Source organism: Desulfolutivibrio sp., from assembly GCF_036584575.1.
Taxonomy (GTDB): Bacteria; Desulfobacterota; Desulfovibrionia; order Desulfovibrionales; family Desulfovibrionaceae; genus Desulfolutivibrio.
Genome location: NZ_JAZHDB010000174.1, coordinates 1 through 50,737 on the forward strand (window position 1 = coordinate 1; position 50,737 = coordinate 50,737).

Here is a 50,737-nt window from a genome sequence, read left to right on the forward strand (position 1 = left end):
CATCAGCGGCTCACGGCTTGGGTCATCACCAGGAAAGTAGTTGGCCGGCGGTTTAATCGCCAGGCCTTTCCGGGGGACCGGGACCACGGGGGGGGCGGATGGGGGTTGGCCCGAAGGACCGGCCGCAGCAGCCGCCTCATGGCCATGTCCCGAGGAAGGAGAAGATGGCTGATCCCTGTCGAGGGCCTCAGGCCGATCCTTGTCGCGCCGCTTCATGGAACGTCCTTAACCGCTCCCCGTAGGGAGGATGGCCGAAAAAGGCCGACCCGGAGACCAGGATGTCGGCTCCGGCGGCCACAAGCGCGGGCGTGTTTTCCGGGGTGACCCCGCCGTCCACCTGGATATGGGTGGACAGGCCCCGGGCGTCGATCATGGCCCGCAGGTCGCGGACCTTGTCCAGACAGAAGGGGAGGAAGGATTGGCCCCCGAAACCGGGGTTGACGCTCATAAGGAGCACCATGAAAAGCTGGGGCAGGAGGTATTCCACGGCTGACAGGGGCGTGGCCGGATTGAGGGCCACGGCGGGCTTGGCCCCAAGGCGGGCGATCTCGGCGCAGGCCCGCTCCAGGTGGACCGTGGATTCGGCATGGACGCAGATGAGATCGGCCCCGGCGTCGCGAAATTCGGCCAGGTAGCGTTCGGGCCGTTCGATCATGAGGTGGGTGTCGAAAAACAGGCGGCTTTTCTGGCGCAGGCGCTTGATGATGGGCGGGCCGAAGGTGATGTTGGGGACGAAATGGCCGTCCATGACATCGAGATGGGCCCAGGCCGCCCCGGCGTCTTCCAGGGCGGCGAGCTCGTCGGCGAACCGCCCGAAGTCGGCGGACAAAAGCGACGGCGACAGGATGAAAGATGCGTTCATGATCAAAATTCCCTTCCTCGTCCTCTATGCTTTTTGCGCCTGGTCCACAATCCCCCGGGCGGCCGTGCGGCGGCGGCGCCGCCTTGGCCTCGCTCGGCCTCCCGAACCGCTCGACGGGCAGACGTCCCTTCACGCATTTTTTTGGGGAAAAGGCCGCCTTCCCGTCAGGGCTGCGGCGTTACTCGGGCTGGTAGCCTTTGAGCCGCATGCATTTGTCCACCAGGGAATCGATGCGTTCCCGGCGCTCGTCGCTGTCCACCACCGAGGCCGTGGCCTTCTCGGCCTCGTATTCGCACTCCATGTGCTCACGTTCCGTTTCGTTTTTCGATTTGTCGGCGCTTTCATAATACGTCTTGCCGCCGCACCCGAGCAGGAAGAGCCCTGCGGAAAGCGCGAGCGATATTTTCTTGTTCATTCCCCTCTCCTCCCGGCGCCGGGCGTACCCCCGCCCGAACCGTCTAATGCCCCGTCAGCTTGTATTTTTTAAGCTTGTACTGCAACAGGCTCTTGGAGAGCCCCAGCATCTCGGCGGCCTTGACCTGCACGAAATTGGAACGGGCCAGGGCCCGCCTGACCAGGGCCAGTTCGATCTTCTCCAGGGTCTCGTTGAGGTTGATGCGCACCGGCAAAAGGTCCACGGCGCTTTTGTACTGCGACTCCTCGTCCTTGATCTCCAGCGGCAGATCCTCCACGCCGATGACCTCCCCCGAGGACAGCACCACGCAGCGTTCGATGACGTTTTGCAGCTGGCGCACGTTGCCCGGCCATTCGTAGGCCGTGAGGTAGTCGATGGCCTCGGGGGAAAAGCCCTTGAAGGGCTTGTTGTTTTCCGCCGCGTAGCGCTCCAGGAAGTGGGCCGCCAGGATGGGGATGTCCTCCCGGCGCTCGCGCAGGGGGGGCATGTCCAGACGCACCACGTTTAAGCGGTAGAACAGATCCTCCCGGAACTCCCCGGCGGCCACGGCCTCTTCCAGGTTTTTGTTGGTGGCGGCCAGCACCCGGATGTCCACCTCGATGGTCTCGGACCCGCCCACCCGCTCGATCTTGCGCTCCTGAAGCACGCGAAGCAGCTTGACCTGGAGGTCCGCCGAGAGCTCCCCGATTTCGTCTAAAAAAATGGTGCCCTCGTGGGCCATCTCGAAGCGGCCCCGCTTGCGGGCCACGGCCCCGGTGAACGACCCCTTCTCGTGCCCGAAAAGCTCGCTCTCCAGCACCCCGGAGCTTAAGGCCATGCAGTTGACCGAGACGAACGCCCCCGCCTTGCGCGGCGAGGCGTAGTGGATGGCCTTGGCGATGAGCTCCTTGCCCGTGCCCGACTCGCCGGTGATGAGCACCGTGCTCTTGGACGGCGCGGCCTTGGTCACCAGTTCCAGCACCCGGGTCATGGCCTTGCCCCGGCCGATGATCTGGTGCTGGGAATAGCGGTCCTCCAGGCTTTGGCGCAGCATGATGTTCTCGCGCTGGGCTGCGGCGAAACGGGCCGCCTTGTCCACGGTCAAAAGCAGCTCGTCGTTGGCGAAGGGCTTGGCGATGTAGTCGAAGGCCCCGTAGCGCATGGCCTCCACCGCGCCCTCGATGCTGCCGAAGGCGGTCATGATGATCACCGGCACGTGGGCGTAGTTTTTTTTGACGAATTCCAGCACCTGCTGCCCGGTGACCTTGGGCATCTTCATGTCCGTGATCACCACGTCCACCTCGGACTCCTCCAGGTAGGCCAGCCCGGTCTCCGGATCGTCCAGGGGGGTCACGGCATAGCCCGCGTCCGTGAGCATGGCGTCGAGGATCAGCAGGTAGTTTTTCTCGTCGTCGAGGATCAGTATCTGGCTCGGCATGTCATCCGTCTCCTTGTCCGACTGCAACTCGAAAGCGGCCTGATTTTTTCAAATCCCCGCCGTTTGGGCAACACCCGCCCCGGGGCTGCGCCCGTCGCGGGATTCGCGCCAGGACCGGCCGTCAGGCGGCGGGAAACCGCATCTCCACCCGGGCCCCGCCGCCCTCGGCGTTGTCCAGGGTGAGCGTGGCGTTATGGCTTTCCAGGATGTTTTTGACGATGGCCAGGCCAAGCCCGGTGCCCGTGTCCTTGGTGGTGAAAAACGGGTCCGGGGCCTTGTCCTTGTGGCTGGGGTCGAACCCCGGGCCGGTGTCGGCGATGGCCAAAAGCACCCCGTTGGGATCGGCGGTCAGGCGGATCTCCAGGCGATGCCCGTCCGGCGGGCCGTTTTGGGCCGGGGCCATGACCATGGCGTCCAGGGCGTTGCCCACGATGTTGTAGACCGCCCGGTACAGCAGATCCTTGTCGCCCCGGATGACCATGCCCTTGGCGTAGTCGCGGATGACGGCCACGCCGTGTTCCTCGCACTTGGACTCCAGAAAAGCCAGCACCTGATCTAGGATCAGGGCCAGGTCGACATCCTCCTGGCGCGGGGTCTTGGGCCGGGCGTAGTCCAGAAAATCGCCCACGGTTTTGCTCAACCGTTTGGATTCCTCGAAAATGGCGGCCAGAATGCGGCTTGTGGGGTCGCCGGTCTTTTCGGCCTTTTTGAGCAAAAGCTCGGCGCTGCTGCGGATGATGCCCAGGGGATTGCGGATCTCGTGGGCGATGCCCGCCACCACCCGGCCCATGCCGGCCAGCTTCTCCTGCTGTTGCAACTCGCGCTCGAGCATCTCGCGTTCCTGGATGCGCTGGGCGTTGATGCGTCCGGCCCGGCGCATGATCACGCTCAACGCCATGTACAGGGCCAGGGAGGAGGCCACGGCGGAGAGGATGATGATGCGCTGGAAATTGACCACCTTCTGGTAGTCTTCGGTGATGTCCTGGGTGATCTCCAAAACCCCCATGATGACCCCGGCCGGGGCCCCGGAAGACATGGGCCGCTCGGTGCGCAGGGGGTAGATGGTGCGCAGGATGACCGCCCCGGGCTGGGGGGTGAAGTCCAGGATGCCGCCCAGGGCCCCGGTGCGGCTTAACACCTGGAAGTCGCTTTTGCCGTTGTCCAGGGCCTCCACCACGGCCTCGCCTGTGTAGCCGGTCTGGCCGATCAGGTCTTTTTCCGTGGCGTAGGAGATGCGCTTGTCGAAGTCGTAGATGCGCAGCTCCATGACGTGGAAGCTGTGGATGGTGGAGGTGATGACCTTTTCGAGCTGCTCGTACTGGGCGGGCTGTTGCAGCTCCACCCGGCCAAAGCCCAACACCGTGGGCAGGGTGAACCGCTGATAGATCTGGTGGTTCAGGTTTTCGGCCAGAAGCCTGGCGAACTCCTTCTGCTTGGAGAGCACCTCCTGTCGGCCGTAGTTGGACAGGAAGATGGACAGAAAGAGGTTGATGAGCAGGATAAACGCCAAAGAACTCCAGGAGATGAACTTGACCAGTCCCAGGGACTGTTCCATGTCCTTGGCGGGTTTTTTGTCCAAGGGGGCTCCTTCGGCCGCAGGCGGCGGCCGGGTCTGACGGTCGGGGGAGGCGGCCCGGAGGATCCGCCGTCCGCCCACATCCGCCGCCGAGTGGCGGCCCAAAGCGCCTCCCCTTCCGGGGGCGGCCCGGGACGGGCCTATCCCTTGAGCACCCCGCCCATGAGCGTCAGGGCCTCGGTGAGGCTTTTCTCGTCCGTGGCGTAGGACAGACGCAGGCAGGCGTCGTCGCCAAAGGCCGCGCCGGGCACGGTGACCACGCCCGTGGCCTCCATGATCCTGGCGCAAAGGGCCGTGCTGTCCGGGGCCTCGGGGGTGAAATACCCCGACAGGTCGGGAAAGAGGTAGAACGCGCCCTGGGGGGTGGAACACACGGCCCGCTCCCAGGTCTTGATGATGGCCAGGGCCAGGTCGCGGCGGCGATGAAAGGCCGCGCGCATGGCGAAAACGGCGTCGAAGGGGCCGTTTAAGGCGGCCACGGCGGCCTTTTGCACGAAGGAGCAGACGTTGGAGGTGGACTGTCCCTGGAGCTTGCTCATGGCCTTTATGAGGTCCGGGTGGGCCAGGGCGTAGCCCACGCGCCAGCCGGTCATGGAAAAGCTTTTGGCCAGGCCGTTGACGATGCCCACCATCTCTGGTTTTCTTTCCCACCACCCGGCCATGCTGGCGGGCTGGGCGGGTTCGTAGACCAATTGGTCGTAGATCTCGTCGGACAGGACGAAGACGCCGCGCGAAAAGGCCCACGTCGCGATGGCGTCCAGCTCCGCCTGGGTGTGATGGCAGCCCGTGGGGTTGGACGGGGAATTGACGATGAGCATGGTGGTTTTCGGGGTGCGGGCCTTTTCCAGGGCCTCCACGGTGATCTTGAAGCCGCTTTCGGCCGTGGTGGGCACAAAGGCCGGTTCGGCCCCGGCCAGGCGCACCATGTCCGGATAGCTGACCCAGTAGGGGGCGGGAATGAGCACCTCGTCGCCGGGGTTCACGTAGGCCTGGATCATGTTGTAGAGGGCCTGCTTGCCGCCGTTGGTGATGATGGCGGCCTCGGCAGGCGCGCTCACCCCGCGAAATTTTTTGAAATATCCGGCCACGGCGGCCCGCGCCTCGGGGATGCCGGGCACGGCGGTGTACCGGGTGAAATCGGCGTCCAGGGCGGCCTTGGCCGCGTCTTTGACGTGGCTTGGGGTGGGGAAATCCGGCTCCCCGGCGGACAGGTCCAAGACCCGGCGGCCGGCGGCCTTCATTTCCTTGGCTTTGGCGCTCATGGCCAAGGTGGCCGAAGGCTTGACGCATAAAAGGCGCAGGGCGGTGAGCATGACGGGCATCCCCAAAGGTCGAGGTTTGCGGGAAATACGGCAGCGGCCGGACAAAACGGCGGCACGGGCGTCTTTGTAGTGGAATACTCGGAAAAGGTAAATTCATCACCCGCCACGGCGACCACGCCGCTCATGGTTTTTCCGGGCGGGCTCGTCCGGGCCCGGCTGGTGCGGCGGCGCCTGCGCTTTCTGGTGGACGTCGTCGGAGACCACGGGCCGTTTACGGCCCACACCAACAACACCGGCAGCATGCTGGGCTTACTGCGGCCCGGTTCTCCCGTGCTGCTGTCCGTCAGCGGCAACCCCGCCCGCAAGCTGCCCCACACCCTGGAAATGGTGTGGATGCCGACCTTTTCCGGCGGATTCTGGGTGGGGGTCAACACCCTGACGCCCAACCGGCTTCTGGCGGCGGCCTTTCGGGCCGGGCGGCTGCCCGAGATCACGGGCGATGCGGCGGACGCGTCCTACGACCGCCTGGAGCCGGAACCGGCCTTTGCCGGGGGACGCCTGGACGCCCGCCTCAGCGGCCCGGCCGGGACGCTTCTGGTGGAGACCAAAAACGTGACCATGGTCGAGGACCAGGCGGCCCTGTTCCCGGACGCGGCCACGACGCGTGGGAGAAAGCATCTGGTGGAGCTTGCCCGGGTGGCCCTGGAGGGTCGGACGACCGGAACCCGGGCGGCCTGTCTTTTTTTGGTGCAGCGCCCCGACGGGGCCTGCTTCGGCCCGGCCGGAATCATCGACCCGGAATACGCGGACCTGTTTTGGCAGGCCGCAGGCGCCGGGGTGGCCATGTGGGCCGTGCGGGCCGGGTGCGGCCCGGAGGGCATCGACCTGGGCGGACGCCTGCCCCTGGCCCCGTTTCCGGAATGCCCCCGGCGCACGGACGCCGCCTTTCCCCGTGACCGAGGGTGACAACCCGCACGGAAGGCCGTATGTTTGGAAACGCAGTCACGGGGCGGTTTTTCGCCCCCCCGGCGCGGCCTGGCCGGGCCAGCTTGATCCACACCCAACCACAACGAGCATCCATGACCATCCCCCTTTCCCCCTCTCGGCTGCGCACGGCGTGCGATCCGGCCTCCATCCCGGCCCAGGACAGCCGGGACATCCCCGAGGATCCCGAGGCCCTGGCCAAGATCCAGCCCCGGGCCCACTCGGCCATGGAAATGGCCCTGGCCATCAAAAGCCGCGAATACAACGTCTATCTGGCCGGCGATCCGCATCTGGGCCGCACCTATTTCGCCAGATGCTTCCTAGACCCGGCGGCGGCAGGCGGCAGCCCGCCTCCCGACCTGATCTACGTCCACAATTTCGAGGATCCCGACCGGCCCTGGATCATCCGCCTTCCGGCCGGACAGGGCCGCAGGCTGAAATCGGCCATGGCCAAGGCCGTGGCCGACGTGCGGGACGAGATACCGGCCCATTTCGAACGCGAGGCCTATCTGGCCAAACGCCAGACCTTGTTGCGGGGGTTCAACACCGGCCGCGACGAGTTGTATGCGGACATGGAGGCCCGGGCCAAGGACGAGGGTTTTTCCCTGGCCCTGGACGACCAGGGGGCCTTGACCCTGTATCCGCTGTTGGAAGGCAAGGTGGTCAGCGACGAGGAGTTCGAGCACCTGGACCCGGATCTCAAAAAGGAGCTCAAGGGCCGGGGCGACCGCCTTCTGGAAGAGATGGGGGAATATCTGCGGCGCATCACCCGCGAGGAGAAAGGCCTGCGGGACCAGGAAAAAAGCCTGGACCGGGAGACCGCCTCGGAGGTTCTCGACGCCAGGCTGGCCCCCCTTTTCGACGAATTCGGGGCCAACGAGGCCCTTTCCGGCCATTTCAAGGCCATGCGCGAGGACATCCTGGACAATCTGGACGCCCTGGCCGCCGCAGGGGGACCGGGCGGATCGTCTCCCACGCCCCCGCCGGGACATGGCGGCCACAGCGGCCTTTCCGGTCCCGACGGCGTGCCCTTGGACGACATCTTCTACCGCTACGAGATCAATCTCTTCGTGGACAACTCCCAGACCACCGGCGCGCCGGTCATCGTGGAGGACCACCCCACCTATTTCAACCTCATGGGCTGCATCGAGCGCGAATCCGAGCTTGGCGCGCTGTATACGGATTTCACCCTGGTCAAGGCCGGTTCCCTGCACCGGGCCGGGGGCGGCTTCCTCATCGTCAAGGTGGAGGATCTGGTGCAAAACCCCACGGCCTGGGAGGGGCTTTTGCGCGCCCTGCGCTCGGGCCAGGCCCGGGTGGAAGACCCCTCCGAGGGCGCCGAGCACGCCCGGACCCGGACCATCGAGCCCGAACCCGTGCAGCTCGACGTCAAAATCATCCTGGTGGGCCTGGACGAGACCTACGAACTGCTTTTGTACACCGACGAACGCTTCCAGAAACTTTTCAAACTCAAGGCCCACCTCCAGGACACCATGCGCCGCACCCCGGAGAATACGGCCATCCTGGTCTCCCTGCTTTGCCGGGTCATCCGTGACGCCGGGCTTATGCCGTTTTCCCGCGACGCCCTGGCCGCCCTGGTGGACCACGCCTCGCACCTGGCCGAGGACCAGGCCAAGCTGTCGCTGAAAATTCCGCTGCTGCGGGAGCTGATGATCGAGGCCGAGGCCCTGGCCCGCATGGCCGGGGCGACCTGCGTGGAGCGGGGCCATCTGGCCCGGGCGGTGACGGCCCGGGATTTCCGGGCCGACCTCTTCGAGGAGGAATACCTGGCCGAATACGACCGGGAGATGCTCAAGGTGGCCACCTCGGGCATGGCCGTGGGCCGGGCCAACGGCCTGTCCGTGCGCATGATCGGGGACCACGCCTTCGGGCTGCCGCACCAGATCGCCTGCACCGTGGGCGTGGGCCACGGCGGCATCATGGATCTGGAGCGCGAGGCCGAGCTTGGCGGCCCCATCCACACCAAGGGCATGATGATCCTCAAAAGCTATCTGCTGGGCCGGTTCGCCCAGGACAAGCCCTTGGTGCTCACCGGATCGCTGTGCTTCGAGCAGAGCTACGCCGAGGTGGAGGGGGATTCGGCCTCGGGCGCGGAGTTGGCGGCGCTTCTGTCGGCCTTGGCCGAGCGGCCCATCCGGCTGTGCTACGCCTTCACCGGGGCCGTGTCCCAGTCCGGGGCCATTTTGGCCGTGGGCGGGGTCAACGAGAAGATCGAGGGGTTTTTCGCCGTATGCCGCAGGCGGGGGCTCACGGGCGAACAGGGCGTGCTTTTGCCCGCAGACAATGTGGACAACCTCATGCTGCCCGAGGAGGTGGTGGAGGCTGTGGCCCGGGGCCAGTTCCACATCTTCCCCGTGCGCCGCATCGAGGAGGCCATGGAGATATTGACCGGCATCCCGGCCGGAAAGCGCGGCGCGGACGGCTCGTTTCCCTCGGGCAGCCTGTACGGGCTGGTGGACGAACGGCTCACCAGACTGGCCCGGCTGGCCCTGCGCCCAACGCGGACGACCGAATGGGCGGGCCAGGGCGTGTGCCGGGACGTGGGCAGATGACCCCCCGCACGGGCGGGGTACACGGCCGGGTGAGGAGCAAGGCGTCATGACCAAGAACTGGCTGAGGGAAAAGCACGCCGAATTCGTGCGCGATCTGGTGCGGGACTTCTGCCTGTCCGCGCAAGTGCTGGAAGAGCATTTCCGGGAGTTCGACCAGGGTGCGGGCATGGTCTTCGAGGCTCTGCGCGACCTTTTGGGCGAACAGATGAACAAAGGCCTGCTGTGGCGCTTAAAGGACACGGCCCACCATCTGTTCCGGGACCACGACGACAAAAATCCCGTGGGGCAATTTCTGGACTGGTGCATCGGCTACATCTTCCACGAGACCATGAAGCTCAAGGAGGACGCCTACCAGCAACAAAACTACGCCCCCTGGTTCCGGGCCATGCAGGAGAGCGAGCTTCCCGAAACCGACCTCATCATCAGCCGGGAACTGTTCCAACTGCTCATGCAGACCAACGAGAGCATGCAGCGCGAGATACGGCGCATCCGGTTCATCATCCGCCAATGCCGCAAGCTTTTCCCCCAATACCTGGCCGACCAGGAACAAAACCACTGGCTGGCCCGTTTTTTGTTCAAACGCAACGACCTGGTGCGTCTGGTCTTCGAGGAAAATTACCGCGAACTCATCGCCTCGGTCTACAAGGACGCCCCGGAGATGCTCGAGGTCATGGCCGCGCGCAGCCTGCGCGAGGGCGGCTGGGTGTCCCAGGCCGCCGAGGCCGCCGAGGCCGCCTGCCGGATCACTCCGGCCAGCCGGGCGGCCCTGGACGAACGGGCGGCGGTCGCCGCCTGGCAGGCCAGGCTGCGGGAATGAGGCCTGCCCGGATCTGAGGGAAAAACCGACTTGACCGCACGGCGCCCGGGGGGTGATAAATACCCGGGTTTGGATACGATCCGGGTCGACGTCCACCCGGAACCGGACCACGGGGACGGCCCCGCCGGGAAACCACCTGCGCCGCACCCGGGAAACAGGCCCGCCGGTTGGCGACAGCGCCATTGGAGTACGCATTCGTGAACAGACAGGCCCTCGGCAAGGTCGGCACGGCCCAATCCCCGTCTTCCCTTGCGCCGCCTGAAGACGCGCCCGCAGCGCCCCCGCCCCAGAGCATCCTGGTGGTCGAGGACGAGCGCATCGTGGCCCTGGACATCAAAGCCCGCCTGAAAAAGCTCGGCTATGCCGTGGCCGGCCTGGCCACCTCGGGCGAGGCGGCCCTGGACATCTGCCGGGACACCCCGCCGGCCTTGGTGCTCATGGACATTTTCCTCGACGGCGGCATGGACGGCATCGAGGCCGCCCGGCGCATCCGCGAGATCCACGACATTCCGGTGGTGTACATCACCTCCCATGACGACCAGATGACCCTGCGCCGGGCGGCCAAGACCGCTCCCTACGGCTATGTCATCAAGCCCGTGGACGAACGCTGGCTGCAAAGCGCCATTGAAGTGGCCCTGTACAAACACGCCACGGAAATCAGCCTCAAGCGCAGCGAGGATCGTTTCCGCAGGCTGTTCGAACGCATGCTCAACGCCTTTGTCCTGTTCGAGGTCGTATGGGACGGCAAAGGCGAGGTGACGGATCTGCGCATCCTGGAGGTCAACCCGGCCTTCGAGCGGGTCACGGGGTTTCATCGGGGCGAGGTGGAAGGACGACGCCTGCGCGAGGTCATCCCCGGAGTGGAGTTGTTTTGGATCGAGACCCTGGGGCAGGTGGCCACGGAGCGTGCCTCCTCCCGTTTCGAAAACTACCTGGGCGACCTCAATCAATATTTCCTGGTCGAGGCCTACAGCCCAAGCCCCGGGCAGGTGGCGGCCATCATCGAGGACGTCACGGACCTGCGCCGGGGCGAGCAACTCCTGCAGCACCGCACCTTTCACGATCCCCTGACCGACCTGCCCAACCGATCCCTGTGCCTGGACCGGCTGCACCGGGCCATCGAACGGGCCAAACGCCGCCTCAACTACGTCTATGCCTTGATCTTCCTGGACCTGGACCGTTTCAAACTCATCAACGACAGCCTGGGGCATCTGGCCGGGGACAAGGTGCTGTGCCGGGTGGCGGCCCTGCTCAAACGCCATGTGCGCCGCCTGGACACCGTGGCCCGGGTGGGCGGCGACGAATTCGCCATCCTGCTTGAGGAGATCGCCTCCCCGGGCGACGCCCTGCGGGTGGCCCGCAAGATCCGCGACAGCCTGAAGGAGGCCATGACCGTCGAGGGGCAGAAACTCTATCTTTCCGCAGGGATGGGCATCGTCCTGGGACCGGCGGACTACGAGCGCCCCGAGGAGCTTTTGCAAAACGCCACCATTGCCATGAACCATGCCCGGCGCAGCGGCGTGGGACGCATCAAGGTCTTCGACTGGGTGATGCGCGAGGTGGCCGAACACGACATGGGCGTGGAGACGGGACTGCGGCGCAGCCTGGAAGAAAAGCAGTTCATCCTGTATTATCAGCCCATATATTCCCTGTCCGACAGATCCCTGGTCGGTTTCGAGGCCCTGGTGCGCCGCCGCAGGCCGGACGGGGGGCTTGATCTTCCCGGCGAATTTATTCACATCGCCGAGGAGACGGGGCTTATCATTCCGCTCGGCAACCTGGTCATGGCCGAGGCCTGCGCGGCCCTTGGCCGATGGAGCAAGGATATGGCCGCAAGCACGACTTTCTCCATCGCCGTCAATTTGTCCGGCAAACAGTTCTCGCAACCCGACCTGGTCAAACAGACGGTCAGATCCCTGCGCGACACCGGGGCCGACCCCCGGCGTCTGCGCCTGGAGATCACCGAGAGCGTGCTCATGGACAACCCGGAGTCCGCCCTGGCCAAGCTGCGGGGCCTGCGGGAATTGGGCATCACCATCGGCATCGACGACTTCGGCACCGGATATTCCTCCCTGTCCTACCTGCAGCGCTTCCCCATCGACTGTCTCAAGGTCGACCGGGGATTCGTGATCGACATGGACGACCACGGCAACAGGGTCATCGTCAAGACCGTGGTCAACCTGGCCCACAGCCTGGGGCTTGAAGTGGTGGCCGAGGGCATCGAAACCCCTCGCCAGGAGGCCCTGCTCAAGGAATTCGGCTGCGATTTCGGCCAGGGATTCCTGTACTCGCGCCCCCTGCCCCACGACAAGGCCACAGCGTTCATCCGCACCCCGACGATCTGAGACGACGACCTGTCGCCGACGCCTTTTGGCGTCGCCGTTTCGTCATTATGGGCGTGTATGTCGGCATTGGCTTCGGAAGCGAACCGTCGCCCGGGCCGACATGGCGAAACGGAACACATGGGTATGCGCGCCACAGCATCAAGGGGAGCATCATGGCCACCATCTGCATCGCCGATGACGACATCACGTCCCGCCACACCCTCCGGGCCATCGTCTCCGGAGAAGGCCACGACGTCGTGGAGGCCTCCGACGGAGCCGAGGCCCTGCGCGCCGTGAACGAACGCCGCGTGGATCTGCTTTTGACCGACATCTTCATGCCCGGCGTCGAGGGCCTGGAGGTCATCCGCATCCTCCGGGAATCCCACCCCGGGCTGCCGGTCATCGCCTTCACCACCGGCAGCACCTTCACCGCCTACGAGACCCTCAATTGGGCCAGAAGCTACGGGGTGAGCGGGGCCCTGACCAAACCGTTCTCCCGCGAGGACATCCTGGGCGAAGTCCGCAAGGTCTTGCCCCGGGCGTAACCCGCCGGGCCGCGCGACGCTTGGCCAGCCCCACGGGGGAGTCACGGCCCGGGAAACGGAGCCGGATCATGCGGCGCGCCCTTTTCTTTCCGCCAGGGATGCCGTAGGCTTGGGCGCAAAGGCGGGGTCGAGGACCGACCCTGTCCCAAGCCCTACGTGATCCTATGCCTTCATTGCGTGATTTTTTTCCCCGGCCGTTGCGCCACAGCCCCTCCGGCGCCGACGCGGCAGGGGGTCGGCCGGGCTGCGCCCCACGGGACGCCAGCCCCAGGGCCGCCCTGCCCGAGGGCCTGTGGGGCATGCTCCGATCCCGCGCCCTGGCCCTGCTCATCCTGGGACTTATGGCCGTCTGGCTGGTCGGCTGCGGCGCCAAGTCCCCCTCGCCGCCGCCCGGCGGCTGGGGCAAGGCCCCGGCCACCCAGCGCCCCTACACCATCAAGGGCAAGACCTACCATCCCATCCCCTCGGCTGACGGCTATACGGAAGAAGGCGTGGCCTCCTGGTACGGCAGGGACTTTCACGGCAAGCCCACCTCCTGCGGCGAGATCTACGACATGCACAAGCTCACCGCCGCCCATAAGATCCTGCCCATGCACACCACCCTCAAGGTGACCAACCTGGAGAACGGCCGTTCGGTCACCGTGCGGGTCAACGACCGGGGGCCCTTCGTGTCCGGCCGGGTGATCGACATGTCCTTTGCCGGGGCCAAGGCCCTGGACATGCACGACAAGGGCACCACCCGGGTGCGGCTGGAGAGCGTGGGGAGCATTCCCGGCGCGACATCGGCCAAGGATCTGCCCGGCCCCTTCTACGTCCAGATCGGGGCCTTCGTGAACGAGCGCAATGCCCAGCGGCTTTTGACGGTCATCAAACGGGCCGGATATGCCCAGTCGCGCATCCACTCCAAGGACGTGGACGGCGAACGGTTCTTCCGGGTCCATGCCGGAACCTTCGCCACCCTGAGCGAGGCCGAACGGGCCAGGGCGCGGCTTTCCGGGGAATACCGGAACGCCTTCGTCATCGGGGAATAGAATGCGGATTGAAGCCAAGACCGCCGCCTGAACAGGCGGCGCGGAGCGGACCGCCCAGCGCCCGGACGCCGCTCAGGCCGAGCCGAAGGGCATGCGGGGGGCTTTGCGCGAAAACATGGCGAGCGACGCCGGTTGGCGGCCTATCGCGGCCGGGAACGGCCAGGAGCCCCCCCCCAGGGCCAGTGCCGAGACGCGCCGGGCAGGCCGGACGCCCCCGGGAGGACGGCCTTGTGGCCGGGACGATCCCGGCCTATTCGGGGTTGAGCTCGGCCCGAAACTTCCGGGACAGCCGAAAGACCACCACCTTGCGCGGCGGCAGGACGATGCTCTTGTTGGTCTGGGGGTTGCGCCCCTTGCGGGCCTTTTTGTCGTAGGACTCGAATTTCCCGAAACCGCTGACCAAAAGCGCGTCGTCTTTTTTGATCGACTGCTTCATGATGTCCAGGAGGTGGTCCACGAGAACCTTCACCTCGGCCCGATTGCGCTCGGTTTTTTCGTAGATGTAGTCGACGATGTCCGCTTTGGTGAGAGTCTTTCCGCTCATGTTTCCCTCCGGAGCGTGGTGGACCGATGCCGGGAGGTCGGGGACGAGGCATCGTGCCGCGCCGCCGCCCGGGCTGGCGTTAGATTCGAAAGCGAATGGTCTCGGCCATCCGGGTCATGGCCGCATTGTCGGCGTAGGGCGCGCCCTGCCACGGCGAAAGCCCGTCGCCCTCCACCCGGGGGATGACGTGAAAATGGGCGTGCAGCACGAGTTGCCCGGCCGAGGCGCCGTTATTCATGACCACGTTGATGCCCGTGGCCCCTGTGGCCTCACGCACGGCCCGGCCCACGACCTGAAGCGCGGCCACAAGGTCGCCCCCGATGTCGGCGGGGAGCTCCCACAACGACGGGGCGTGGACCTTGGGAATGACCAGGGCGTGCCCCGGCCGGATCGGGGCGATATCCAGAAAGGCCAGCACGGCAGGGGTCTCGTAAATTTTGGCGCAGGGAATCTCGCCGCGCAGGATCTTGCAAAAGAGACAGTCTTTGTCGATCATGCCTGTTTCCATGGACGATGGGGAAAAACGCTTGTCGGCACGGCCGCACGCCTGTCGGGCCATGCCGTTTAAAGTCACGACGCGACCATAACCATCCAATAGCTAAGTAAAAATTATTTTTCAAGGGGCCTCGTGCACATTTTGTCAAAAAACCGATTTTCCGGCCCCCTCGGCCGCCATCCGGGGCGGTCATGCGGCTGAGGTTCGCCCATCCCGAACCCGCAGCGGAAAAATCCCGCGTCTGGCCCGTGTTTTTGCCCTACGCCGGATGCGTCGGGCGGTGCGTCTATTGCGCCCAGCATCTCCAGACCGGGGTGGCGCCCGCGTCCCCAGCTTCCCCAGCCTCCCTGGACACGGCCCGGCGCGATCTGGACACGGCCCTGGCGGAGGCCCTGGCGGCCGGTCGCGGTCCCTACGAGATCGGGTTTTACGGCGGCACGTTCACGGCCCTTCCCGGGAACCATGCCGAGCGGTTCATCACCCTGGCCCAGACCTATCGGGAACGGGGGCTTGTAACCCGGGTGCGCTGCTCCACACGCCCCGACGCCGCCCATGCCGGGCGGCTGGCCGCCCTGCGCGGCCTGGGACTGGATATGGTGGAGATTGGCGTGCAGACCTTCGAGGCCGGGGTGCTTGCCCGCAGCGGCCGGGGATATGCGCCAGACGCGGCGCAGGCGGCATGCCTGGGGGTGCGCGAGGCCGGGCTGGCCCTGGGGGTGCAGCTCCTGCCGGGGCTGCCCGGACACACGCCGGAGATGTTCGCCCGGGATGTGGCCAAGGCCGCCGCGCTAGGCCCGGAGACGGCGCGCATCTATCCGTGCCTGGTGATGGCCGGGACGCGGCTGGCGGCCATGTGGCGGGCCGGGGAATATACGCCCTGGGACGTGGAGGCGACCGTTGCGGCCGTGGCGGAGGGGCTTTTGGAACTGTGGCGGGCGGGGGTGCGGGTCATCCGGGTGGGACTGGCGCCGCAACCCGAGCTTGACGCCGCCGTGCTGGCCGGTCCTGTGCATCCGGCCCTGGGGAGCCGGGCCAGGGGACTGGCGCTTTTCTGGCTGGTGCGCGACCAGGCGCACCGGCTTGGCCACGGCCCCAAGGGTCTGGTTGCGCCCAGACGATATGTTGGCGAACTGTGGGGACATGGCCGGGAGTTGGCCCAGGCCTACGCCGACCTTGGCCTGACCCGGGATTCCGTGCGCCCGGCGGACGTGACGGACTTCGAGATATGGACGTCGGAGGGCGACGCGCCCCCGGCCCCGCCTTGATCCCGGCCATTCTCGCGATATCGGCGTTGTGACGGTTGACAGGCGGGCGGACATGCCTGTATTCCCCGGCTCCGAAAGCGGGCACATGCCGGTTGGACGGCGCTCCGGGCGGGGCAGAGGGAACTCTTTCGTGATTTTTTCCGAACCACGCACAGGCGCTTGACACGCATAGCGAATCCGAGTATCCGCCTTCGTTCACGCGTTTGCTGGGGGATCGTCTAGCGGCAGGACTATGGACTCTGACTCCATCAACCTAGGTTCGAATCCTAGTCCCCCAGCCAACCTCGTAACTCGCGTCCCCATCGTCTAGCCTGGTCCAGGACATCGGCCTTTCACGCCGGTAACAGGGGTTCAAATCCCCTTGGGGACGCCAAAGATTTAAAGGACTTAACAAAAAGTCTCCGCAGCGCCTCCTTGCCCGGAAACGATTGCGGAAACGGTTTGCTCCAAGACCCGCTTTTGCGACCGCCTGAGGCTACACTCCTCGGGCGGTTTTCATTTGCACTTCCCTCCCCGGCCCACGGCCCGCCAAATCCCCCAGAGCAGACCGCGTTTCCTCCAATCCCAAGGATCTGAGAGTGTGCCCCGTGGTCGAGGCGCTCTTGCGCCTAAGGATTGACTGGATCACGCCTACAGGTTTTCCGAGCCTGAACAGAATCGAGGCGGTGAGATGCCGGATGGCAAGAAAGCCGAATGGCTTGACCCCCGTCCGCTCGCACAGCTTGAGAATGAAGTGCTGGCGGAACTGGAAAGGGGCCTTCCGTGCAGGTATCGGGCTTTGAAGATATTTGCCTTCTCATCCGACGCGGCCGCCTCGCATGCGCTTCCTGTTCGTCGGGCCAGCGCATTGCCTGCGGGCTTCCTTCAGATTCCACCTCGCGATGGACACCTTTGCCGTCCGGCGCCCTGTTCCCCTGTCGGGTCTGGAGAGGACTTTCACCTCCAAGTGGATGCGCCCGCCGAGCGCATCCACAGATTGATGACAAAGCCCCGGTTCTTCGAAGCCGGGGCTTTGCGCCGCCAACGGCGGCACAGCCGCCGGGCGGAAAGGCACGAAAATCATCCGCCATGAAGGACTGGCGCTCCCTGTTCGTCAACATCTTCAAAAAGCAGGTTGCGGCGCTCGGCAATATCACGAGGGTTCATGGCGTCGGACATGCCGTTATGCCCTGCTGGATGCATCCAGACACCTGGCTGCGGATTCCTTCTTCTTCCTGGACAATTCTTCCACCTTGGCCAGCGCTTCAGAGGCATATCTGGGATTTTGCGACAGGTTGTACTGCTCCAGGACCGAGTCCCTGGCGTCGGCCAGCACGGCCCGTCCCAGGGGGGTGCGGCTTATGGCCGTGGTCCAGCCCGGTTCGGCCCCAACCCCTCCGAAGGAGATGTCGGCGTATTCGGCGCTGTAATCGTCACAGAACCGGCAGGCGGTTCGAATCATGAACTTGAGCTTGTCAAATTCGATCTTGATGACCTCGCCGCTTTTTGTGAAAATTTGCAGACGCTCACGCACGTTGATCTTGGCGATGTCCTCCCAGGAAAACCCCCCGAGCTCTTCCAGCTTGGCCCGCTCCTTTTCCCCGAAAATGAAATTCTGGGTGCAAAACAGGCCCAGGACATACTTGATGGCGTCCGAGGGCACGATGCCCAGGGCCTGCATCTTGCGAAGGGTCTTGATCTGGCAGGGCGTGCCCACGAAGGCCACCCGGCTCAGGGCCCCCTGGCTCAAAGGGCCCATGGCCCGGATGGATGGGGAATAGGTGGAATACTCGTTGCCGAAAATCTCCATGCCGTGGGATTCGTCGTAGTGCGATCCTGCGGCCGCGAAGATATCCTCACGGGTTCTGGCCAGGGCGGGCTGGCGGACGAAAGGCGACGTCTGTCGGCAGACGATGGCCCCGTCGATACGCCCCTGGTCGAACAAGCGTAAAAGGGTGGCCGTGACCACGCCGCCGTCCGTGCCCGCCGCGCGGACCTCCGGGTCCAGAGCCCGGAGCACCGTGGTCCCGATCACGTTGCCCATGGGTTCATGCCAGCTGACCAAGTTGCGCGTTTCATTGTCCAGTTCATGATTGACGGGACAAATCATGTAGCAGATGCCGCATTCGATACACTTCTCGGGATCCTTGTACTGCGGCCTGCCGCCTTGGCCGAGTTCCAACGCCCCGAAGTTGATGGCGGAACAAAACGTCACGCAACCACCGCACCGGTGGCATAATCCAGGCTTTTGCACTTCTTCAATGAGATCCGTAAAGGATTTTTCCATGACCATCCTCCTTTTGGCGCAAGGCAGGGTTTCTTCCATGTGGTGAATCTCATAGAACAAGAACTGTTCCCTTATTAAAATACCTTGAAATTTCAGGAGGTAAACGAGTCATATCGGGATAGATTTCTGAAAATACGGGACGCGTTTTCCGGGAAGTGTCTTTTCCGACTGGATTTGTATCATTCTTCAAGAATAGCGACGCGATGCTCCCGGGAATGGGCCCGGAAACGTCCATGAATGCAGGCTGTTGCTGGAAGGGAGAGAGGGAAGGCCTGGCGTAAAATCCGGGAGAACGTCTTGCTGGGAGAGACGTCCCGGTGGACGATCCTAAAAAAATCCGCCGATCCGGATCAGCGTTCGATGTCGTATTGTTTCATCAGGGCGTACAATCTGGCCCTGGACAGGCCGGAAAGGGCGCAGGCGCGTTGAATCCGGCCCTCGGAGACGCGCACGAGCTCGGCCAGATACCGATGCTCCACCCGGGCCAGAGCCTCGGAGCGAAAATCCTTGAGGGTCGGAAAATTCTCGGGATTGAAGACAATGCGCTCTTCCATGGGGTCAAGATCGGCGCCGCACCGCTCTTCGTTGACGGACATGCGGGCCAGGGTGGCCCGGATGTTGATCGGCAGGTGGCGGGGGTACAGGACGGAATCGTTTTCCGCCGAGGCCAGGGCGCAGTCCAGGGCGTTGATGAGTTCCCGCACGTTTCCCGGCCAGCGATATTCCAAGAGGGCGCCCCAGAATTCCGAAGAAATCCGCTTGGGCTTTCCCTTGTCTTTTTTCGTCTGCTTCTCCAGGAAATGGCGGCTTAAGGCCTCGATGTCCCCGGTTCGTTCCCGCAGCGGGGGAAGGTTTACGGCGATGCCCCGCAGCCGGAAAAGCAGATCCTGGCGGAACTTCCAATCCACGACGTTTTGTTCCAGATCCCGGTTGGTGGCCGCCACCACCCTGAAATCGCTCTCTTCCTCGTGCATCCCCCCCACAGGACGGAAGCGGTGTTCCTGAAGAACGCGTAAAAAGGCCTTCTGGAGCCCCACGGGCATCTCGCCCACCTCGTCCAGGAACAGGGTTCCGCCATGGGCCTGTCTGATCAACCCCGTATGCTTCTTGTCCGCCGTGGTGAAGGCGCCCTTTTCGTGGCCGAAAAGCATGCTTTCCACCAAATGCTCGGGCAGGGCCGCGCAATCCACCACCACAAAAGGCCCGGCCCGGCGGGCGCTGTTTTCGTGGATGCATCGGGCGATCAGTTCCTTGCCCGTGCCGGTTTCTCCGGTGACCAGGACATTGGAGGAGCATTTCGCCGCCCTGGAGACCATGTCCAGGCAGGCCTCAAGGGCCTTGCTGCACCCGATGATCGCGTCACGGGAGAGGGCGCCGGTCGTTTTTTGCGAGGCTTTCTGGGCGTGGTATTCCACGGCCCGGACCACGGGCAGGCGGATCTTGTTCATGGTCGGCGGCTTGGTGATGTAGTCCCAGGCCCCGCTTTTTATGGCCAGTTCCGCCCCGTCCGGGTCGCCGGAGCCCGTCAGGATGATGATTTCCGGCTGCTCGGGGAATTGCCTGATTTCGGGGATGGCGTCCAAGCCGTTGCCGTCGGGCAGGACCACATCCAGGATGATCACGTCCCAGCCCCCGTGCCGGATCTTTTTCAGCCCCTCCGCCAACGTGTGCGCACTTTCGACATGAAGATTCATTTCGGAGATGACGGCTTCGAGCGCACGGCAAAAGCTGACGTCGTCGTCGATGAGAAGGATGTTGGCCATATGGCCCGCTACATACACGTTTTGCGGAACTTTTACTAGCGGCGGCGGCCTGGGATTGCGGCCTTACCGGAGGGATGGCGCGTCCGTCCCAGCAGTTCACGATTTCGTGGACGTGGCCTCGCCGCAGACTGCGGCGATGGTTTTTTCCAGGGATTCCAGATCGAAGGGCTTGGGCAAAAAGGCCTTGATCCCGCTGTCTTCAAGTTCCCGGGCCGGGATTTTGTCGGCGTAGGCGGAGAAAAGGACCACGGACAGCCCGGGACGCACGCGCCACAACTCCCTTGCCAACTCCAAGCCGTTCATATGGGGCATGAAATAGTCGATCATGACCAGATCGTATCCGTCCGGACGGCGCAAAAAGGCTCCCAGGGCCTCTGCGGCCGTCACCCTGCACTCCACGGCGTAGCCCAGGCCCTTGAGGGCCGCGCCGAGGCTTCCGACCAGGGCTTCCTCGTCGTCCACGAAAAGGATGCGGGGCGTTTTCCGCAACGGTCGTCTCGTGTGCAAAGGCGCGAGGGCTTCGGCCTCTGGCGTATGCGCCTTGGGGAGCAGGACGTGGAAGGACGCCCCCAGCCCCGGTTCACTCTCCACCGAGATGCTCCCGCGCATCCGGGCCACGATGTTCTGAACCACGCTAAGCCCCAGCCCCATGCCCCTGGATCGTGTTTTCGTGCTGTAAAACGGCTCGAAAATCTTTTTCAGACAGACGGGACTTATGCCGTGTCCGGTGTCGCTGGCGGTGAGACAGATGTACTCCCCGGCCGGAAGCCCGGGATGCCGACTCCAGTCGCTCTCGCCAATGGTCTGGCCGGAGATGGTGAACGTCAAAACGCCGCCGAACTCCTTCATGGCGTCCGCCGCATTGGTCGCCAGGTTCAGGATCACCTGATGCACCTGATCCGGGTCGGCCAGGGTCAGGTCGGACTGGGTCTCAATCTGGAGCCGGATGCGGATGCCCGGGGAAAAGCCGGGGGCCAACAGCTTGGTACACTCCTTGACCAGGGAGCTCAGGCGAAAGGGGATGGGGGTGTCCCTGCCCCGACTTCGGCCCAGATGCAGCAACTGCTCGACCAGGGCCCTGGCCCGCTTGGCGGCGTCGAGGATTTCCGGCAGGGAGGCCCGGTTGGGATCGTCCTCGGAGGTTTTGCTCAGACACAATTCGGTGTGCAGGATGATCGGACCGAGAATGTTGTTGAAGTCATGGGCGATGCCGCTGGCCAGGGCGCCGATGGCCTCCATCTTCTGGGCTTGGCGCAATTGTTTTTCCAACTTGGAAACCTGGGTGGCGTCGCGCCACACAAAGACGTACCCGAGGATGACCCCGTAGCGGGCCCGCACCGGCGAAACGGACTGGTCGCACACGCAGACATCGCCATTTTTGGACACCAAAAGGAAACGGTTGGAGCAGGACTCGCCTTTTGTCAGCAACTCGACGCACATCTTGAAGTTTTCTTCCTGTTTCGGCGTCTTGTAAAATGTCCCCAGGTTGCGTCCGAACGCCTCCCTCCTGGAATAACCGGTCATGGCCTCGAAAGACTGATTGACGTACTCGATGTTGAAATCCATGTCCGCGATGATGACCGCGTCCACCGACTGTTCGATGCCTGCCGTCAGTTTGCGGCGCTCCCGCTTGCCCCGCTCCTCGGCGCTGATGTCGCCTACGAAGATGGCCAGGGCCGAGATGCGATCATCCTTGTCGAACACGGGGAGGATTCGGGTGTCATACACCCGGCCGGGTTTGGATTCATCCCTGTAGCGCAGGGACTCTCCGGTCTTAAGGGCCGCGGCCACGGCCTTTTTGCGCACCACGGCAATACCCGGATCGAAAAACGAATAAATGTCCGCCCCGATAAATTCCTTTAGCCCCACTCCCAGGCGCCTGGGCAGGGCCTTGTCGCAGGACAGGATCCTGCCGTCCGGCCGGATGAGAACCGCATAGTCGTTGTGGTCTTGCGGCAGGGGGGGGGAGAAGATCGGCTGACAGGATTGGGGCATCGACGGGAGGAGGTCGGGGGGGGCGTGTTTTTTTCCTATGACACGGGCCCGGCGACGCAAGATCTTCTCCCGAAGAGACAACCCAAACGGAAATATTCGCCGCAACATACCGGATCGATTCACGCTTGGTCCTCCCGCTGTTCTCTGGTCGCTTCAGGGAGAAGCCGTACTCTAATTTTACGCCATAAGGGTGATGAGTCAATGCATGGGGACGGAAAGTTTGCCTCTTCATGAAAAATCTGTCTTGTTTTGTAAGACAAAAATCGAAATTCCGTCCGCCCTGGAGGGGTCGGCTCTTTTCTTTCGAAAGGACAAGATGATGGCATCCCGGGCAGGCATCCCTCTCCCTCCCGTCTTGTCTTGTAAGATTTTCTCTCCAGGCAAGACAGCAGGCCCCAAAAATACAGGCTCTTTTTCTTTCAAATGAGCCGATTTAATCGTTAACCACATGATTTCACAATAAATACGCATCCGGGTACGTTTCTTGGAGTCTCGCGGATCGAGTCCCCTGGGCGCGCTACGGTCGCCCGGGCATGGAGGGGAGTTCTCCTCCCGGACAGCCCAGAGGAAACAGGTTGTTTTCCCGGAAATCCGGAAACCCGAGACGGAACGGACGGAATCGACCGGCCGGGCGGGGGGATGCCTCCGCCGCCGTTTGAAAGGGGATGCGCGAGATGGCCAACAGAATCGGAGTGTACGTCTGCCATTGCGGAACCAACATTGCCGGCAAAGTGGATGTTGAAACGGTCGCCAAGTATGCCTCGGGACTGAAAAACGTCGCCGTGGCCAGGGACTACAAATTCATGTGCTCGGACCCCGGGCAGGAAACCATCATCCGGGACATCCGCAAACTGGGGCTTACCCGGGTGGTGGTCGCCTCCTGCTCCCCCAGGCTCCATGAAAAAACCTTTCAGAACGCCTGCCTGCGGGCCGGTCTCAATCCGTTCCTGTTCCAGATGACCTGCATACGGGAGCATTGCTCCTGGGTCGTCGAGGATCGGGAGGAGGCCACGAAAAAGGCCGAGCACCTGGTGGCCGCAGCGGTGAACCGGGTCAACCACCACCAGGAACTGTATTCCCGCAAGGAGAAGGTCCATCCGGACGTCATGGTGGTCGGGGCCGGGATCGCGGGCATCCAGGCCGCCCTGGACATCTCCAAGGCCGGATTCAACGTGCACCTCGTGGAGCGGGGGCCGTCCATCGGCGGGCACATGGCCCAGTTCGACAAGACCTTCCCGACCCTGGACTGCGCCGCCTGCATTTCCACCCCGAAGATGGTGGCCGTCTCCCAGGAGCGGCGCATCAACCTTCTGACCTATTCCGAGGTGGAAAAGGTCACCGGCTTTGTGGGCAACTACACGGTGACGGTCAAACGCAAGCCCCGCTACGTGAACGAGAACCTGTGCACCGGCTGCGGACTGTGCATGGAGAAGTGCCCCAAAAAGGTTCCCAGCGAATTCGACGAAGGCATCGGCAAGCGCAAGGCCATCTACCGCAACTCACCGCAAAGCGTCCCCAACAAGCCCGTCATCGACGTGGAAAACTGTACGTTTTTCCGCAAAGGCAAGTGCCGTGTCTGTGAAAAGGTCTGCCCCTCCGGGGCCATCGACTTCACCCAGAAGGAGACGGAGCTGGTGTTGGACGTGGGCTCCATCATCCTGGCCACCGGTTTCGACACCCTCGACCCCACCCCCCTGATCCCCTACGGCTTCGGTCGCTTCCCCGAGGTCTACACCGGGTTGCAATTCGAACGCATCAATAATGCCGTGGGCCCAACAGGCGGCAAGATCGTCATGAAAAACGGCAAGCCCCCCGATTCCGTGGCCATCGTCCACTGTGTGGGCAGCCGCGACGTCAACCACCATCCATACTGTTCCCGGGTGTGCTGCATGTACGCCCTGAAATACGACCATCTCATCAAGGACAAGCTCGGCCATCACGTCAAAGTCTTTAATTTCTACATCGACATGCGTTGCTTCGGCAAAGGCTACGAGGAATTCTACCGCCGGGTCCAGGAGGAAGGCGTGACCTTCGTTCGCGGCCGCCCGGCCGAGATCACGGATCAGGCGAAAACGCCGCAGGAGGAAGGGAAGCTGGTGGTGGTCTGCGAGGACACCCTGCTGGGCAGAACCCTGCGCGTTCCGGTGGACATGGTCGTTTTGTGCACGGCCATGGAGCCGCGAAAGGACACCGCCCAGGTGGCCAGGGTCTTCGGCGTCAGCCAGGGCACGGACAAGTTCTTCCTGGAAGAGCATCCCAAGCTCGGGCCGGTCTCCACGGCCACGGACGGCATTTTCCTGGCCGGGGCCTGCCAGGGGCCCAAGGACATCCCCGACGCCGTGTCCCACGCCGCGGGCGCGGCCTGCCAATCATTGGCCATGGCCGCCAAGGGCGAGGTGACCATCTCGCCCACCACCAGCTGGATCAACCCCGACATCTGCGTCGGGTGCCGGATCTGCGTGGGGCTTTGTCCCTATTCGGCCATCGAATTCGACGACCGGCGGCACATCGCCGTGGTCAACGAGGCCATGTGCAAGGGGTGCGGATCCTGTGCCGGCTACTGCCCGAGCGGCGCGGCCCAGATCAGGCATTTCACCGAAAAGGCCGTCTTCGCCGAAATCGAGGGCCTGCTCGATCCCCTGCACCGCATTGTTCCCGCCGCCGTTGTCGATGACCTCTGGTCGTCCAAGATGAAACAGGAAGCGTAACGCAAGAAATGTGGCATGGAGGAAGGCATGGACCAGACAGAAACCGATTTCGAACCAACAATAGTGGCAATGGTGTGTAATTGGTGTACCTACACAGCCGCAGATCTTGCCGGGACAGCCCGCATGATCCAATCCCCAAATGTGCGGCTCATACGCATGATGTGTACGGGAATGGTTGATCCGAAGTACGTGATCAAGGCCCTCTTGTCCGGGGCCGACGCGGTCTTGATCAGCGGATGTCACCCTGGAGATTGCCACTACATCAATGGCAACTACAAGGCCAGACGCAGGGTGAAACTTCTCCAGGAGATCCTGCCGCGTTTCGGCATCGAGCAGGAGCGTCTGAAACTGACCTGGATCGGGGCCAGCGATGGAAACGAGTTTGCGGCCACCATCAATGAACTGACCAAGCGGATCAGGGAACTGGGGCCGAGTGCGGCCAAATCCACCATGGTCATCTGAACACGAGATTCCCGGAGGACGGCATGGCTACCACGGCGAAAATCCTTGTCAACGACGCCGATCCCGCTTTGGCGGTGCGGGAGGTATTGCGCAAACTCCTGGCCGACCAAGCCATCGCGGCGATCCTGGTCCAACGGCACTCGCCCGGCGGCGGGGCCGTGATGCCCGCGCTGATCGTGGACCCGGAACTTCTCAACGAAGCGGATCCCCTGGCCCCGGCCTTCCCGCTCAACGCCGCACGGCTTCTGGGCCGACTCACCCGCGGCCAATCCCAGGGCATGATCGCGGCCGTCATGCGGCCCTGCGAAATCAGGGCCTTCGTGGAACTGGTCAAGCTGAACCAGGGCAGCATGGACAACGTCCTGCTCGTCGGCGTCGACTGTCCGGGCGCCTTCACCAACAGGGACTACCATGCGTATTCCACCGAACACGGCGCGCAGCAGGTTTCGCGGGAATTTCTGAAAACCTTCCTCCCCGGGGGCCTCCACGTCCCCGAGGTCGGGGGGGCCATGTCCCTGGCCCGGGCCTGCCGGGCCTGCGAGCATCCCATGGCCCAGGCGGCCGACTGCATGATCGGCCTTTTCGGCGCGGACCCGGGAAAGCTCATCACCCTGGTCTCCCAGACCGCCAAGGGACAGGCCGTCATCAGCCGCATGGGCCTGCCCGAGGTCGAAACCGTCACGGCGGACAACCGGACCAGCGCCCTGTCGGCCGCGATCACGGAACGCGTCCGTTATCGCGACGCCATGTTCAAGGAGACCCAGGCCGCCACGGACAGCCTGGAGAAACTCGGCGAATATCTTTCGGGATGCGTCAATTGCTACAACTGCCGGGTGGCCTGCCCGGTCTGCTACTGCCGGGAGTGCGTCTTCGTCACGGATGTTTTTGATCATGATCCCTGGCAGTTCATGAGTTGGGCCAAGAAAAAGGGGGCGCTCAAGCTGCCTTCGGACACCCTGTTCTTCCACCTGACCAGGCTGGCGCACATGAGCACGGCCTGCGTCGGCTGCGGGCAATGCTCCAACGCCTGTCCCAACGACGTGCCGGTCATGGAGCTTTTCCGGATGACGGCGGCCGGGGTCCAGGACGTCTTCAATTACCAGGCCGGACGGAGCCCGGAAGAGCCGCCGCCCCTTTCCGTATTTCAGGAGCATGAGTTTGCCGAGGTCACGGGCCATATGGAGTGAACGCTTTGTTCCCGAGCACGGGGAGTAGACATGATCGCAACGCGCGGTTGGCACACTGGGAAGTCCTGGCCATCCCTTACGGACGGCGGGCGATGGGCTGCACTCCAAGGAGAACCACATGAAAAGCACCTATGACGCCCTGGTGGTGGGAGCGGGCATCGGCGGCATCCGATCCGCCCTGGATTTGGCCGAGGCCGGGCACAAGGTCGCGCTGATCGACATCCGTCCGCACATCGGGGGGCTTTTGACCAGACTGGACCACCAGTTCCCGTCGGACCACTGCGGCATGTGCAAGATGCTCCCCTTGACCGAACGCGACGCATCCAGCCAGTTCTGCATGCGCAAGGGCCTGTTCCATAAAAACATCGACATCATGCTTTCCACGGAACTGGTTTCCCTTGATGGCGAGCCCGGCAAGTTCCAGGCCGTGGTGAACCGCAAGGCCCCCTTTGTGGATGCGACCAAATGCATCGGCTGCGGGAAATGCGCGGAGGTCTGCCCGGTCAAGGTGAAAGACGAATTCAACGCCGGCCTGGGCGAGCGGGGGGCCATCTACCTGCCCGTTCCCCACAACATCCCCAACCATTACGTTGTGGACCTCGACGCCTGCCTGCGCTGCTGGAGGTGCTTCGAGACCTGCCCCACCGGGGCCGTCGATTTCAAGCTCGAAGCACGCGAGCAGTTCAAGATCCTGGTGGCCGACCCGGAGGAAAACACCGCCGCGCAGTATTCCAAATGGTTCGAAGACATCAAGTTTCCCTTCCTCCAGGCCACGACCGGAGACGAGGCGCTGAACCAGATCACCGGGGACGAGTCCATACGGATGCTCCTTCTGGACTTGAGCCTCAAAAACATCGACCCCGAGCGGATCATCACCCGGGCTCTGGAGATCCGGCCGGACCTGGCGATCATCGTCCTGGGCGGGCCCCTAAAGGGTGAACAGGCCCGAGCCCTGGTGGCCCTCGGCGCCAGGGACTATCTGCTTCACCCCCTGAAGCGTTCCAAATTCGTCCCCTGGCTGGACAAACACTACATGCGCATCATGTCCGACGAGCGCATCAAGATGGATGTGGCGGCAGTCATCCTGGCCACCGGCTTCGAGTGTTACGACCCGACGGAAATGGCCGATTCCCTGGGCTACGGCATCCTGCCCGGGGTGGTCACCTCCGTGGAATTCGAGCGACTCATGAGCGGCACGGGCCCCACGGGCGGCCGACTCGTCCGTCCGGGAGACGGCGGACCGGTGCGAAAAATCGCCTGGATACAGTGCATCGGGTCCAGGGATGTCAAGAAAAATGCGGATTTCTGCTCTTCGTTTTGCTGCATGGCGTCCATCAAGGAGGCGGTCCTGGCCAAGCGGGCCCTGGGCAAGGATGTGGAGACAACCATTTTTTACATGGACATGCGCACCTTTGGCCGGGATTTCGACCATTACCGGCGCGAGGCGGAGGAAATCCACGGCGTGCGTTTCATCCGCTTCCGGCCGCACTCTGCCGTTCCGGACCCGGAACGGGAAGGCGGCGGCCTCAAACTCCTGTATATCGACGACGCGGGCGCCACCATCGAAGAGTCCTTCGATATGCTTGTCCTGGGCGTCGGCGCCCGCCCCGCAAAGAGCATGGCCGCCCTGGCCAGGGCTACGGACGTGGAGACCAACGCCTTCGGCTTCTGCAAGAGCCAGGATATGAACCCCGGCCGGACCAGCCGTCTGGGGGTATTCGCCGCCGGTTCCGCCAACGGCCCCAAAGACATTGCCGAATCGGTCCTCCAGTCCGGGGCGGCCGCCCTTGGCGCCTCCCGCCTGATCAAACTCTTTGCCCCCATCCGGGAACGTCTCGACGAACCGGTTCCCCACTATCGTGACGTCTCCCGGCAGATGCCGGAGACCCTGGCGGTCCTGTGCCGCTCCTGCCCGATCATGCCGGAAAGCCTGGACATGGACAGGCTTCGGGCCGGATTGGCCAACCTGCCGTATGTGCGCACGGTGGAGACGGTGGAGCGGGCCTGCACCGCCGAAGGCTGGAACCAGATCAAGGAGCTCGCCGAAAAACACTCCCCGAACCGGATCCTCATCGGCGCCTGCATGCCCTACGCCTACGTGCCGCGACTCAGGGAACTGGGCGGCCTCATCGGCCTGAGCCCATCGCTTATGGACGTGGTGGACATCCATACGCCCCTGTTCTCCCGCGAGGACACCGATCAGGAACAGGTTGAGCGCGACATCCTGGCCGCCGTGGGCATGTCCGCAGCCAAACTGGCGGGGTCTGACCCCGCGCCCCTTCCCAGGCGCAGTCCCGTTTACCCCGGGGCGCTGGTGGTCGGCGGCGGCCTGGCCGGCATGACGGCGGCCCTGGGGCTGGCGGACCATGACCACAAGGTCACGTTGGTGGAGGAAACCGAAGAATTGGGCGGTCTGGCCATGAAGCTGCACTGGACGCTGCGGGGCGAGGATCCTGTCCGGTTCATGGAGGAACTCATCAACCAGGTCCGCAAGCATCCCAACATCCGAATCTTGACCAAGGCCCGGGTGGCCCTGTCCACCGGGAAGGCGGGCCGCTTCATGAGCATCGTCTCCACCAGTGAGGGCGGCGTTCCGGTGGAGCACGGGGTCACCATCCTGGCCACGGGCGGCAAGCGGGCCAAGGTGTACGACTATGGCTTCCTGGACCGGAAAACCGTGATCACCCATCAGGAAATGGAGATGCGGATCGCCACGGGCGCGCTGGATACGGCAGCCCTGTCCTCGGTGGCCATGATCCAGTGCTGGCGCGCCAGGGACGAGTCCCGCGGCTACTGTTCGCGCGTCTGTTGCGCCGGGGCGCTCAAGATCATCCTGCACCTGAAAAACAAGCATCCGGACCTGCCCATCTATGTCCTGTACCGGGACATCATGAGCTACGGCTTCTCGGAAGAATACTACACGAAGGCCAGGAAGGCGGGGGCCATCTTCATCCGCTACGACCTGGCCCACCGGCCCAAGGTCAGTTTTGACGATGCGTGCAACCCCGTGATCAGGGTGCGTGATCCGATCCTGCAACGCGACCTGGAAATCCATGCCGACATCCTGTCCCTGTCCGACGGCATCGAGCCCAACGACGTGGATGAACTCTCGGAAATCTTCGGGGTTCCGGTGGGGCCGGACGGATTTTTCCAGGAGGCCGAGTCCAAGTGGCGGCCGGTGGATTTCCTCAAGCAGGGGGTGTTCGTCTGCGGGGTGGCCAGGGGGCCGGCCAACATGCCCGAGACCATCGTCTCGGCCAAGGCGGCGGCCCAACGCGCCTTGCGGGTGCTGTGCGACAAGAGCATGGCCCAGGCCAATGTCGTGGCCGAGGTCAGGGCCAGCCTGTGCTCATTGTGCGGCAAGTGCCTGACGGTCTGCCCGTATGGCGCCAGAACCCTGGACATGGAAAAGGACCGGATCGTGGTGGACGAACTTCTGTGCCAGGGGTGCGGCTCGTGTGCGGCGGTCTGTCCCAACAGCGCCAGTTTCCTCAGGGGGTTCAACGACCGCCAGGTCATGGCCGTCATCGACGCCTCGCTTACCGCCCCGCCCCGGGCGGCGCAGGTGGAATAACACGGCGAAAGACCACGAAGTGAAGCCTAAGGCCAACGGAGTCACGCATGAAAACGGATCAGACGCAACCCACCCACGACGAGCCCGCACTGGCTATGGACGCCATCCGCAAATCCTTGCAGCCCTGCATGCAATGCGGAACCTGCTCAGCCTCCTGTCCCAACGCCTTCGCCATGGCGACCACGCCACGGGAGCTGTGGCGGCTTCTCCAACTCGGCTTTGTCGACGACGCCCTGGCGGCCGGTTCCTTCTGGATGTGCTCGTCCTGCTACACCTGCACCCTGCGTTGCCCGCGCGGCCTGCCCCTGACGGAGGTCATGGCCGCGCTGCGACGCCTAGCCGCCCGGTGCTACCCCGAAAAGACCGGGGACAACGCCACATTCTACAAAACCTTCCTGGACAACGTCCGCACCTATGGGCGGGTTCAGGAGTCGGCCCTCATGACCAGCTATTTCCTGACCATGAAAAGCCCGACCCTGCCTTTCGCGTTCCTCCCCCTGGGGTTGCGCATGCTCGGCAAGGGCAAACTCCACGGGCCGTCCGGCAATCAGAAGGGCAGGCTTGAGGGCCTGTTCAAAAACGCGGCCACACAAGGAGACCGGCCATGAAATATGCCTACTACCCTGGCTGTTCCCTGCGGGAAAGCGCGCAGGAGTTCGACGTCTCCGTCCGGGCCATCATGGAGCGCCTGGGGGTGGAGATCGAGGAAATCCCGGATTGGACCTGCTGCGGGGCCAGCGCCGCCGAATCGGTCGATCACAATCTGAGCCTGGCCCTGCCCGCCAGAAACCTGGCCCTGGCCGAGAAGGCCATGCCCGGGCTGGACGTGCTGGTCCCGTGCAGCGCCTGCTATCTGAACCTGCTCAAGCTGCAACGCAACGTCCTGGCCGACAAGTCGGTCATGGCCCAAACCAACGCCCTGCTCGAAAACGAGGGACTCGCCTATACCGGCAAGACCGGGCGGGTGCGCCATCTTCTGGACGTCCTCATAAACGACGTCGGCCCGGAGGCCGTGCGCGCAAAGGTGGAAAAGCCTCTACACGGCATGACGGTCGCGCCCTACTACGGCTGCCAGATCCTGCGGCCCTACCGGGTCTTCGACGATCCCGAACGGCCCACTTCCATGGAGCCGATCCTCGAGGCCCTGGGGGCGGCGGTCCATCCCTGGAACATGGGGGGCCGGTGCTGCGGCGCGTCGCTTATGGCCACGCACAAGGAGGCGGCCCTGGTTTCCGTGGGTGAAATCCTCCGGGCGGCCTCCGCAGCCCCCCCCGGCGGTCCGGAGGACGAGGAGGGAGGCGGGGCCGACGTCATCGCCACGGTTTGCCCCATGTGCCAAATGAATCTGGACGCCTATCAGAATCAGGCTCTCCGCGCGGGCGGCGAGGGAAGGCCGATCACGGTCCTGTACCTGTCGCAACTGGTCGGGCTGGCCCTGGGCCTTCCTGCACAGCAGATCCTCCTGGAGAAGAATCTGGCCGTTACCGAGGCCTTTCGCGACAAACTCGTCCATCCCAAGGAGCTTTCCACCGCTGCCGCCACCACGGCGTAGCGTCCCCAACCCGAGAGAAGGAGGGAATAATCATGTTCAAGGACATCGTACTGGCCGTAACGCCATCATCTATTTGTGAAAATGCCGCTGAAAAGGCCTTTAGCTTCGCCAGCCGTTTTGAATCCAAACTGTATCTGCTCCATGTCTGCGGCATGGAACAGGGCTGGGGCGCCATGGAGCATCTCGAGACCTCGGGCGTCGTCGACCGTATCCGTGAGAACATGAAGGAATACTACAAGGAACGTCTGTGCAAGATGCCGAACTGCGAGGTCATCGTGGTGGCTGGCATATCGCACAACGAGATTCTGCGGGTGGCCCGGAAGAAGAATGCGGATTTGATCATCATGGGACCACACACCAAGGAACATGCGGAAAAGCGCTCCAAGATGTGGGGCATGGCCGGAAGCACTCTGGAAAGGGTCAGCCAGCGGGCCCGTTGTCCGGTGATGATCGTGACCAGGGAGACGCCGGGAAATGGGGATTTCAAGACCATTGTGGCCGCCACGGACCTCTCCGAGCAGGCGGGATGCGCAGTGGCCTACGCCGGGCAGCTGGCCCGGCATTACAAGGCCGGGCTCACGGTGCTCAACATTTTGGAATCCAACAAGATTTACCCCTCGGACATCCGGGATCAGATCGAAAAGGCGCGCAACCGGTTGCAAAGCGAATACGGCGGCAGGCTCGAAGGCCTCAAGGACTGCTCGTTTGAATGCGCCGTCGGCGACCCTCCCATGGAAATCCTCGATGTCGCCCAAAAAAAGAATGCCGACCTGGTCATCATGGCTCACCACTCCAAGGAGACGGACCCGGAAAAGGCCTTCCTGGGGTCCACAGTGACCAAGGTGGCCCTGAACTGCGGTTGCCCGACCATGAGCGTCAACAGGCATTTCGATCTGCGGTGCGGGATGATGTACGATCAAACCGGGCAGGTGGTTGAGGTCACGAGCACCGTTTAGATCGAGTGCGGCCATTGCCGGACGCCGTGTCCGGCCGGATCAGGGCAAGACCGTCCAGACGCCGACGGAATTCAAGGGCTTACGGCAAAGTCGCTGTAAGCCCTTTTTCGTTCCCAATGCCCCTCCCGGCGCCCACGGGCGATCCCCACGAAAAAGCCTCCGCCGCGAACCAGGCCGCAGGGCGGCCGGGATTTTTTCCTGAACCGATTGCATCTTGCCGACATGGGGAGTATGGACGTCTGCGTGTTATGTTTTTTATATTCATATGCTTTATATACGATTAATAAGAATTTAATGCCGCCGTCCGGGGCTGATCCGGGCCACGGCCCCCGCCGCCGGGGCCCCGGCCCATGGCCGCGCGATTGACGCCACCCTGGAGCGAAAGACAGGCCATGCACAGCGATCTCGAAAGCAGCATCGTCACCTGCGAAGGCAACACCTTCGTCATCAGCGCGGCCCTGTCCGGCGGGCGTGTGGCCGAGGCCTGGAGCACGGGCCGGATGATCCAGGACATGAACTACCTGCTGGGCGCCACGTTCGGCGCCCACGGGCCGCAATTCACCACCCGCGCGTCCTGTCTTTGCAACGCCGGGCATGCCCTGGCCGCCGTCCGGGCCGTCGAGGATCTGTTTGGCCTGTCCGTGCCGCCTGCCGCGCGTCTGGTGCGCAACCTGACCCAGGGACTGCAATGGGTGTCCGAACACCTGGGGCATTTTTATCTGTTTCACCTTTCGGACTGGCTCAACCTGGGGCTGGCCCTGCGCGCGGACCCCGGGAAGAGCGCGCGCCTGGACCGGGACGATTCCCCCCGGCCGGAGGCGGGAGGCGAGCAGTTCTACCGGGACGCCGTCGCACGCCTTAAGACCCTGGCCGAGGGCGAGAGCGGCGCCTTTTTCGCCGTCGGGGACTATGGCCACCCGGCCTATGCGGCCTCCCCGGAATGCAGCCTGCTGGCCTTCAGCCATGTCCCGCAGGCCATGCGCGTCCGGGCCGACTTGGCCGAGGCCCTGGCCGTCCTGCGATGTACCGGCGCGGAGCACCCGGCGTTTCAGGTCGGCGGCCTGGCCGGGAGCGCCGGAACATCCCCTGGCGGCGCCCCGGACCTGTCGCCTGCGGCGCGCGCCCGATGCGCCGCCCTTGTGCGCCAGTGCCGGGATTTCATCCTGCACGCCTTTTTGCCCGACATCCTGCGCGTGGCCGACGCCTACCGGGGCTGGGCGGACATCGGCCGAACCGGAGTCTTCCTGGCCTTCACCGACCTCCCCGGAGAGGATGGCCAACCCCCGTTTTATCCCGGCGGGATATGCACCCCGGGCGGCATCCTTCAGGCCCCTCCGGCCTCTTTGGGCATGGCCTGGGAGGACGGCGAAACGGCCTGGAACGGGGTCGACGCAGACCACTACCGGCTGCGTTTCGGGCCGGGCCAGCCGGTCTACCGCTTTCAATCCGAAGACTTTGTGTGGTTTGGCGCTCCCCGCAACGCCGGACTGGCCTGCGAGGTGGGCCCCCTGGCCAGGATTTGCGGGGCCTACGCAGCAGGCAACGGCGTGGTGCAGGCCGTCGTGGACGACGCTCTGGGCCGACTGAACCTGCCCCTTGCGGCCCTAAACTCCACCCTGGGCCGAATGCTGGCCCGGGGCCTTGAGGCCGCCGCCCTGATCCAGGCCGCCCTGTCCTGGCTGGACAGCCTGGACCGCTGTCTGGCCCGCGAGGGCGCAGCGCTTCGGGCCGACGTCCGTGACCTCCCGGCCTCGGGCGAGGGTACGGGCCTGGCCGAAATCGCCCGGGGGTCGCTGGCGCATCGCATCCGCATGGAAGACCGGCGCATCGTCCGGCATGAGTCCCTCGTGCCCTCCTTGTGGAATTTTTCCACGCGAAGCCCCGACGGGACTCGCGGCCCCCTGGAGCAGGCCCTTCTCGCCACGCCCGTGGCCGACGCCGCGCGCCCCCTGGAGATCCTGCGCACGATACACGCCTTCGATCCCTGCAACGCCTGCATCCTCCGGGTGGAGGACGCAGGCGCCGGGCGAGTGGTGACCGTCAACGCCAAATAGGCGGCTTGGAAAGGACGACGATATGGACGCAAAAGATATTCTGGCCGCCGTGCAGGATGAAGCCGGACAACAAAACCTGTTTCGGCAGGCCGACGAGGTGCGCAGGCGATACTGCGGCGACGTGGCCCAGCTTCGCGGCGTGGTGCATTTCTCCAACTGCTGCTGCCGCGACGACCTGTATTGCGGCCTGCGCAAAAGCAACAAGGACATCAAACGGTTCCGGATGACCGGGGACCAGATCGTGGAGACGGCCCTGGCCATTGCCGAGGCGGGCCTGGGCACCGTGGTCCTGCAGTCCGGCGAGGACTACGGCTACACCCGGGAACTGCTGTGTTCCGTCATCCGGCGGATCGTGGACAGCGCCGACGTGGCCGTCACCTTAAGCCTGGGGGAGCGGCCCGATGACGACCTGCGGGCCTTCCGGGACGTCGGCGCCAGCCGCTACCTCATGAAGCACGAGACCATGAACCCGGATCTCTACGCCAGGATGCGCCCCGGGCTGCGGCTCGCGGATCGGCTGCGGACCATCGAGACCCTGCGCGCCCTGGGCTACCAGACCGGGGTGGGCAACGTGGTGGGCCTGCCGGGTCAGACGGATGAGGATCTGGCCGCAGACATCGCCTTCTTCCAGGACTTCCAGCCGGACATGGTCAACATCGGCCCGTTTATCCCCCATGCTGACACGCCCCTGTGCGGCGCGGCCATCGGCGACATGGACCGCATGCTCCGGGTGTTCGCCCTGACCCGGATCGTGACCGGAAACACCCATCTGGCGGCGGCCAACACCGTGGCCACCCTGGCCCCCGAGGACGGGCAATACCGGGCCTTTGTCCAGGGCGGGGCCAACGTGATCATGCCCAACTGCAACCCCTTTCTCAAAAGCAAGAAGGACAAGATCGAATACGAATTCCAGATCACCACGAAAAAACGCTACGTCTCCATCGCGGAGGCCAAAGACGTCCTGCGCCGGGCCGGACGGGAGGCGGCGGCAGGAAAAGGGGATTCCCTCAAGATGCAAGGAGAAGCCTGTGATTAAGATCGCCATTTACGGAAAGGGCGGCATCGGAAAATCCACGGTGACGTCCGGAGTCTCTGCGGCCCTGGCCGTGGACGGATACAAGGTGATGCAGATCGGCTGCGACCCCAAGACGGATTCGACCATCAACCTGCTTGGCGGCCGGACGCCCCCCCCCATCCTGCAATATCTCCAGGAACAGGGGAAGCCCGCAGACCTCGACGCCCTGGTGCGCACCGGATTCGGCGGCGTCGCCTGCCTGGAGGTCGGCGGCCCCACGCCGGGGGTCGGGTGTTTCGGACGGGGCATGCTCACGGCCTTCGAACTGTTGGACGAGATGGACGCCTATGCCCGGTACGCCCCGGACGTGGTGCTCTACGACATCCTGGCCGACATCGTCTGCGGGGGCATCGCCGTGCCCATGCGCGAGGGTTTTGCCGACAAGGTGGCCATCGTCACCTCGGGCGAGAAGATGGCCCTTCTGGCGGCCAAAAACATCATCCTGGCCCTGCGCAACTTCGCGGATCGCAACTACGCCGAACTGGGGGGCCTGATCCTCAACCGCCGCGACATGCCCGACGAGGTGGAGCGGGTCTCGGACTTCGCCCGGGAGATGGACACCGGGATTCTCGGGATCATCCCCCGCGACCGGACCATCCATGCCTTCGAGGAACACGGCCAGACCATCGTGGAGGGCGATCCGGCCCATTCCACCTCGGCCCGGTTCTTCGATCTGGCCCGGACCCTGGCGGCCTTTGCCCAAAAACGGGACGCGGCCTGAGGCCGCACCGCGACACGCGACCGCAACCGAGATCCCCGGAGGAAACGATTCATGCATGTGGAGCGAGCAGGCATCACCTTGGAGCAGTTGACGCGCAGGGAGGATTTTCCCTTCGCGCCGCTGGAGGGCGTGGGGCCCAACCTGGCCGGATGGGGGGTCATCGAGACCTGCCTGCTTCTGCCCGAATCCCTGTGCGTCATGGCCGGGCCCTCGGCCTGCCTGCGCCATTCCGCGTTCATGGCCCACGCCCGGGGGTTCACCGACCGGTTTTTCATGCTGTGCGTCCCGGAGCTGGACATGACCATGGGGCGGCACCTGGAGAAGATCGAACAGGGCATCCTGGACATCGCGGCCAGGCGACCGGAAAAGGTCATCTTCCTCATCGTGGGCTGTCCGGACTACATCCTGGGCACGGATTTCACCGGGGTCATCGCCCGCCTGGAGGCGGCCACCGGACGGCGGATCATCCTGGGGGCCATGGCCCCCATCACCATCGGGCTCAAGGACTCGCCCTTCACCTCGGCCTACACCTCGTTTTTCGATTTCCTCAAGCACGAGGCGCGCACCCCCGACCCCGATGCGGTGAACATCCTGGGCACCTTCATGCCCCTTTCGGAATCCGGGGAGCTCTACGGCGTCCTGCGCCGGGCCGGGGTGGAGCGCATCCGCCAGATCCCCCTGTGCGCCGACCTGACGGAGTTCTCGCGCATGGCCGAGGCCTCCTGCTCCCTGGTCCTGCATCCCCTGGCCAACAGCCTGGCCAACCGCATGGACAAGGACATGGGCATTCCCGCCGTCTTCGTGCCCACGGCCTACGGGTTCTCCACCATCGCGGCCCGCTACGCGGCCATTGAAAAGGCTGTGGGCCGGTCCCTTGACGTCGCCGCCCTGGAGCAGGGCGCCCGGCAGGCCGCCGAAGGCCTGTGCCACGCCCTGCGGGACACGCCGCTCGCCGTGGGGTGCGCCATAAACGGCAGCCCCTACGAGCTGGCCGCCGCCCTGGCGGACATGGGGCTCCAGGTGGATACCATTTTCGGCCGCGGCGGCTTTGCGGCCTATGAATGGAAGCTCATCGAGGGGTTGCGCCAGAAAGCCCCCCACATCCGGGTGTACAACGTGTCCCATCCCAACTTGTGCGGCGAGACCGCGCCCTTCGACCACATCGGGGTGGCCTATGGCGTGGACGCGGGCATGTTCTGCGCCCAGGCGGTCAATGTCCCCCTGTCGCGCTATCAGGAACAGAAATACGGATACGAGAACGCGCTGTGGATGCTTACCCAGACGCGCAGCGCCATGGAAAACCCGGTCAGCAACCACGACCTGATCTACAAAAACCAGTTTCTTATCTAGAAACAAGCCCGACACGACAGCCGTCAGGCCTGAAGATGAGAGGAAAAATGGATATGAAACGACGTGCTCCATCCGAAATGCACGAAAAACGCCAAGGATATGCGGCATGAAGCTGTACCACAAACTGCTCCCCCTGGCCACGGGCTACTTTGGCGTCAGTTCGGCGCTGTACGCCTTCGACGGCCTCGTGGTGGTCTATGGCCCGGCCGGAGGGGCCTGGCACATCAACATCGAGGACGAGCCGCGCTGGTACCGGGGACCGGCCACCGTGGTCGGGGCCGGACTCCTGGAGATGGACGTGATTTTAGGCAACGACGACACGTTCATCAACAACATCGCCACGGTCTCCATGCAGCTTGAGCGGCGCTTCGTGGCCCTGGCCGGGACGCCCATCTCCGAAATCATCGGCACGGACCTCAAGGGCTTTTCCCGGACCCTGGAGTCCCGGACCTCGCGGCCCGTGTTCATGGTCCCCACGGCCGGTTCCGAACCCTATCCCGAGGGGGCCGCCAAGGCCTTTCTGGCCCTGGCCCGAAAGTTTATGGTCCAACCGGAGACAACCCGCACAAACGGCATCAACGTCCTGGGGGCCATCCACCTGTCCACGGGCAAGGAGGAGCACATCGAGCCCCTGCTCTCGGCCATCGAACAGGCCGGATATTCCCTGGTCAGCGTGTTCTCCGTGCCCCGCCCGGGCCAGGCCGACCCCCTTTCGGCCATCCGCCAGGCCCCCGAGGCCCAGCGCAACGTGGTGGTCTCCACCAGCGGCCTGGCCCTGGCCGACCATATGTTCGCCGCCTACGGGATTCCCTACGTGGTCGGCCTGCCCGTGGGGCGGCGCAGCCGCGACGACTTTTTCGCCCTGCTGCGCGGGGAGGCCGTCAACCCGGCCCCGGCCCCGGCAGGCAACCCGCCGTGCCGCCGGGCCCTGGTCATCGGGGAACCGGTCCTCGGCTACGGCCTCAAACGCTGCCTGCGCCTGGACTTCGGCGTCCCCGAGGTGGACGTGGTTTCCGTCACTCCCGCCCAGGCCCTCTACCAGACCGCCCCCGGTTGCTGCGGAACCCTGGTTAAGCGCGGTCCCCGCGACGTGTGTACGGACAGCGAGCAGGACATCGAGGCCCTGCTAAACGACCCGGCCGTGGACTGCGTCATCGCCGACCCGTGCTACGCGGCCCTGCTGACCCGGCCGACCCGGTTCATCCCCATGCCGCATATCGCCATGAGCGCCCGGCTCAACTGGGATCTGCCGTACGAATACGCCGTGGACAAGGGGTACGACTATCTGGCCGGACAGTTCTCCGGAACGCCGCAGCCGTAACGCGACCGCGACGGAAACGCATCTCACGCCAAGGTGGCGCGGCCTTTCCCGCGTCGCCCGCCAAGGAGGATGCCATGTGTCTCGCCGTTCCCGCCGAAGTCATCCGCATCGCCGACGGAGTGGCCACCTGCCGCCTGGGCGAAGGACAATCGATCATCCGGGCGTCGCTTATGCTTCTGCCTGATCTCCCCAGCCCCGGGGACCAGCTCATGGTGCATGCCGGGTTCGCCCTGCGGATCATGGACCCGGCCGAGGCCGAGGAGACCTTGCGCCTGCTTCGCGGCGGCGAGTGTCCCATCGAGGGGGACGCCACGGCCTGCGCGGTCGCCGCCGACGCGCCAGCCACCGCCCTCCGGAAGGCCTAGGCCATGCACCAGACCCTCCTGCGCCAGTTCCGCGACCCCGAACTGTGCCATACCCTGCTTACGCGCCTGCGGGACGAACTGGACGGCGAACTACGCTTCATGGAGGTCTGCGGCACGCACACCGTGGCCATCTTCCAAAGCGGGCTTCGCTCGCTGTTGCCGCCCCAGGTCGTGCATCTGTCCGGCCCCGGCTGCCCGGTGTGCGTGACCCACGAGTCCGAGGTCAACGCCTTCCTGGACCTGGCCGGACGCCCGGGCGTGATCGTGGCCACCTTCGGGGATCTCATGCGCGTCCCCGGCAGCCGGGGACGCAACCTGAAAGGCGCCCAGGCCGAGGGGGCGCGGGTGGCCGTGGTCTACTCGCCCCCGGACGCCCTGGCCCTGGCCCGGGACAACCCCGGGGACACCGTGGTGTTTTTGGGGGTGGGCTTTGAGACCACGGCCCCCACCGTGGCCGGAACGGTGCTCATGGCCCGGGAGCAGGGGCTGTCCAACTTCAAGGTTCTGGCCTTCCACAAGCTGGTCCCCCCGGCCCTGGAGGTGCTCCTCTCCGACACGGAGGCGGGCATCGACGCCTTCATCCTGCCCGGCCACGTCTCGGCGGTCATCGGGACCGAGCCCTACGGATTCATCGCCTCCCGCTTCGGCAAATCGGCCACGGTCACCGGCTTCGAGCCCGTGGACATCCTCGAATCCCTGCTGTTTTTGGCCCGACGCCAGAGGCAGGGACGGGCCGAGGTCAAAAACCTCTACCGCCGGGTGGTCTCCGATACGAGCAACCCCCGGGCCCTGGAGGTCATGAACCGGGTTTTCCGGCCCTGCGACGCCCTGTGGCGCGGCCTGGGCCGCATTCCGGGCTCCGGGCTGGAATTTGCCGACGACTTCGCGGATGTTGACGCGAAACGGCTGTACGGCCTGAGCATCGAGGAATGCCCGCCCCTGCCCGGCTGCAAATGCGGCGAGGTGCTCCGGGGCCGTCTGCGGCCCGACCAGTGCCCGCTGTTCAAGAAGGCCTGCACCCCGGCCAAGCCCGTGGGGCCCTGCATGGTCTCCACCGAGGGCTCGTGCGCGGCCTATTACAAATACCAGGTGGAGTGACATGTCCGATCGAATTCTTCTGGATTGCGGCAGCGGCGGCCGGGCCTCCCGTGGGCGTCACCCGTCGCGGATGCTCAGGTCGCGCCGCCAATCCACGGAAACCGCCTCGCCCACGCCGTACCGCTGGTCCGAATTGCTGAGCATGTCCGCCTCCAGGGGACGCGGAAGGCCGACCTCCACGAAATAGGTGGTGATGGGACCGCTGAACTGGCGATGAACCACGGTTCCGCGATAGCGGCCGACCTGGCGGGAGAGGAGCATGTCCTCGGGCCGGACCAGCAGCAGCCCATCCTCCCCGCACAGGAGGTTGGCCCGGCCGAGGAACCGGGCCACGAAGGGCGTGGCCGGACGGGCGTACACCTCCTCGGGCGCGCCGATCTGTTCGATGCGGCCGGCGTTCATGACCACCATGCGGTCGGCCAACCCCAGGGCCTCCTCCTGGTCGTGGGTGACGTAGAGCATGGTGATGCCCAGCCGCGTCTGCAACTCCCGTATCTCCTTGCGCAAGGTGAAGCGCAGCCTCGCGTCCAGGTTGCTCAGGGGTTCGTCCAGAAGAAGCACCTTGGGCTTCAGGACGAGCGCCCGGGCCAGGGCCACGCGTTGTTGCTCGCCGCCGCTTAAGTCGGTCACTCGGCGGGCGCCCAGACCGGACAGCCCCATCATGTCCAGCATGGCCTCTCCGACGCGAAGGGCCTGCCTGCCCGTGACGTTGCGGAACTTGAGCCCGTAGACCACGTTTTTGAGCACGTTCATGTGCGGGAACAGGGCGTAGTTCTGAAACACGGTGCAGGTGGGCCGCACGTTGGGGGGCAGTCCGGTCACGTCCTCGCCGTCCAGCAGGATGCGGCCCCGGGTGGGGGCGACAAAGCCGCCCACCATGCCGATGGTGGTGGTCTTGCCGCAGCCGCTGGGGCCGAGAATGCACACGAATTCGCCCTTGCCGACAGCCAGATCCAGATGGTCCACGGCGGCGGACCGGCCGTACCGCTTGCTCAGCGCCCGCAGTTCCAGAAACATGGTCACGTCTTGCTCCTGCGCAGGTACAGCCAGGAAAAAAGCAGGTTCACGGCCAGCACCGAGACGATGATCACGTTGGCCAACACGGCGGCCTCGCCGATGCGGCCTCGCTTGATTTCGGCGAACATGTCCACGGTCAGCACCTTGGTGTCCGGCGAGATGAGGAAGATGATGGCCCCGATGGTGATCATGGTGGAGGTGAAGGTGTTGATGAAGGCGATGAGCAGCGCGGGCTTCATGAGCGGGGCCACGATGTCCACGATGACATGGCGTTCCCGGGCCCCCAGGTCGCGCGCCCCGGCCTCCGTCTCGGGCCGACACTGGGCAAGGGCGGCCATGCCCGCCTTGATGCTGATGGGCAACTGCCGATAGACGCAGTTGGCCACCACGATGAAGGCCGTTCCGGTCAACGCCAGGGGGGGGTTGTGGAAGGCCAGGATATAGGCGATGCCGAAAAACGGCCCGGGGATGATGTAGGGCAAATCGGCGATGAAATCCAAGGCCCTGCCGCCGGGTGGACGCTTGCGCACCAGCACGTAGGCGATGACCCCGCCCAGAATGGCCCCGACCGCCCCGGCGGTGAAGGAATAGTGCAGGCTGCGGAAGAAGCTGCCCAGCCGGTCGGCGCTCAAGGCCTGGAGATGGCCCAGGGTGGGGGTGAAATCCACCCCCCAGGTTCGCGTGAAGGCCCCGCACAGGATGGTGGCGTACTTCACAAGCTCGAAACCGATAAATCCCCAGGTGGTGAGGGCCAGGATCCACTGGACCCCGGGCGAGAGCCCGATGCGGTCCCGGGCGCTCTCCAGCACGGGGGCCGCGCCCAGGACGTTGGTTCGTCCGAGGATGCGCCGGTAGAGCAGAAATGCCGCCAGGGCCGGAAGCAGCAGGATGATGCTCATGGCGGCGGCCCGGGGCATGTTGAAAAGCCCCACCACGTTCAGGTAGGCCTGGGTGGCCAGGGCCGTGAACCGCCCGCCGATGATGATCGGCGTGCCGAAATCGGACAGGGCGCGGATGAACACCACCACGGCGGCCACCAGCAGCCCGGGGGCCGCCAGGGGCAGGGTGACGCCCAAAAGCACGCGGGGGATCGAAGCCCCCAGGTCGTGCGCCGCATGCTCCAGCCTGCGGTCCACCCGGTGCAGCACCCCCAGGATGAGCAGGGCCGCCATGGCCGTGAACCCGGCCGTCTGCATGAGCGCCACGCCCTGCCACCCATAGGGGTCGATGTTGAGCCCCAGCAGTTGGTGGGTGATGAGCCCGCGACGCCCGAAGAGCATGATGTACACCAGGGACGACACGAAGGGCGGGGCGATGATGGAAAGCATGAGCACGCCGAAGACCAGGCGTTTGCCCGGCAGACGGGTGTGGGTCAGGTACAGGGCCACGCCGGTGGCCAGGCCCAGGGACAGCACCGTAGTCAGCGCGGACACGGACACGCTGTTCCAGAGCAGCCCGGCCTCGTTGGTGAAAAGGTGGACGTACTCGGCAAGGCTCAGTCGACCTTCGATGACCACGCTTTGCAGAAAAATCGCCGCAATGGGCCACAAAACAAACACCAGCACGCTCGCCATAAGCAGGCCGAAGAACAGCCCCTCGGGCGAGAGAAAAAACGGGGCGGCCCGCCTGACCGCCCCGCCGGGCGTCTTTTCCACGTCTATTTGGCGAACCGTTCCTGCCACGTCTTGAGCACCTCGGCCCGCTCCGCGCCCGCCGTGAGGAAGTCCATGGGGATGAAGGTTGCGGTGTCGACCCCGGCCAGGGCCTCGGGCGGGGCCACGTCGGCCCGGATGGGGAAGCGCGGATCCTTGGTCTTGAGCACTTCCTGCCCTTCCTTGGAAAGCGCCCAGTCCACCAGGGCCTTGGCGGCCTCCATGTGCTCGGCGTCCTTGAAGATGGCCACCGGCGCGGGCCACCAGGGAATGCCGTCGGTGGGGAACACGTACTGGATGGGGTAGCCCTGGGCCTGCAATTCAGGCCACAGCCCCGGGGCCAGGCCCACCAGCGCCTCGCCCATGGCCGCGCGCTGGGGCGGCTCGGAGCCGCGCTTGGCGTAAAAGGGGATGTTCTCGGCCAGTTTTGCAAAAAACTCCCAGCCCTTTTCCTTTCCCCTGGCCGCCAGCACGCTGTAGAGCGTAAAATAGGCCGTGCCCGAGATGGAGGGGTCGGACATGGAGATCTCCCCTTTGAACGCGGGCGCGGTCAGCGCCTCCCAGGTCTCGGGGATGGGGATGCCCCGCTCCTTCAGGATCTGCGTATTGACCACGAAATCCACCGTGACCAGGGAAATGCCCGTCCAGCACCCTTCGGCGTCCTTGTATTTCGCATCGATGTTCGCGGCCTGGGGCGAGATGTAGGGTTCGAGCAACCCGTCTTTTTTGGCGGCGATGAAGGCGTCCACGCCTCCGCCGAACCAGACGTCGGCCAGGGGGCGGCCCTTCTCGGCCCGCATGCGGGCCAGCACCTCGCCCGAGGACATGTCCAACTGGTTCACTTTGATGCCCGTGGCCTTGCTGAAGGCGTCAAAAATGTCCTGTTTGGCGTTGTAGGCGGCGATGACGTTGAGTTCCGTATCCGCCGCCAAAAGCGTCTGGGCGGAAAACAAGGCCATGACCCCGGCCAGCAGCACCGCAAGTCTCCCGAAGCCGTTGCGTTTCATGCGATTTCCTTTTCGTTGGCGTGCGGCTTGTCGGCGGCCTGTACAGACGCGCCGCCTGCGGTTCTGATCTCGTCCTGATACCGGCGCAGAAGCCGCAACGTGTCGGCCATCTCCCCGGCGTCCATCAGTTCGACCAGCCACCAGTCGCACGATGTTTCCCACACCATGGCGTCGAGAAGCGGCCGGATGGCCGTCAGGTCGCGGGGCGCCATGTGCCGTGCCGGTCCCCCCGGATGCACGGCCGCCTCGATTTCGTAGACATGGGCGCCAAGCAACCGGCCGTTGCAGCGGGGTATGAAGTCCAGGGCGCACCCGGGTACGGCGGAGGCCGCCTCGCGGGCGTAGGCGTGGCCCACGTCCAGGGTGGCGAACGCGCCGCTTTGGGCAAGCAGCGCCTGAAACTGGCGGGGATCGCCGGTCCTGCCCAGGCGCAGGTTCTCCAGACACACCCGCACCCCCAGGCTCTCGCCCGCCGCCGTCAGCTCCCGCAGCCCGTCCACGGCGGCCGCATAGTCCACACGCCCCCGCAGCGCCCTGTCCAGGCCGATGTGCAGGGTGACGCGGTCGCCGCCCAGATCGGCCACGGCGCGCAGACAAAAAAGGTAGAACCCCACGGCCTCGGAGGCCCGGGCCGGGTCCGGATGTCCCAGGTCGAAGCCGGGAAAGGCCAGGTGGTACCGCAGCAGCAGCCCTGCGCCGCGCAACATCTCGATGTCGGGAATCTCTTGCGACACCTCATGCCGGGAAAGCGCCCCACGCCGAAAGGTGTATTCCGCAGCGCTGCAGTCGTACGTCCGGCAGAACTCCAGGAGACTCTGAACAGACCCGAAGGCCTGATTGGTTATGGCCAACTGGGGAAGATGCATTGGCTATGGCATATGTTTCACGTAGCAGGTATCGGACATTATGATGGCAATGTGTTGGATGTTTCATGCAAAGTCAAATATGATTTTCTGATATAAAGACACGATACAAATAGTAAATTCAAATACAATGGACTCAAAATATACTAAATTCCTCAAGTACCCATCGCATCACGTCCTCTTCTGGGCGTATGAGCCGTGTCGCCGCGCCTGGGACGGCCTCTCCACCGTCAGGACCGTCCTTTGCGCCGACGCCGCCAGCCCCCGCCTGCACGTCACGCCTCCCCCTTCGCGGCGCGCCCGGACATGCCCGCCACGTCGAGGATGAAAACCGTCGATCTGTTCGCGAATGCTCATAGCACACAAGGTGTGGGGATTTGCGCGGCGTTCAGGCCGTGCGGCGAAAGAAGGGGGAGCCGCCCCCCGGAGATGCAAACGATCGAACAATTGGATATGCTGGGGCCGTCCGTGTTTGTTGATGGATCAAAACATCGTCACGCGCCATGGCGCGAATCAGGAGGGACGTCGCGAATGAAATCCCAGGGCTCGCCCAATCAGCCGGAACAGGTCGATCTCCACGGCGGCGACGCCCCGGAGGGCACGGAAGAAACCGCCGTTCTGGCCCGGCAGGCGGCCGAGGCCGTCAGGCAGATCGCCGTGCATTACGGCCTGTGGCTGGCCGAGGCGGCGCATCAGTTCGGCCCGCAGGCCGCCGTCTCCATGGAGGCCCGGGCCGGAGACGCCTTGTTGCCGCTTCTGGCCAGGCGCATCGAAAAGGCCCTGGATCTTCCGGGCGACGTGCCCGCGCTTGTGGCGGGCCTGGGCAGGGAAAAGCTCGAGCGGCTGTTGTCCGCCCTGTCGGTTTCCTGGCTGGCGGCGGACGGGGTCTGGTTCCGGGCCGTCGAAGACGAACGCGGCATGCACGACGCCAAGCGGGTCAACGACACCTGCTGGTCGCGCCTGGGGTATTACGAGGCTGTCCGCGCCAAGGCCCGCCTGGGATTGCCCGAGGCGGGCGGATTGCCTGCCCTCAGGCAGGCCTTGGGGGCCCGGCTCATCGCCTGCGTCAACCAATGGGATATCGTGGAGGAAACCCCGGCGTCTTTCGTCCTGCGCATCGTCCAGTGCCGGGTGCAGTCCTCCCGGGCGCGCCAGGGACTGCCGCCCTATCCCTGCATATCCGGCGGCTCGACGGAATATGCGGCCTTTGCCGCCGGGATCGACCCCGTCATCAGGACCGAGTGCGTCAGCTGTCCGCCGGAGCAGTCACGCCCGGAATGCGCCTGCGCCTGGCGCTTCTCGATTCCAGGCTAGAGTGGCGTTCACAAAAAAACAGAGCTTCAAGGTGTTGCTGCCTGCCAAACCATGACGGAAAGTACCGAACGCAACCCTGGGCAGGGGCGCCTGGCGGCGCAGCGAAGGCCGCAGGCGCGACAGGCCGGGCCTGCGGCCGCCTGGATCAGTCGAAGATCACCTTGACCATGGAGAAGTCGTCCGCCAGCACCTCCTGGCGGCCCATGGCCCGCACATGGGCCAAAAGGGATTCGATCTCGCCCGTGGCCGAAAGCCCGGCCATGTAGTCCCTGAACTCGGAAAACTGCCAGTATTCCCCGCCCGGCGGGGCCACCTCGTAGACCCCGTCCGAAAAGAGAAACAGCCGCGATCCCGGTTCGATGACCCGGGAGTCGCTCTTGTAGGCGATGTCCGGCATGCCCCCGATCATCAGATTCCCTTTGATCAGGTCCACGGCCTGGCCGTCCGGGGTCAACAGCAGGGCCGGAGGGTGCCCGGCGTTGCCGAAGCGCAGGCGCCGGGATTTCGTGTTGTACACCCCGTACCAGATGGTGAAATAGAGGTTGTTGTGCCGCTCCATGGGAAAGGCGTCGTTTAAGGCCGTCAAAACCTGGGAGGGGTCGCGGTAGTCGACGCCGGGAAGCATGCGGTTTTGCAGGACGTTTAGGGCCTGCACGGACAAAAGCGCCGGTCCCACGCCGTGGTTGCAGACGTCCAGGAGATAGAGGGCGAAATGGTCCTCGTCCAGGGCGTGGTAGCCGAAGGCGTCCCCGCCCAGTTGGGCCGAGGGCACGAAGCTCCATTCGGTGCGGATGTCTCCTGTGGCCAGGGGCGGCGGCAGAAGCGAGATGACGTATTCGGCGGCCTTGGCCAATTCATCGGCCAGGGCCTTCTGGCTCTCCTCAAGGGCGCGATAGGCCTCGTTTCGTTGCAGGAGGTTGATGTATCCGTTGGAGTGGTGGCGGATGCGGGCGATGAGTTCGACCTTGTCCGGCAGTTTGACCAGATAGTCGTTGGCCCCCAGGGCGAAGGCCTCGGCCTTGGTGGCGGGCTCCTCCTTGGTGGAGAGCACGATCAGCGGCGTATCCTTGAGCTTCGGGCGGCCCCGGAAGAATTTCACCAGGGTCAGCCCGTCGATGTCGGGCATGACCAGATCCTGGAGGATGACCGTGGGCAGAAGGCGCTCGGCCGTCTGGATGGCCTTGGCCGGATCCTGGCAAGAGTGGAACACGATGCCCGGCTCGCCGGCCAGCATGCGGCGCACGGCCTCGGCCACCATGGCCTGGTCGTCGATGAGCAGGACCGTGACGGCGTGGTCGGTCAAGGCCGTCGCGGCGGGGGTGGTGTTGCGGTCATCAGGCATGGGGCGTGCTCCCAGGGGTGAGGGTGTCGCAAAGGGCCCGGGCGATGTCCGCCAGGGGCAGGATACGCGTCGCCGCGCCAAGCTCCGCAGCCGCCTTGGGCATGCCGTAGACCACGCTCGTGGCCTCGTCCTGGGCGATGGTGGGCCATCCGGCCTGGCGCAGGGCCAAAAGCCCCTTGGCCCCGTCCCGGCCCATCCCGGTCAAAAGCGCGGCCACCCCGGGTTTTGGCCAATACCGGGCCACGCTGTCGAAAAATGCGTCCACGGACGGGCGGTAGGGATAGTCCACGGGCTCGGCCTGGTAGCCAAGGGTCAGGTCGGGCCGCAGGACCAGATGATCGTTGGTCCCGGCCACATGAACCACGCCCGGGGAAAGCCGCTGGTCTTGCATGGCCACCTGGACGCGCAGGAGACATTGGCTGCCCAGCCACTCGGCCAGGCCGTCGGCGAAACGCATGTCCACATGCTGGACCACCACCAGGGCGGCGTCGAGACCCCGGGGCAGCCCGGCCAGGATGGCGGCCACGGCCTTGGGGCCGCCGGTGGAGGCCCCGATGACCGCCAGGGGGGGATGGCCCGAAGGACTGACGGCCTGGACCGGGAAGGACTGCCCCTTTGCGTCGCCCGGTTTGCCGATCAGCTTGGCGATGGTGAAAATCTTCTTGAGCAGCTCCTCGCCGCCGACAATCGCCCCATCCAGGCCGAGAACCGGCGTAGCCACGGCGTCCAGGGCCCCGTGCCCCATGGCCTCGAAGACCTTGCCCGCGTTGCCCGACACCGTGGCCGTGACCACCACGATGGCGCATGGGCTCTGGCGCATGATGCGCCTGGTGGCCTCCACCCCGTCCATGACCGGCATGATGAGATCCATGAGGATCACATCCGGCACGTCCCGGGCGCACATGTCCACGGCTTCGGCCCCATCAACCGCCGTCCAGGCCACCTCGATCCCGGGCGCGGCGTCCAGGACGCGGCGCAGGGCCGTCACCGCCAGGGGCAGGTCGTTGACGATGGCCGCCCGGATCATGCCTCGGGCTCCCCGATCAGGTCGGCCACGGCGGCCAGCAGACTTTCGTCCTGGAAACTGCCCTTGCTCAGGTAATAATCCGCCCCGGCATCCAGCCCCTGCATGCGGTCCTCCTCGCGATCCTTGTAAGAGACGATCATGACCGGAAGGGCCGCCAGCCGGGCGTCGGCCCGTATCTGCCGCACAAGCTCGATGCCGGTCATGCGCGGCATGTCCACGTCCGTGACCGCCAGGTCGAAATCGTGGCCGCGCAGGGCGTTTAAGCCGTCCATGCCGTCAACGGCCGTCTCCACCTCGTACCCCCGGTTGGACAGAAGCCGCCGCTGGGTCTCGCGCACGGTCAGGGAGTCGTCCACCACCAGAATGCGCTTGGTCCGGCCGCTTTGACGCTCCCGGGCCTCCCCCACCCGGTCCAGCCGCCCCCGGCCCAGCAGGTTGTCCACGGCCCGGACCATGTCGTCCACGTCCAGGATGAGCACCGGCGAACCGTCCTCCATGACCGAAGCCGCGCTCACGCAGGGAACCTTGCCCAGACGCGGGTCCAGGGGCTTGACCACCAGGTCGCGTTCGCCGAGGAAATCCTCGACCACCATGCCGTAACGGTTCATGCGGTCGCTGATGACGACGACGGAAAGCCCTGGCCGGTTCCCGGCGCTCTTGGCCGCTGCGGCCGCCTCCCGGGCGCCCCCGGCGCCCAGGGCCCGCCAAGCCGGGGCCAGGCCGATGGTGTCGCCCTCGAACACGCAGTACTGCCGCCCCTCCAGCTCGCTTATCTCCCCCGGGTCCAGGGAGAGGATGCGGTCGATGCGGGTCAAGGGCACGGCGTAGACTTCCCCGGCCACCTCCACCAAAAGGGTGCGCACCACGGACAGGGTCAGGGGCAGGCGCAAGAAAAACGTCATGCCCTGGCCCGGACGGGACTCGGCCCGGACCTGGCCGCCCACGTCCCGGACCATGGAGTGGACCACATCCAGCCCCACGCCCCGGCCGGAGATCTCCGTGACCTTCCCGGCCGTGGAAAACCCCGGCAGAAAAAGGAAATCCATGAGTTCCGCGTCGCTTAGGGCCCCGGCCATCTCCGGCGAGGCCAGCCCCCGTTCCAGCACCTTGGCCCGGATGCGCTCCGGGTCAAGGCCCCGGCCGTCGTCCGTGACGGTGATGGCCAGCATGCCGGCATAGTGCCGGGCCGACAGGGTCAGGGCGCCCGTTTCGGGCTTGCCGAGCCGGGCCCGCTCTTCGGGGGCCTCCAGACCGTGGTCCAGGGCGTTCCGCAAAAGATGGGTCAGCGGGGCCTCCAGGCGCTCCAGGATCTCGCGGTCCACCTTGGTGGCCTGCCCGGCGACCGTGAAGGACACCCGCTTGCCCAGCTCCCTGGCCAGGTCGCGGACCATGCGGGGAAAGCCGTGCAGCCCGTCGGAGAACCGCCGCATGCGGCTGTCGACGACCTCGTTGTAGAGCCTGTCGGACAGGTTCTCCAGACGCCGGGAGAACAGGTCGAACCGCTCCATGCCCTGGATCAGAACCTCCCGCGAACCGGCAAGAAGCCGCCCGGCCTGGGCCAGGCGTTCGCCGCAGCCGACGGCCTCCCCCGGGCCGGAGGGCATGGGCCGATTCTGCGCGCCTTCCCCGGCCGTGGCCGCCTCGCGCAGCGCGGCCAGCACACCGGACAGGGCGTCCTGTCCGGCCTTAAGGCGCTGGAAAATCCCGTTCATGGAGGCCAGGGAGCGGGCCTCCACCAGACATTCCCCGGCCAGTCCCATGAAGCGGTTGAGATTGGCGGCCGAGATCCGGACCAGGCTGTCCCCGGTCGGGGTTCCGGCCTCCGCCGGTCCTGGCCGGGCGGCAGGCGCGGCAGGCGCGGCAGGGACGCCCCGGCCCGTCGTTGCGGAGGGGGCCTGTTCCTAGCTGGAGGTAATAAGTCCCTCGGCCTGAAGACCGACGGGACACTCTGGGCGTG

40 protein-coding genes and 2 tRNA genes are annotated in these 50,737 nt (G+C 64.9%); 24 read left to right on the forward strand and 18 right to left on the reverse strand.

Going from position 1 to position 50,737, the window contains the following annotated elements; translation table 11 throughout:
- Positions 1 to 187: 187 nt before the first annotated feature.
- The 5 genes from rpe to V3572_RS12650 all read right to left on the reverse strand — a co-directional run bounded on the left by rpe (position 188) and on the right by V3572_RS12650 (position 5,583).
- On the reverse strand, positions 188 to 862 hold the full coding sequence (gene rpe / locus V3572_RS12630; RefSeq protein WP_332111368.1) for a ribulose-phosphate 3-epimerase: 675 nt from the start codon (positions 860 to 862) through the stop codon (positions 188 to 190).
- A gap of 178 nt (positions 863 to 1,040) precedes the next feature.
- Positions 1,041 to 1,277, reverse strand: a complete 237-nt coding sequence (locus V3572_RS12635) for a hypothetical protein (protein ID WP_332111370.1) — start codon at positions 1,275 to 1,277, stop codon at positions 1,041 to 1,043.
- A gap of 43 nt (positions 1,278 to 1,320) precedes the next feature.
- Positions 1,321 to 2,694 carry a sigma-54-dependent transcriptional regulator gene (locus V3572_RS12640; protein ID WP_332111371.1) on the reverse strand — a complete coding sequence of 458 codons (1,374 nt, stop codon included), beginning with the start codon at positions 2,692 to 2,694 and terminating at the stop codon, positions 1,321 to 1,323.
- 121 nt (positions 2,695 to 2,815) lie between these two features.
- Positions 2,816 to 4,249: a sensor histidine kinase gene (locus V3572_RS12645; RefSeq protein ID WP_332111408.1), complete on the reverse strand. Its 1,434-nt coding sequence runs from the start codon at positions 4,247 to 4,249 to the stop codon at positions 2,816 to 2,818.
- 161 nt (positions 4,250 to 4,410) lie between these two features.
- Positions 4,411 to 5,583: a pyridoxal phosphate-dependent aminotransferase gene (locus V3572_RS12650; protein ID WP_332111372.1), complete on the reverse strand. Its 1,173-nt coding sequence runs from the start codon at positions 5,581 to 5,583 to the stop codon at positions 4,411 to 4,413.
- A 132-nt stretch (positions 5,584 to 5,715) separates the two neighbouring features.
- On the opposite strand from V3572_RS12650, the gene sfsA reads away from it, so the two are divergent.
- The 6 genes from sfsA (at position 5,716) to V3572_RS12680 (ending at position 13,806) form a co-directional block, all read left to right on the forward strand.
- Complete coding sequence (gene sfsA / locus V3572_RS12655) at positions 5,716 to 6,498, forward strand: DNA/RNA nuclease SfsA (protein ID WP_442877384.1); 783 nt, start codon at positions 5,716 to 5,718, stop codon at positions 6,496 to 6,498.
- A 113-nt stretch (positions 6,499 to 6,611) separates the two neighbouring features.
- Complete coding sequence (locus V3572_RS12660) at positions 6,612 to 9,089, forward strand: Lon protease family protein (RefSeq protein WP_332111374.1); 2,478 nt, start codon at positions 6,612 to 6,614, stop codon at positions 9,087 to 9,089.
- Positions 9,090 to 9,135: 46 nt separating this feature from the next.
- Positions 9,136 to 9,906, forward strand: a complete 771-nt coding sequence (locus V3572_RS12665; RefSeq protein WP_332111375.1) for a hypothetical protein — start codon at positions 9,136 to 9,138, stop codon at positions 9,904 to 9,906.
- Positions 9,907 to 10,103: 197 nt separating this feature from the next.
- Positions 10,104 to 12,251 carry a putative bifunctional diguanylate cyclase/phosphodiesterase gene (locus V3572_RS12670; RefSeq protein ID WP_332111376.1) on the forward strand — a complete coding sequence of 716 codons (2,148 nt, stop codon included), beginning with the start codon at positions 10,104 to 10,106 and terminating at the stop codon, positions 12,249 to 12,251.
- A 152-nt stretch (positions 12,252 to 12,403) separates the two neighbouring features.
- Positions 12,404 to 12,775 (forward strand): response regulator, encoded by a 372-nt coding sequence (locus V3572_RS12675; protein ID WP_163301957.1) that lies wholly within the window; start codon positions 12,404 to 12,406, stop codon positions 12,773 to 12,775.
- Positions 12,776 to 13,074: 299 nt separating this feature from the next.
- A complete protein-coding gene (locus V3572_RS12680; RefSeq protein WP_332111377.1) occupies positions 13,075 to 13,806 on the forward strand; it encodes a septal ring lytic transglycosylase RlpA family protein in 732 nt (243 codons plus the stop codon).
- A gap of 250 nt (positions 13,807 to 14,056) precedes the next feature.
- Here V3572_RS12680 and V3572_RS12685 read toward each other — a convergent pair whose 3' ends face one another.
- Complete coding sequence (locus tag V3572_RS12685; protein ID WP_163301955.1) at positions 14,057 to 14,350, reverse strand: integration host factor subunit alpha; 294 nt, start codon at positions 14,348 to 14,350, stop codon at positions 14,057 to 14,059.
- A gap of 79 nt (positions 14,351 to 14,429) precedes the next feature.
- A complete protein-coding gene (locus V3572_RS12690) occupies positions 14,430 to 14,846 on the reverse strand; it encodes an HIT family protein (protein WP_332111378.1) in 417 nt (138 codons plus the stop codon).
- Between the two features lie 191 nt (positions 14,847 to 15,037).
- Here V3572_RS12690 and V3572_RS12695 point away from each other — a divergent pair, with 191 nt between their 5' ends.
- The 3 genes from V3572_RS12695 to V3572_RS12705 all read left to right on the forward strand — a co-directional run bounded on the left by V3572_RS12695 (position 15,038) and on the right by V3572_RS12705 (position 16,484).
- Complete coding sequence (locus V3572_RS12695; protein WP_332111379.1) at positions 15,038 to 16,111, forward strand: elongator complex protein 3; 1,074 nt, start codon at positions 15,038 to 15,040, stop codon at positions 16,109 to 16,111.
- Positions 16,112 to 16,318: 207 nt separating this feature from the next.
- Positions 16,319 to 16,392, forward strand: a tRNA-Gln gene (locus V3572_RS12700).
- Between the two features lie 14 nt (positions 16,393 to 16,406).
- Positions 16,407 to 16,484: transfer RNA gene (locus tag V3572_RS12705), tRNA-Glu, on the forward strand.
- A 789-nt stretch (positions 16,485 to 17,273) separates the two neighbouring features.
- Here the strand turns inward: V3572_RS12705 and V3572_RS12710 are convergent.
- The 4 genes from V3572_RS12710 to V3572_RS12725 all read right to left on the reverse strand — a co-directional run bounded on the left by V3572_RS12710 (position 17,274) and on the right by V3572_RS12725 (position 22,606).
- A complete protein-coding gene (locus V3572_RS12710) occupies positions 17,274 to 18,377 on the reverse strand; it encodes a Coenzyme F420 hydrogenase/dehydrogenase, beta subunit C-terminal domain (RefSeq protein ID WP_332111380.1) in 1,104 nt (367 codons plus the stop codon).
- Positions 18,378 to 18,727: 350 nt separating this feature from the next.
- Positions 18,728 to 20,140: a sigma-54-dependent transcriptional regulator gene (locus tag V3572_RS12715; protein ID WP_332111381.1), complete on the reverse strand. Its 1,413-nt coding sequence runs from the start codon at positions 20,138 to 20,140 to the stop codon at positions 18,728 to 18,730.
- Positions 20,141 to 20,236: 96 nt separating this feature from the next.
- Positions 20,237 to 22,135 (reverse strand): hybrid sensor histidine kinase/response regulator, encoded by a 1,899-nt coding sequence (locus V3572_RS12720; protein WP_332111382.1) that lies wholly within the window; start codon positions 22,133 to 22,135, stop codon positions 20,237 to 20,239.
- Between the two features lie 228 nt (positions 22,136 to 22,363).
- The gene (locus V3572_RS12725; protein WP_332111383.1) at positions 22,364 to 22,606 is read right to left on the reverse strand and encodes a hypothetical protein; all 243 of its coding nucleotides are present in this window, start codon (positions 22,604 to 22,606) and stop codon (positions 22,364 to 22,366) included.
- A gap of 203 nt (positions 22,607 to 22,809) precedes the next feature.
- On the opposite strand from V3572_RS12725, the gene V3572_RS12730 reads away from it, so the two are divergent.
- The 14 genes from V3572_RS12730 to hypD all read left to right on the forward strand — a co-directional run bounded on the left by V3572_RS12730 (position 22,810) and on the right by hypD (position 40,558).
- Entirely contained in the window at positions 22,810 to 24,843 is a 2,034-nt protein-coding gene (locus V3572_RS12730; protein ID WP_332111384.1) for a CoB--CoM heterodisulfide reductase iron-sulfur subunit A family protein, read from the forward strand.
- 27 nt (positions 24,844 to 24,870) lie between these two features.
- Positions 24,871 to 25,305, forward strand: coding sequence for a hydrogenase iron-sulfur subunit (locus V3572_RS12735; protein ID WP_442877383.1), 435 nt, complete (start codon positions 24,871 to 24,873; stop codon positions 25,303 to 25,305).
- A 23-nt stretch (positions 25,306 to 25,328) separates the two neighbouring features.
- The gene (locus V3572_RS12740) at positions 25,329 to 26,492 is read left to right on the forward strand and encodes a Coenzyme F420 hydrogenase/dehydrogenase, beta subunit C-terminal domain (RefSeq protein WP_332111386.1); all 1,164 of its coding nucleotides are present in this window, start codon (positions 25,329 to 25,331) and stop codon (positions 26,490 to 26,492) included.
- A gap of 118 nt (positions 26,493 to 26,610) precedes the next feature.
- Positions 26,611 to 30,066 (forward strand): FAD-dependent oxidoreductase, encoded by a 3,456-nt coding sequence (locus V3572_RS12745; protein ID WP_332111387.1) that lies wholly within the window; start codon positions 26,611 to 26,613, stop codon positions 30,064 to 30,066.
- 47 nt (positions 30,067 to 30,113) lie between these two features.
- Positions 30,114 to 30,674 carry a 4Fe-4S dicluster domain-containing protein gene (locus tag V3572_RS12750; RefSeq protein WP_332111388.1) on the forward strand — a complete coding sequence of 187 codons (561 nt, stop codon included), beginning with the start codon at positions 30,114 to 30,116 and terminating at the stop codon, positions 30,672 to 30,674.
- Entirely contained in the window at positions 30,671 to 31,618 is a 948-nt protein-coding gene (locus V3572_RS12755; RefSeq protein WP_332111389.1) for a CoB--CoM heterodisulfide reductase iron-sulfur subunit B family protein, read from the forward strand. Before V3572_RS12750 ends, V3572_RS12755 begins: the two co-directional genes overlap by 4 nt.
- A gap of 32 nt (positions 31,619 to 31,650) precedes the next feature.
- The gene (locus tag V3572_RS12760) at positions 31,651 to 32,574 is read left to right on the forward strand and encodes a universal stress protein (RefSeq protein WP_332111390.1); all 924 of its coding nucleotides are present in this window, start codon (positions 31,651 to 31,653) and stop codon (positions 32,572 to 32,574) included.
- Between the two features lie 392 nt (positions 32,575 to 32,966).
- Positions 32,967 to 34,628, forward strand: a complete 1,662-nt coding sequence (locus V3572_RS12765) for a nickel-dependent hydrogenase large subunit (protein ID WP_332111391.1) — start codon at positions 32,967 to 32,969, stop codon at positions 34,626 to 34,628.
- Between the two features lie 22 nt (positions 34,629 to 34,650).
- On the forward strand, positions 34,651 to 35,664 hold the full coding sequence (gene hydE, locus V3572_RS12770; protein ID WP_332111392.1) for a [FeFe] hydrogenase H-cluster radical SAM maturase HydE: 1,014 nt from the start codon (positions 34,651 to 34,653) through the stop codon (positions 35,662 to 35,664).
- Positions 35,657 to 36,424: a nucleotide-binding protein gene (locus tag V3572_RS12775; RefSeq protein ID WP_332111393.1), complete on the forward strand. Its 768-nt coding sequence runs from the start codon at positions 35,657 to 35,659 to the stop codon at positions 36,422 to 36,424. Before hydE ends, V3572_RS12775 begins: the two co-directional genes overlap by 8 nt.
- A 51-nt stretch (positions 36,425 to 36,475) precedes the next feature.
- Positions 36,476 to 37,774, forward strand: coding sequence for a nitrogenase component 1 (locus V3572_RS12780; protein WP_332111394.1), 1,299 nt, complete (start codon positions 36,476 to 36,478; stop codon positions 37,772 to 37,774).
- 106 nt (positions 37,775 to 37,880) lie between these two features.
- Positions 37,881 to 39,095, forward strand: a complete 1,215-nt coding sequence (locus tag V3572_RS12785) for a nitrogenase component 1 (RefSeq protein WP_332111396.1) — start codon at positions 37,881 to 37,883, stop codon at positions 39,093 to 39,095.
- A 74-nt stretch (positions 39,096 to 39,169) separates the two neighbouring features.
- The gene (locus tag V3572_RS12790) at positions 39,170 to 39,460 is read left to right on the forward strand and encodes a HypC/HybG/HupF family hydrogenase formation chaperone (protein ID WP_332111398.1); all 291 of its coding nucleotides are present in this window, start codon (positions 39,170 to 39,172) and stop codon (positions 39,458 to 39,460) included.
- 3 nt (positions 39,461 to 39,463) lie between these two features.
- On the forward strand, positions 39,464 to 40,558 hold the full coding sequence (hypD, locus tag V3572_RS12795) for a hydrogenase formation protein HypD (protein ID WP_332111399.1): 1,095 nt from the start codon (positions 39,464 to 39,466) through the stop codon (positions 40,556 to 40,558).
- A gap of 57 nt (positions 40,559 to 40,615) precedes the next feature.
- Here the strand turns inward: hypD and V3572_RS12800 are convergent, their stop codons facing one another.
- From V3572_RS12800 to V3572_RS12815, 4 genes are read right to left on the reverse strand one after another with little or no spacing between them, the layout of a single operon-like run.
- On the reverse strand, positions 40,616 to 41,575 hold the full coding sequence (locus tag V3572_RS12800) for an ABC transporter ATP-binding protein (RefSeq protein WP_332111409.1): 960 nt from the start codon (positions 41,573 to 41,575) through the stop codon (positions 40,616 to 40,618).
- A 2-nt stretch (positions 41,576 to 41,577) separates the two neighbouring features.
- Entirely contained in the window at positions 41,578 to 43,230 is a 1,653-nt protein-coding gene (locus V3572_RS12805) for an ABC transporter permease (RefSeq protein ID WP_332111400.1), read from the reverse strand.
- 2 nt (positions 43,231 to 43,232) lie between these two features.
- Positions 43,233 to 44,234: an ABC transporter substrate-binding protein gene (locus tag V3572_RS12810; RefSeq protein WP_332111401.1), complete on the reverse strand. Its 1,002-nt coding sequence runs from the start codon at positions 44,232 to 44,234 to the stop codon at positions 43,233 to 43,235.
- Positions 44,231 to 45,085: a sugar phosphate isomerase/epimerase family protein gene (locus V3572_RS12815; protein ID WP_332111402.1), complete on the reverse strand. Its 855-nt coding sequence runs from the start codon at positions 45,083 to 45,085 to the stop codon at positions 44,231 to 44,233. The genes V3572_RS12810 and V3572_RS12815 overlap by 4 nt, the downstream gene beginning before the upstream one ends.
- Positions 45,086 to 45,628: 543 nt before the next feature.
- On the opposite strand from V3572_RS12815, the gene V3572_RS12820 reads away from it, so the two are divergent.
- The gene (locus V3572_RS12820; protein ID WP_332111403.1) at positions 45,629 to 46,411 is read left to right on the forward strand and encodes a DUF6125 family protein; all 783 of its coding nucleotides are present in this window, start codon (positions 45,629 to 45,631) and stop codon (positions 46,409 to 46,411) included.
- A 145-nt stretch (positions 46,412 to 46,556) separates the two neighbouring features.
- Here V3572_RS12820 and V3572_RS12825 read toward each other — a convergent pair whose 3' ends face one another.
- Genes V3572_RS12825 through V3572_RS12835 form a run of 3 tightly spaced genes read right to left on the reverse strand, consistent with a single transcriptional unit; the run spans position 46,557 to position 50,540 of the window.
- A complete protein-coding gene (locus tag V3572_RS12825; protein ID WP_332111404.1) occupies positions 46,557 to 47,753 on the reverse strand; it encodes a SpoIIE family protein phosphatase in 1,197 nt (398 codons plus the stop codon).
- Positions 47,746 to 48,780 carry a chemotaxis response regulator protein-glutamate methylesterase gene (locus V3572_RS12830; RefSeq protein WP_332111406.1) on the reverse strand — a complete coding sequence of 345 codons (1,035 nt, stop codon included), beginning with the start codon at positions 48,778 to 48,780 and terminating at the stop codon, positions 47,746 to 47,748. Before V3572_RS12830 ends, V3572_RS12825 begins: the two co-directional genes overlap by 8 nt.
- Complete coding sequence (locus V3572_RS12835; RefSeq protein ID WP_332111407.1) at positions 48,777 to 50,540, reverse strand: hybrid sensor histidine kinase/response regulator; 1,764 nt, start codon at positions 50,538 to 50,540, stop codon at positions 48,777 to 48,779. The genes V3572_RS12830 and V3572_RS12835 overlap by 4 nt, the downstream gene beginning before the upstream one ends.
- Between the last annotated feature and the right edge of the window lie 197 nt (positions 50,541 to 50,737).

Coding starts and splice junctions, on each gene's coding strand:
- V3572_RS12830 (WP_332111406.1), bottom strand. CDS start 48,780: ATGATCCGGGCGGCCATCGTCAACGACCTGCCCCTGGCGGTGACGGCC.
- V3572_RS12735 (WP_442877383.1), top strand. CDS start 24,871: ATGGACCAGACAGAAACCGATTTCGAACCAACAATAGTGGCAATGGTG.
- V3572_RS12825 (WP_332111404.1), bottom strand. CDS start 47,753: ATGCCTGATGACCGCAACACCACCCCCGCCGCGACGGCCTTGACCGAC.
- V3572_RS12710 (WP_332111380.1), bottom strand. CDS start 18,377: ATGGAAAAATCCTTTACGGATCTCATTGAAGAAGTGCAAAAGCCTGGA.
- V3572_RS12790 (WP_332111398.1), top strand. CDS start 39,170: ATGTGTCTCGCCGTTCCCGCCGAAGTCATCCGCATCGCCGACGGAGTG.
- V3572_RS12820 (WP_332111403.1), top strand. CDS start 45,629: ATGAAATCCCAGGGCTCGCCCAATCAGCCGGAACAGGTCGATCTCCAC.
- V3572_RS12760 (WP_332111390.1), top strand. CDS start 31,651: ATGTTCAAGGACATCGTACTGGCCGTAACGCCATCATCTATTTGTGAA.
- V3572_RS12755 (WP_332111389.1), top strand. CDS start 30,671: ATGAAATATGCCTACTACCCTGGCTGTTCCCTGCGGGAAAGCGCGCAG.
- V3572_RS12750 (WP_332111388.1), top strand. CDS start 30,114: ATGAAAACGGATCAGACGCAACCCACCCACGACGAGCCCGCACTGGCT.
- V3572_RS12720 (WP_332111382.1), bottom strand. CDS start 22,135: ATGCCCCAATCCTGTCAGCCGATCTTCTCCCCCCCCCTGCCGCAAGAC.
- V3572_RS12725 (WP_332111383.1), bottom strand. CDS start 22,606: ATGCGTATTTATTGTGAAATCATGTGGTTAACGATTAAATCGGCTCAT.
- hypD (WP_332111399.1), top strand. CDS start 39,464: ATGCACCAGACCCTCCTGCGCCAGTTCCGCGACCCCGAACTGTGCCAT.
- V3572_RS12635 (WP_332111370.1), bottom strand. CDS start 1,277: ATGAACAAGAAAATATCGCTCGCGCTTTCCGCAGGGCTCTTCCTGCTC.
- V3572_RS12800 (WP_332111409.1), bottom strand. CDS start 41,575: ATGTTTCTGGAACTGCGGGCGCTGAGCAAGCGGTACGGCCGGTCCGCC.
- V3572_RS12685 (WP_163301955.1), bottom strand. CDS start 14,350: ATGAGCGGAAAGACTCTCACCAAAGCGGACATCGTCGACTACATCTAC.
- rpe (WP_332111368.1), bottom strand. CDS start 862: ATGAACGCATCTTTCATCCTGTCGCCGTCGCTTTTGTCCGCCGACTTC.
- V3572_RS12785 (WP_332111396.1), top strand. CDS start 37,881: ATGAAGCTGTACCACAAACTGCTCCCCCTGGCCACGGGCTACTTTGGC.
- V3572_RS12645 (WP_332111408.1), bottom strand. CDS start 4,249: ATGGAACAGTCCCTGGGACTGGTCAAGTTCATCTCCTGGAGTTCTTTG.
- sfsA (WP_442877384.1), top strand. CDS start 5,716: ATGGTTTTTCCGGGCGGGCTCGTCCGGGCCCGGCTGGTGCGGCGGCGC.
- V3572_RS12765 (WP_332111391.1), top strand. CDS start 32,967: ATGCACAGCGATCTCGAAAGCAGCATCGTCACCTGCGAAGGCAACACC.
- V3572_RS12810 (WP_332111401.1), bottom strand. CDS start 44,234: ATGAAACGCAACGGCTTCGGGAGACTTGCGGTGCTGCTGGCCGGGGTC.
- V3572_RS12660 (WP_332111374.1), top strand. CDS start 6,612: ATGACCATCCCCCTTTCCCCCTCTCGGCTGCGCACGGCGTGCGATCCG.
- V3572_RS12745 (WP_332111387.1), top strand. CDS start 26,611: ATGAAAAGCACCTATGACGCCCTGGTGGTGGGAGCGGGCATCGGCGGC.
- V3572_RS12780 (WP_332111394.1), top strand. CDS start 36,476: ATGCATGTGGAGCGAGCAGGCATCACCTTGGAGCAGTTGACGCGCAGG.
- V3572_RS12835 (WP_332111407.1), bottom strand. CDS start 50,540: ATGGGACTGGCCGGGGAATGTCTGGTGGAGGCCCGCTCCCTGGCCTCC.
- hydE (WP_332111392.1), top strand. CDS start 34,651: ATGGACGCAAAAGATATTCTGGCCGCCGTGCAGGATGAAGCCGGACAA.
- V3572_RS12665 (WP_332111375.1), top strand. CDS start 9,136: ATGACCAAGAACTGGCTGAGGGAAAAGCACGCCGAATTCGTGCGCGAT.
- V3572_RS12715 (WP_332111381.1), bottom strand. CDS start 20,140: ATGGCCAACATCCTTCTCATCGACGACGACGTCAGCTTTTGCCGTGCG.
- V3572_RS12730 (WP_332111384.1), top strand. CDS start 22,810: ATGGCCAACAGAATCGGAGTGTACGTCTGCCATTGCGGAACCAACATT.
- V3572_RS12695 (WP_332111379.1), top strand. CDS start 15,038: ATGCGGCTGAGGTTCGCCCATCCCGAACCCGCAGCGGAAAAATCCCGC.
- V3572_RS12675 (WP_163301957.1), top strand. CDS start 12,404: ATGGCCACCATCTGCATCGCCGATGACGACATCACGTCCCGCCACACC.
- V3572_RS12680 (WP_332111377.1), top strand. CDS start 13,075: ATGCTCCGATCCCGCGCCCTGGCCCTGCTCATCCTGGGACTTATGGCC.
- V3572_RS12690 (WP_332111378.1), bottom strand. CDS start 14,846: ATGATCGACAAAGACTGTCTCTTTTGCAAGATCCTGCGCGGCGAGATT.
- V3572_RS12650 (WP_332111372.1), bottom strand. CDS start 5,583: ATGCTCACCGCCCTGCGCCTTTTATGCGTCAAGCCTTCGGCCACCTTG.
- V3572_RS12740 (WP_332111386.1), top strand. CDS start 25,329: ATGGCTACCACGGCGAAAATCCTTGTCAACGACGCCGATCCCGCTTTG.
- V3572_RS12640 (WP_332111371.1), bottom strand. CDS start 2,694: ATGCCGAGCCAGATACTGATCCTCGACGACGAGAAAAACTACCTGCTG.